40 protein-coding genes, 2 rRNA genes and 2 riboswitches (1 of these 44 cut by a window edge) are annotated in these 42,677 nt (G+C 36.9%); of the genes, 33 read left to right on the top strand and 9 right to left on the bottom strand.

The window, feature by feature from the left end:
• From PQF83_RS23315 to purD, 14 genes are all read left to right on the top strand, one after another.
• Window positions 1-119 (top strand): 23S ribosomal RNA (locus PQF83_RS23315); the annotation flags it as partial.
• Window positions 120-168: 49 nt separating this feature from the next.
• Window positions 169-284: ribosomal RNA gene (rrf, locus tag PQF83_RS23310) — 5S ribosomal RNA — on the top strand.
• Between the two features lie 580 nt (window positions 285-864).
• Window positions 865-966, top strand: a riboswitch (purine riboswitch).
• Window positions 967-1,076: 110 nt separating this feature from the next.
• Window positions 1,077-1,562, top strand: coding sequence for a 5-(carboxyamino)imidazole ribonucleotide mutase (gene purE / locus PQF83_RS23305; protein WP_000839371.1), 486 nt, complete (start codon window positions 1,077-1,079; stop codon window positions 1,560-1,562).
• Entirely contained in the window at window positions 1,559-2,710 is a 1,152-nt protein-coding gene (gene purK / locus PQF83_RS23300) for a 5-(carboxyamino)imidazole ribonucleotide synthase (RefSeq protein ID WP_000196793.1), read from the top strand. The genes purE and purK overlap by 4 nt, the downstream gene beginning before the upstream one ends.
• Window positions 2,707-4,014, top strand: coding sequence for an adenylosuccinate lyase (gene purB / locus PQF83_RS23295; RefSeq protein WP_000625676.1), 1,308 nt, complete (start codon window positions 2,707-2,709; stop codon window positions 4,012-4,014). Before purK ends, purB begins: the two co-directional genes overlap by 4 nt.
• 88 nt (window positions 4,015-4,102) lie before the next feature.
• Entirely contained in the window at window positions 4,103-4,822 is a 720-nt protein-coding gene (gene purC, locus PQF83_RS23290) for a phosphoribosylaminoimidazolesuccinocarboxamide synthase (protein ID WP_001170542.1), read from the top strand.
• Window positions 4,815-5,069 (top strand): phosphoribosylformylglycinamidine synthase subunit PurS, encoded by a 255-nt coding sequence (gene purS / locus PQF83_RS23285; RefSeq protein WP_000278826.1) that lies wholly within the window; start codon window positions 4,815-4,817, stop codon window positions 5,067-5,069. The genes purC and purS overlap by 8 nt, the downstream gene beginning before the upstream one ends.
• A complete protein-coding gene (gene purQ / locus PQF83_RS23280; protein ID WP_000666779.1) occupies window positions 5,066-5,749 on the top strand; it encodes a phosphoribosylformylglycinamidine synthase subunit PurQ in 684 nt (227 codons plus the stop codon). The genes purS and purQ overlap by 4 nt, the downstream gene beginning before the upstream one ends.
• Window positions 5,733-7,952, top strand: a complete 2,220-nt coding sequence (gene purL / locus PQF83_RS23275; protein ID WP_000055583.1) for a phosphoribosylformylglycinamidine synthase II — start codon at window positions 5,733-5,735, stop codon at window positions 7,950-7,952. Before purQ ends, purL begins: the two co-directional genes overlap by 17 nt.
• On the top strand, window positions 7,937-9,352 hold the full coding sequence (gene purF / locus PQF83_RS23270) for an amidophosphoribosyltransferase (RefSeq protein WP_000879021.1): 1,416 nt from the start codon (window positions 7,937-7,939) through the stop codon (window positions 9,350-9,352). Before purL ends, purF begins: the two co-directional genes overlap by 16 nt.
• A gap of 101 nt (window positions 9,353-9,453) precedes the next feature.
• A complete protein-coding gene (purM, locus tag PQF83_RS23265; protein ID WP_001262431.1) occupies window positions 9,454-10,494 on the top strand; it encodes a phosphoribosylformylglycinamidine cyclo-ligase in 1,041 nt (346 codons plus the stop codon).
• Window positions 10,491-11,078 carry a phosphoribosylglycinamide formyltransferase gene (gene purN, locus PQF83_RS23260; protein WP_000088580.1) on the top strand — a complete coding sequence of 196 codons (588 nt, stop codon included), beginning with the start codon at window positions 10,491-10,493 and terminating at the stop codon, window positions 11,076-11,078. The genes purM and purN overlap by 4 nt, the downstream gene beginning before the upstream one ends.
• 24 nt (window positions 11,079-11,102) lie before the next feature.
• Entirely contained in the window at window positions 11,103-12,638 is a 1,536-nt protein-coding gene (gene purH, locus PQF83_RS23255; RefSeq protein WP_000745403.1) for a bifunctional phosphoribosylaminoimidazolecarboxamide formyltransferase/IMP cyclohydrolase, read from the top strand.
• Between the two features lie 223 nt (window positions 12,639-12,861).
• Window positions 12,862-14,133, top strand: coding sequence for a phosphoribosylamine--glycine ligase (gene purD / locus PQF83_RS23250; RefSeq protein ID WP_001101951.1), 1,272 nt, complete (start codon window positions 12,862-12,864; stop codon window positions 14,131-14,133).
• A 37-nt stretch (window positions 14,134-14,170) separates the two neighbouring features.
• Here purD and PQF83_RS23245 read toward each other — a convergent pair whose 3' ends face one another.
• From PQF83_RS23245 to PQF83_RS23235, 3 genes are all read right to left on the bottom strand, one after another.
• Window positions 14,171-14,335 (bottom strand): toxin-antitoxin system HicB family antitoxin, encoded by a 165-nt coding sequence (locus PQF83_RS23245; RefSeq protein WP_001085171.1) that lies wholly within the window; start codon window positions 14,333-14,335, stop codon window positions 14,171-14,173.
• Window positions 14,336-14,351: 16 nt separating this feature from the next.
• Entirely contained in the window at window positions 14,352-15,197 is an 846-nt protein-coding gene (locus PQF83_RS23240) for an SPFH domain-containing protein (RefSeq protein WP_000660683.1), read from the bottom strand.
• Between the two features lie 231 nt (window positions 15,198-15,428).
• A complete protein-coding gene (locus tag PQF83_RS23235) occupies window positions 15,429-15,806 on the bottom strand; it encodes a YgaP family membrane protein (RefSeq protein WP_000812349.1) in 378 nt (125 codons plus the stop codon).
• A 337-nt stretch (window positions 15,807-16,143) separates the two neighbouring features.
• On the opposite strand from PQF83_RS23235, the gene PQF83_RS23230 reads away from it, so the two are divergent.
• The 7 genes from PQF83_RS23230 (at window position 16,144) to PQF83_RS23200 (ending at window position 25,232) form a co-directional block, all read left to right on the top strand.
• Entirely contained in the window at window positions 16,144-16,833 is a 690-nt protein-coding gene (locus tag PQF83_RS23230; protein ID WP_000272089.1) for a heptaprenylglyceryl phosphate synthase, read from the top strand.
• 12 nt (window positions 16,834-16,845) lie between these two features.
• Window positions 16,846-19,095, top strand: a complete 2,250-nt coding sequence (gene pcrA, locus PQF83_RS23225; RefSeq protein WP_002163769.1) for a DNA helicase PcrA — start codon at window positions 16,846-16,848, stop codon at window positions 19,093-19,095.
• A 15-nt stretch (window positions 19,096-19,110) separates the two neighbouring features.
• Entirely contained in the window at window positions 19,111-21,120 is a 2,010-nt protein-coding gene (gene ligA, locus PQF83_RS23220) for an NAD-dependent DNA ligase LigA (RefSeq protein ID WP_000031440.1), read from the top strand.
• 16 nt (window positions 21,121-21,136) lie between these two features.
• Window positions 21,137-22,330, top strand: coding sequence for a CamS family sex pheromone protein (locus PQF83_RS23215; RefSeq protein WP_000717043.1), 1,194 nt, complete (start codon window positions 21,137-21,139; stop codon window positions 22,328-22,330).
• A 95-nt stretch (window positions 22,331-22,425) separates the two neighbouring features.
• Window positions 22,426-23,196 carry a TSUP family transporter gene (locus PQF83_RS23210; protein WP_000343966.1) on the top strand — a complete coding sequence of 257 codons (771 nt, stop codon included), beginning with the start codon at window positions 22,426-22,428 and terminating at the stop codon, window positions 23,194-23,196.
• A gap of 153 nt (window positions 23,197-23,349) precedes the next feature.
• Window positions 23,350-24,897 (top strand): L-glutamate gamma-semialdehyde dehydrogenase, encoded by a 1,548-nt coding sequence (gene pruA, locus PQF83_RS23205; RefSeq protein ID WP_000259550.1) that lies wholly within the window; start codon window positions 23,350-23,352, stop codon window positions 24,895-24,897.
• A 176-nt stretch (window positions 24,898-25,073) separates the two neighbouring features.
• Window positions 25,074-25,232, top strand: coding sequence for a hypothetical protein (locus PQF83_RS23200; RefSeq protein WP_001045034.1), 159 nt, complete (start codon window positions 25,074-25,076; stop codon window positions 25,230-25,232).
• A gap of 222 nt (window positions 25,233-25,454) precedes the next feature.
• Here PQF83_RS23200 and PQF83_RS23195 read toward each other — a convergent pair whose 3' ends face one another.
• Entirely contained in the window at window positions 25,455-26,018 is a 564-nt protein-coding gene (locus PQF83_RS23195) for a cysteine hydrolase family protein (RefSeq protein ID WP_000844901.1), read from the bottom strand.
• A 242-nt stretch (window positions 26,019-26,260) separates the two neighbouring features.
• Window positions 26,261-26,366: riboswitch (SAM riboswitch) on the top strand.
• A gap of 123 nt (window positions 26,367-26,489) precedes the next feature.
• Here PQF83_RS23195 and PQF83_RS23190 point away from each other — a divergent pair.
• From PQF83_RS23190 to PQF83_RS23180, 3 genes are read left to right on the top strand one after another with little or no spacing between them, the layout of a single operon-like run.
• Entirely contained in the window at window positions 26,490-27,509 is a 1,020-nt protein-coding gene (locus PQF83_RS23190; RefSeq protein ID WP_000622978.1) for a methionine ABC transporter ATP-binding protein, read from the top strand.
• A complete protein-coding gene (locus PQF83_RS23185) occupies window positions 27,499-28,164 on the top strand; it encodes a methionine ABC transporter permease (RefSeq protein ID WP_001261859.1) in 666 nt (221 codons plus the stop codon). Before PQF83_RS23190 ends, PQF83_RS23185 begins: the two co-directional genes overlap by 11 nt.
• Before the next feature lie 21 nt (window positions 28,165-28,185).
• Window positions 28,186-29,040 (top strand): MetQ/NlpA family ABC transporter substrate-binding protein, encoded by an 855-nt coding sequence (locus PQF83_RS23180; RefSeq protein WP_000721603.1) that lies wholly within the window; start codon window positions 28,186-28,188, stop codon window positions 29,038-29,040.
• Window positions 29,041-29,210: 170 nt separating this feature from the next.
• Here the strand turns inward: PQF83_RS23180 and PQF83_RS23175 are convergent, their stop codons facing one another.
• The 4 genes from PQF83_RS23175 to PQF83_RS23160 form a co-directional block, all read right to left on the bottom strand.
• Window positions 29,211-29,681 (bottom strand): HXXEE domain-containing protein, encoded by a 471-nt coding sequence (locus PQF83_RS23175; protein WP_002163768.1) that lies wholly within the window; start codon window positions 29,679-29,681, stop codon window positions 29,211-29,213.
• 58 nt (window positions 29,682-29,739) lie between these two features.
• Window positions 29,740-29,931, bottom strand: coding sequence for a DUF3926 domain-containing protein (locus tag PQF83_RS23170; protein WP_000544090.1), 192 nt, complete (start codon window positions 29,929-29,931; stop codon window positions 29,740-29,742).
• Entirely contained in the window at window positions 29,924-31,105 is a 1,182-nt protein-coding gene (locus PQF83_RS23165; RefSeq protein WP_002163767.1) for an ArsA family ATPase, read from the bottom strand. Before PQF83_RS23165 ends, PQF83_RS23170 begins: the two co-directional genes overlap by 8 nt.
• Window positions 31,106-31,181: 76 nt before the next feature.
• A complete protein-coding gene (locus PQF83_RS23160) occupies window positions 31,182-31,664 on the bottom strand; it encodes a MarR family winged helix-turn-helix transcriptional regulator (protein WP_000942473.1) in 483 nt (160 codons plus the stop codon).
• A 231-nt stretch (window positions 31,665-31,895) separates the two neighbouring features.
• Between PQF83_RS23160 and PQF83_RS23155 the strand changes: the two genes are divergently transcribed.
• The 5 genes from PQF83_RS23155 to PQF83_RS23135 all read left to right on the top strand — a co-directional run bounded on the left by PQF83_RS23155 (window position 31,896) and on the right by PQF83_RS23135 (window position 36,854).
• Complete coding sequence (locus tag PQF83_RS23155; protein ID WP_001254393.1) at window positions 31,896-32,132, top strand: YiaA/YiaB family inner membrane protein; 237 nt, start codon at window positions 31,896-31,898, stop codon at window positions 32,130-32,132.
• A 141-nt stretch (window positions 32,133-32,273) separates the two neighbouring features.
• Window positions 32,274-32,564, top strand: a complete 291-nt coding sequence (gene gatC / locus PQF83_RS23150) for an Asp-tRNA(Asn)/Glu-tRNA(Gln) amidotransferase subunit GatC (RefSeq protein WP_000087000.1) — start codon at window positions 32,274-32,276, stop codon at window positions 32,562-32,564.
• Between the two features lie 15 nt (window positions 32,565-32,579).
• Window positions 32,580-34,037 (top strand): Asp-tRNA(Asn)/Glu-tRNA(Gln) amidotransferase subunit GatA, encoded by a 1,458-nt coding sequence (gene gatA / locus PQF83_RS23145; protein ID WP_000051445.1) that lies wholly within the window; start codon window positions 32,580-32,582, stop codon window positions 34,035-34,037.
• A 14-nt stretch (window positions 34,038-34,051) separates the two neighbouring features.
• Window positions 34,052-35,479, top strand: a complete 1,428-nt coding sequence (gene gatB / locus PQF83_RS23140) for an Asp-tRNA(Asn)/Glu-tRNA(Gln) amidotransferase subunit GatB (RefSeq protein WP_001047674.1) — start codon at window positions 34,052-34,054, stop codon at window positions 35,477-35,479.
• A gap of 469 nt (window positions 35,480-35,948) precedes the next feature.
• Window positions 35,949-36,854 carry a diacylglycerol kinase gene (locus PQF83_RS23135; RefSeq protein ID WP_000977677.1) on the top strand — a complete coding sequence of 302 codons (906 nt, stop codon included), beginning with the start codon at window positions 35,949-35,951 and terminating at the stop codon, window positions 36,852-36,854.
• Between the two features lie 12 nt (window positions 36,855-36,866).
• Here the strand turns inward: PQF83_RS23135 and PQF83_RS23130 are convergent, their stop codons facing one another.
• Window positions 36,867-38,036 (bottom strand): SAM-dependent methyltransferase, encoded by a 1,170-nt coding sequence (locus PQF83_RS23130; protein ID WP_000229021.1) that lies wholly within the window; start codon window positions 38,034-38,036, stop codon window positions 36,867-36,869.
• 248 nt (window positions 38,037-38,284) lie between these two features.
• Between PQF83_RS23130 and PQF83_RS23125 the strand changes: the two genes are divergently transcribed.
• The 4 genes from PQF83_RS23125 to gabD all read left to right on the top strand — a co-directional run.
• A complete protein-coding gene (locus PQF83_RS23125; protein WP_000416633.1) occupies window positions 38,285-39,031 on the top strand; it encodes an HAD family hydrolase in 747 nt (248 codons plus the stop codon).
• Window positions 39,032-39,173: 142 nt separating this feature from the next.
• Complete coding sequence (gene gabT / locus PQF83_RS23120; protein WP_001022108.1) at window positions 39,174-40,538, top strand: 4-aminobutyrate--2-oxoglutarate transaminase; 1,365 nt, start codon at window positions 39,174-39,176, stop codon at window positions 40,536-40,538.
• A 116-nt stretch (window positions 40,539-40,654) separates the two neighbouring features.
• Window positions 40,655-42,022, top strand: a complete 1,368-nt coding sequence (locus PQF83_RS23115) for a sigma-54 interaction domain-containing protein (protein ID WP_000225164.1) — start codon at window positions 40,655-40,657, stop codon at window positions 42,020-42,022.
• A protein-coding gene (gene gabD, locus PQF83_RS23110) for an NADP-dependent succinate-semialdehyde dehydrogenase (RefSeq protein WP_000358101.1) crosses the window boundary here: on the top strand, window positions 42,015-42,677 show its 5' end (the start). It continues 789 nt past the right edge of the window; 663 of the gene's 1,452 nt are visible here — the first part of the coding sequence; its start codon is at window positions 42,015-42,017; its stop codon lies off the right edge, out of view. The genes PQF83_RS23115 and gabD overlap by 8 nt, the downstream gene beginning before the upstream one ends.

Raw genomic sequence — 42,677 nt, 5'->3', positions numbered from 1 at the left:
AGATTTCCCATAGCGTAAGCTAGTAAGATCCCTGAAAGATGATCAGGTTGATAGGTTCGAGGTGGAAGCATGGTGACATGTGGAGCTGACGAATACTAATAGATCGAGGACTTAACCATATAATATGTAGCAATGTTATCTAGTTTTGAAGGAATATGCCTTCAATAGTTTGGTGATGATGGCAGAGAGGTCACACCCGTTCCCATACCGAACACGGAAGTTAAGCTCTCTAGCGCCGATGGTAGTTGGGACCTTGTCCCTGTGAGAGTAGGACGTCGCCAAGCAAAAACCTAAGTCGTTTCGACTTAGGTTTTTTTGTGTTTATTTATATATATCAAATGACATAATCCGTAAATTTAGTAATCTTAATGAGAGAAAAGAATGAAAATGAGGCTATTGAGGGTAACTGTTATTTCTTACTACAAGTATATATTTTACATAATGAGAGTAAGAAAAGCGGGATGATATAAGAATGAAAATAAGTATTCAATCATTACAGTAATGAATGCGATACAAAGGAATAGAAACGATATGCTTTATTCCGCATTAACGGGCAGTAAGACCCCCACCTCAAATTTCAGCGGAAGCAAAGAAGCTAGGTGGGGGTCTTACTGCCCGTAAAAGCCCGATTGGTGAGAGTTGATTAAAGTTTCACTTTATATAAAAGCATACAGAATTAATATACAAACCGTTTTGTGTATGGTAGATCTCTAGAAATATATATTCTAATTGCTTATCCTTCTTGTATATAGTTACAATTATTCTTTTGAATATAACTAAAACACGAACGTTATTGGTTAGTAATAAAAAAACATTCGATTATTTGTTGACATTGTTTATAAAATATTGTTAATATAGCCATAGAAAGAATAATATATAAGACCTCATATAATCGCGGGGATATGGCCTGCAAGTCTCTACCTAACGACCGTTATTCGTTAGACTATGAGGGAAAGTCACTCGGTATTTTTCTATTCACAAGGGATACGTATGCCTGAGTAGAGCGCTTTCTCTCATAGTAAAAGAGAAAATGTTCTATTTCAGGCTTTTTTTATTTGAATCGGGGGGATTCTAATATGAAATCACTAGTTGGAGTCATAATGGGAAGCACGTCAGACTGGGAAACAATGAAATATGCTTGTGACATTTTAGATGAATTAAATATACCGTATGAGAAAAAAGTTGTATCCGCTCATCGGACTCCGGATTATATGTTTGAATATGCAGAGACGGCTCGTGAACGTGGATTGAAAGTTATTATTGCTGGAGCTGGTGGAGCAGCGCATTTACCAGGAATGGTTGCAGCGAAGACGAATCTTCCTGTCATCGGAGTGCCAGTTCAATCAAAAGCGTTAAACGGCTTAGATTCATTATTATCCATCGTCCAAATGCCAGGAGGGGTTCCAGTTGCAACTGTTGCAATTGGTAAGGCTGGTTCAACAAATGCTGGTTTACTTGCTGCACAAATACTTGGATCATTCCATGATGACATATATGATGCATTAGAATTGAGAAGAGAAGCAATTGAAAAAGATGTGCGCGAAGGTAGTGAGCTAGTATGACGAGAATCATTTTACCTGGAAAAACAATCGGTATTATTGGAGGCGGCCAGCTAGGAAGAATGATGGCATTGGCAGCTAAGGAGATGGGATATAAAATTGCTGTTTTAGATCCTACAAAAAACTCACCATGTGCACAAGTTGCTGATATTGAAATTGTTGCATCATATGACGATTTAAAAGCAATTCAGCATTTAGCGGAGATCAGTGATGTTGTCACATATGAATTTGAGAATATTGATTATAGATGTTTACAATGGCTTGAAAAACATGCTTACTTACCGCAAGGCAGTCAGTTGTTAAGTAAAACACAAAATCGTTTTACAGAAAAGAATGCGATTGAGAAAGCAGGATTACCAGTAGCAACGTATAGATTAGTTCAAAATCAAGATCAGCTTACTGAAGCAATCGCTGAATTATCATATCCTTCCGTCTTAAAAACGACGACAGGCGGATATGATGGGAAAGGGCAAGTTGTTTTAAGAAGTGAGGATGACGTTGATACAGCGCGAGAGCTTGCGAATGCAGCAGAGTGTATTTTAGAGAAATGGGTGCCTTTTGAAAAAGAAGTATCAGTTATTGTCATTCGTAGTGTAAGTGGTGAAACGAAAGTATTTCCGGTAGCGGAAAATATTCATGTAAATAACATTTTGCATGAATCCATCGTTCCGGCTCGCATTACAGAAGAACTTTCTCAAAAAGCTATTGCTTATGCAAAAGTGCTTGCGGATGAACTAGAACTTGTGGGAACACTAGCGGTAGAGATGTTTGTTACAGCTGATGGTAAGATTTACATTAATGAATTAGCACCAAGACCTCACAATTCAGGACACTATACACAGGATGCATGTGAAACGAGTCAATTCGGTCAACATATTCGAGCAATCTGTAATTTACCTCTTGGAGAAACAAATTTGTTAAAACCAGTTGTCATGGTAAACATTTTAGGCGAACATATAGAAGGGGTCCTAAGACAAGTGAATAGATTAACCGGGTGCTATTTACACTTGTATGGAAAAGAAGAAGCAAAAGCGCAGCGAAAAATGGGGCATGTTAATATTTTAAATGATAATATTGAAGTCGCTCTAGAAAAAGCGAAGAGTTTGCATATTTGGGACCATCAAGAACAACTGTTGGAGGGAAAAAGATGATTAGTCGTTATACACGCCCAGAAATGGGTGCAATTTGGACGGAAGAGAACAAATTTAAAGCGTGGTTAGAAGTTGAGATTTTAGCTTGTGAAGCATGGGCTGAGCTTGGCGATATTCCGAAAGAAGATGTTAAGAAAATTCGTGAGCATGCATCATTTGATATTGATCGTATTTATGAAATTGAAAAAGAGACACGTCATGACGTAGTTGCATTCACTCGTGCTGTATCAGAAACACCAGCATTAGGCGAGGAACGTAAATGGATTCATTACGGTTTAACATCTACAGACGTAGTAGATACAGCGTTATCTTACATCTTAAAACAAGCGAATGAAATCATATTAAAAGACTTAGAAAACTTCTTAAGTATTTTAGCTAATAAAGCAAAAGAGCATAAATACACGATCATGATGGGAAGAACACACGGTGTTCATGCAGAACCAACAACATTCGGTTTAAAACTTGGTCTTTGGTATGAAGAAATGAAACGTAACGTAGAGCGTTTCAAACAAGCTGCTAATACAGTTCGTGTTGGTAAATTATCTGGTGCGGTTGGTACATATGCAAATATCGATCCATTCGTAGAAAAGTATGTTTGTGAAAACTTAGGATTAGAAGCAGCACCAATTTCAACACAAACATTGCAACGTGATCGCCATGCTCATTACATGTCAACACTTGCATTAATCGCAACATCTATTGAAAAGATGGCAGTTGAGATTCGTGGTTTACAAAAGAGTGAAACACGTGAAGTTGAAGAAGCTTTCGCAAAAGGTCAAAAAGGTTCTTCTGCAATGCCGCATAAGCGTAATCCAATTGGATCTGAAAATATGACTGGTTTAGCTCGTGTTATCCGCGGTTATATGATGACAGCTTATGAGAATGTTCCATTATGGCATGAGCGTGATATTTCTCATTCTTCAGCAGAACGCGTAATTTTACCAGATGCTACAATCGCGTTAAATTACATGCTAAATCGCTTTGGTAATATCGTTAAAAACTTAACTGTATACCCAGAGAATATGAAACGCAATATGACAAGAACATACGGCTTAATTTATTCTCAGCGCGTAATGCTTACATTAATCGATAAAGGTATGGTGCGTGAAGAAGCTTACGATATCGTACAACCTAAAGCGATGGAAGCTTGGGAAACACAAGTACAATTTAAAGAGCTTGTAGAAGCTGATGAGCGTATTACGAGCAAGTTAACACAAGAAGAAATTAATGAATGCTTCAACTATGAGCATCATATGCAACACGTTGATACAATCTTTGAACGCCTAGGATTAAACGAAGCGTAAAATTTCATATGGCACAGAATAGAGTCATTCTGTGCCATTCTTTATAAAAACATTATTCACATTTTTCAAACTACAGGGGGCTTGCGAAATGCAAAAGCTAGAATTGCTGTATGAAGGTAAGGCAAAAAGAATTTATCGTACAGAATCAGCAGATATGGTTTGGGTAGAGTACAAAGATAGTGCGACTGCTTTCAATGGGGAGAAAAAAGAGACGATTACAGGAAAAGGTCGTTTGAACAATGAGATTACAACTTTATTGTTCAGAAAGTTACAAGAAGTAGGAATTAAAACACACTTTGTTGAGAAGCTATCTGAAACAGAACAACTTGTTAAGAAAGTGAGTATTATTCCTTTAGAAGTTGTCACAAGAAATGTAATTGCAGGAAGTCTTTCAAAACGATTAGGAATGGAAGAGGGAACTGTACTTGCAGAACCAATCGTAGAATTTTACTTCAAAGATGATGATTTAGGAGATCCGCTTGTAACGGAAGATCATATTCGTGTATTAAACGTTGCATCGCCAGAGCAAGTAAGCGTATTACGAGATATGGCTCTACAAATCAATCAAGTGTTGATTGATCATTTCGCAAGCTGTCGTGTAAGATTAGTAGATTTCAAATTAGAGTTTGGTGTAACGGATGAAGGAGAAATCATTTTAGCAGATGAAATTTCACCAGATACTTGCCGTTTATGGGATGAAACGAGCAATGAGAAGTTTGATAAAGACGTATTCCGTCGTGATCTTGGAAATTTAACAGATGCTTATGAAGAGATTTTAAAACGTTTAGGGGGAATTTCACATGTATAAAGTTAAGGTATATGTAACATTAAGAGAAAGCGTATTAGATCCACAAGGAACAGCAGTAAAAGGAGCACTTCATAGCCTTTCATTCACAGAAGTACAAGATGTTCGAATTGGAAAGTACATGGAACTAACAATTGATAAATCGGTAACTGACTTAGATAGTAAGGTAAAGGAAATGTGTGAAAAACTATTAGCAAACGTTGTAATGGAAGACTTCCGTTATGAAGTTGAGGAGGTTGTCGCACAGTGAAATTTGCCGTAATAGTATTTCCAGGTTCGAACTGTGATGTCGATATGTTCCATGCAATTAAAGATGAGCTTGGCGAAGAAGTAGATTACGTTTGGCACGATACAGAGAATTTAGATGAATATGATGCAATTCTACTACCAGGTGGTTTCTCTTACGGTGACTACTTACGCTGCGGTGCTATTTCTCGCTTTGCAAATGCAATGAAAGCAGTACAAAAAGCTGCTGAGCAAGGAAAGCCAATTTTAGGTGTATGTAATGGATTCCAGATTCTTGTTGAATCAGGATTATTACCAGGAGCATTAATGAGAAATGAAAACTTAAAATTTATGTGTCGAACAGTTCAGTTACGTGTTGAAAATAATGAAACGATGTTTACATCACAATATGAAAAAGATGAAGTAATCAATATTCCAATTGCACATGGTGAGGGGAATTACTATTGTGATGAAGAGACTCTTAAACAATTAGAAGAGAATAATCAAATCGCATTCCGTTACGTAGAAAACCCGAACGGAAGCGTTTCAGATATTGCTGGTATTGTAAACGAAAAAGGAAATGTACTTGGTATGATGCCACACCCAGAGCGTGCTGTAGATGAATTACTTGGCGGTGCTGAAGGGTTAAAAGTCTTTCAATCTATCTTAAAACAGTGGAGGGAAACATATGTCGTTAATGCTTGAACCAAATCCAACACAAATTAAAGAAGAGCGCATATATGCGGAAATGGGGCTAACAGACGAAGAGTTTGCCATGGTTGAAAAGATTTTAGGCCGTCTGCCAAATTATACAGAAACAGGATTATTCTCTGTTATGTGGTCTGAACATTGTAGTTATAAAAATTCAAAACCAGTACTTCGAAAATTCCCAACAACAGGTGAGCGCGTCTTGCAAGGGCCTGGGGAAGGTGCTGGCATTGTAGACATCGGTGATAATCAAGCGGTTGTATTTAAAATGGAAAGTCATAACCACCCTTCTGCTATTGAGCCATATCAAGGAGCAGCAACAGGTGTTGGCGGTATTATTCGTGACGTATTCTCTATGGGAGCACGTCCAGTAGCTCTATTAAACTCACTTCGATTTGGAGAATTACAATCACCACGTGTGAAATACTTATTCGAAGAAGTAGTAGCAGGAATTGCAGGATACGGTAACTGTATCGGTATTCCAACGGTTGGCGGCGAAGTACAGTTTGATCCATGTTATGAAGGAAATCCACTTGTAAATGCAATGTGCGTAGGCTTAATTAACCACGAGGACATTAAAAAAGGGCAAGCGCACGGTGCTGGAAATACAGTAATGTACGTAGGAGCATCAACTGGTCGTGATGGTATCCACGGTGCAACATTCGCATCTGAAGAGTTATCTGAAAGCTCAGAAGCGAAGCGTCCAGCAGTTCAAGTAGGAGATCCATTTATGGAGAAACTTCTTATCGAAGCTTGCTTAGAACTTATTCAATCGGATGCACTTGTTGGAATTCAAGATATGGGTGCAGCTGGTTTAACATCATCTTCTGCAGAAATGGCAAGTAAAGCAGGCATGGGTATTGAAATGTACTTAGATGATGTACCACAGCGTGAAACAGGAATGACACCATATGAAATGATGCTATCTGAATCACAAGAGCGTATGTTAATTGTTGTGAAAAAAGGTAGAGAACAAGAGATAGTAGATTTATTTGAGAAGTATGGTCTTGCAGCCGTTACGATGGGGAAAGTAACGGAAGACAAAATGCTTCGTTTATTCCATAAAGGTGAAATGGTAGCTGAAGTACCAGCAGATGCTCTTGCAGAAGAAGCACCAATTTACCATAAACCATCACAAGAAGCAGCATATTTTGCTGAGTTCCAAGAAATGAAAATGGAAACGCCGAAAGTAGAAAACTATAAAGAAACGTTATTCGCTCTATTACAACAACCGACGATTGCAAGTAAAGAGTGGGTTTATGATCAATATGATTATCAAGTTCGCACAAGCACAGTTGTTACACCAGGTTCAGATGCAGCAGTTGTACGTGTACGCGGTACAGAAAAAGGATTAGCAATGACGACAGATTGTAACTCTCGCTACATTTATTTAGATCCAGAAGTGGGCGGTAAAATTGCAGTAGCAGAGGCAGCACGTAATATCGTATGTTCTGGCGGGGAGCCACTTGCAATTACAGATTGCTTAAACTTCGGTAACCCAGAAAAACCAGAAATCTTCTGGCAAATTGAGAAATCAGTAGATGGTATGAGTGAAGCTTGTCGCACATTACAAACACCAGTTATTGGCGGAAATGTATCAATGTATAACGAACGTAGTGGTGAAGCGGTATACCCAACACCGACAGTTGGGATGGTTGGACTTGTACACGATTTAAAACATGTAACAACACAAGAGTTTAAGCAAGCTGGCGATTTAGTTTATGTTATCGGAGAGACGAAAGCTGAGTTTGGTGGAAGTGAATTACAGAAAATGCTTCACGGCAAAATTTTCGGTCAATCACCAAGTATCGATCTAGACGTAGAATTAAAACGTCAAAAACAAGTATTAGCAGCCATTCAAGCTGGCCTTGTTCAATCTGCACATGACGTTGCTGAAGGTGGTTTAGCAGTTGCAATTTCAGAAAGTGCAATTGGTGCTAACGGCTTAGGTGCTACTGTGAAATTAGACGGGGAAGCAACAGCGGCATTATTTGCGGAATCACAATCCCGCTTCGTAATAACTGTAAAACGTGAAAATAAAGAAGCGTTCGAAAAAGCGGTAGAAGCAATTCAAGTTGGAGAAGTAACAAATACAAATGAAGTAACAATTCATAATGAAGAAAATGAAGTATTACTTACAGCAAATGTAGATGAAATGAGAAAGGCTTGGAAAGGGGCAATCCCATGCTTGCTGAAATAAAGGGGTTAAACGAAGAATGTGGCGTTTTCGGAATTTGGGGGCATGAAAATGCGGCACAAGTTTCATACTACGGATTGCACAGTTTACAGCACCGTGGACAAGAAGGCGCAGGCATTGTCGTAAATAATGGAGAAAAAATCGTCGGTCACAAGGGGTTAGGCTTAATATCAGAAGTGTTTTCAAGAGGAGAGCTAGAAGGATTGAACGGAAAATCAGCAATCGGACACGTACGATACGCGACGGCTGGTGGAAGTGAAGTGGCTAACGTTCAACCATTACTATTCCGTTTTTCTGATCATAGTATGGCATTAGCTCATAACGGGAATTTAATTAATGCCAAAATGCTTCGTCGTGAATTAGAGGCAGAGGGAAGTATTTTTCAAACAAGTTCAGATACAGAAGTACTTTTACATCTTATTAAACGTAGTACGAAAGATTCGTTAATTGAAAGTGTAAAAGAAGCTTTAAATAAAGTGAAAGGTGCGTTTGCATATCTTTTACTAACTGGAAATGAAATGATTGTTGCGCTAGATCCAAATGGATTCCGTCCCCTTTCAATTGGAAAGATGGGAGATGCTTACGTTGTAGCATCAGAAACATGTGCTTTTGATGTAGTAGGTGCAACATACATTCGTGATGTAGAACCGGGTGAATTACTTATCATTAATGATGATGGAATTCACGTAGATCGTTTTACAAATGATGTAGAACATGCAATTTGCAGTATGGAATACATTTACTTCGCACGCCCAGATTCAAATATCGCTGGTGTTAATGTCCATGCAGCACGTAAAAACATGGGGAAACGTCTGGCGGCAGAAGCTCCTATTGAAGCTGATGTTGTTACTGGTGTACCAGACTCTAGCATTTCAGCAGCAATTGGTTATGCGGAGGCGACAGGCATTCCATATGAGTTAGGATTAATTAAAAATCGTTACGTTGGACGTACGTTTATTCAACCTTCTCAGGAACTGCGAGAGCAAGGGGTTAAGATGAAGCTTTCAGCAGTAAGAGGTGTGGTTGAGGGGAAACGAGTTGTTATGATTGATGATTCTATCGTACGAGGAACAACGAGTAAACGAATTGTTCGTATGCTTCGCGAGGCTGGAGCGACAGAAGTTCACGTAAGAATAGCTTCACCACCTTTGAAATATCCATGTTTCTATGGCATTGATATTCAAACGAGAAAAGAATTAATTGCAGCAAATCATACGGTAGAAGAAATTCGTGAAATGATCGGTGCAGACTCATTAACATTTTTAAGTGAAGATGGATTAGTAGATGCAATTGGACGTCCATATGAAGGGAAATACGGTGGCCTTTGTATGGCGTACTTCAATGGAGATTATCCAACAGCTCTTTATGATTATGAGCAAGAGCTTTTAGAAAGTATGAAATAAGAAGAAAAAAGCTTCTACTTCTTTTGATGTAGAAGCTAGCTTCTTTCTTAAAACGGCCCGCACAGGATAGGGAGAAATTAAAAGACGAGGTGTAAATAACGATGGCGAATGCATATAAGCAAGCAGGAGTAGATATTGAAGCTGGATATGAAGCGGTATCTCGCATGAAAAAACACGTACAAACAACAATGAGAAAAGAAGTACTAGGCGGTTTAGGCGGTTTTGGAGGTATGTTTGATCTATCAAAATTTGCATTAGAAGAACCTGTATTAGTATCTGGAACAGATGGCGTGGGAACGAAATTGATGCTCGCTTTTATGGCAGATAAACATGACACAATTGGTATTGATGCAGTAGCAATGTGTGTAAATGATATTGTTGTCCAAGGAGCAGAGCCGCTTTTCTTCCTTGATTATATTGCTTGTGGTAAAGCTGAACCTAGTAAAATTGAAAACATCGTCAAAGGTATATCAGAGGGCTGTCGCCAAGCAGGTTGTGCTTTAATTGGTGGAGAAACAGCTGAAATGCCAGGAATGTATTCTACAGAAGAATACGATTTAGCTGGTTTTACAGTTGGGATCGTTGATAAAAAGAAAATTGTAACAGGTGAAAAAATTGAAGCTGGTCACGTATTAATTGGCTTGGCATCTAGCGGTATTCATAGTAACGGTTATTCTTTAGTACGAAAAGTATTACTAGAAGATGGAGAGCTATCTTTAGATCGCATTTACGGACGCTTAGAGCTACCTCTTGGTGAAGAATTATTAAAACCAACGAAAATTTATGTCAAACCTATTTTAGAACTATTGAAGAAATATGAAGTATACGGTATGGCACATATTACAGGTGGCGGATTCATTGAAAATATTCCACGTATGTTACCAGAAGAAATCGGTGCAGAAATTGAATTAGGATCTTGGGAAATTCAGCCGATCTTTAGTTTACTTCAAGAAGTTGGCAAGCTGGAAGAGAAAGAAATGTTCAATATTTTTAACATGGGTATTGGTATGGTAGTAGCGGTGAAGGAAGAAGATGCAAAAGATGTTGTTCGTCTTCTTGAAGAGCAAGGAGAAACTGCTCGTATTATTGGACGCACTGTACAAGGAGCTGGCGTTACTTTTAATGGAGGCACAGCGCTATGAGTAGATTAGCAGTTTTTGCTTCTGGAAGCGGATCTAACTTTCAATCTCTCGTTAATGCAGTAGAAGAAAAAAGATTGGATGCAGAAATTAGTTTATTAGTATGTGATAAACCAGAAGCACGCGCTGTTGGGCGAGCACATTATCATCATATCCCGTGTTTCGCTTTTTCAGCGAAAGCATATGAGTCAAAAGAAGCGTTTGAAAAAGAGATATTAAAGAAGCTAGAAGAGTATGAAATTGATTATGTTATTTTAGCTGGATATATGCGTTTAATTGGACCAACTTTACTAGAAGCTTACGGCGGAAGGATTATTAATATTCATCCATCACTATTACCGAGTTTTCCAGGGAAAGATGCTGTTGGTCAAGCGTTAGAAGCAGGTGTGAAAGTAACTGGAGTAACGATTCATTATGTAGACGCAGGTATGGATACAGGGCCAATTATTGCACAAGAAGCAGTAGTTGTTTCTGAAGGGGATACGAGAGAAAGCTTACAAAAGAAAATTCAACAAGTTGAACATAAATTATACGTAAATACAGTGAATCAAATTGTTCAATCTACGAAAGAACCAACTGTTAACTAACATACAACCAGGGGTGAAGGGTAAATGAAAAAGCGTGCATTAGTAAGTGTTTCAGATAAAACAGGAGTAGTAGAATTTGTTAAAGGTTTACTAGAACAAGGGATCGAAGTTATATCAACAGGTGGTACGAAAAAATTACTAGAAGAAAACGGCTTACAAGTAATCGGTATTTCTGAAGTAACTGGTTTCCCAGAAATTATGGATGGTCGTGTGAAAACATTACATCCAAATATTCATGGTGGTCTATTAGCAGTTCGTGATAATGAAACGCATGTAGCACAAATGAATGAGTTAGGTATAGAGCCAATTGATTTTGTTGTCGTTAACTTATACCCATTCAAAGAAACAATCGCTAAGCCTGATGTAACATTTGCTGATGCAATTGAAAATATTGATATCGGTGGCCCGACAATGATTCGCTCTGCTGCGAAAAATCATAAATTCGTATCTGTAATTGTAGATCCAGTAGATTATGATGTTGTATTAGCTGAATTAAAAGAGAACGGTGAAGTAGCAGAGGAAACAAAACGTAAACTAGCAGCAAAAGTATTCCGTCATACAGCAGCATATGATGCACTAATTTCTAATTACTTAACAGAGCAAATGGGTGAAGAAAGTCCTGAAACATTAACTGTGACATTTGAGAAAAAGCAAGACTTACGTTATGGCGAGAACCCACATCAAAAAGCAACTTTCTATAAAGCGCCATTCGCAGCAACTTCTTCTGTTGCATACGCAGAACAATTACACGGTAAGGAATTATCGTATAACAATATTAATGATGCAGACGCAGCGCTTAGCATCGTGAAAGAATTTACAGAACCAGCAGTAGTAGCGGTAAAACATATGAATCCATGTGGTGTTGGAGTAGGTACGGATATTCATGAAGCATACACACGTGCTTATGAAGCGGATCCAGTATCCATTTTTGGAGGCATTATTGCAGCGAATCGTGAAATTGATAAAGCTACAGCTGAAAAGTTACATGAAATTTTCTTAGAAATTATTATTGCACCTTCTTTCTCAAAAGAAGCTTTGGAAGTATTGCAAAGTAAGAAAAACTTACGTTTACTAACTGTAAATATTGAAAAATCGACAAGCGCGAGCAAAAAACTAACTTCTGTACAAGGTGGCCTTCTCGTTCAAGAGGAAGATACGTTATCATTAGATGAAAGTACAATTTCAATTCCAACAAAACGTGAACCTTCAGAGCAAGAATGGAAAGATTTAAAATTAGCTTGGAAAGTTGTAAAACATGTGAAGTCAAATGCAATTGTTTTAGCGAAAGATGATATGACAATTGGTGTCGGTGCGGGACAGATGAACCGTGTAGGTTCTGCAAAAATCGCAATTACACAAGCTGGTGAAAAAGCACAAGGTAGCGCGCTTGCATCTGATGCTTTCTTCCCAATGCCAGATACATTAGAAGAAGCAGCAAAAGCAGGAATTACAGCAATCATTCAACCAGGCGGATCAATCCGTGATGAAGATTCTATTAAAGTGGCGGATACATATGGGATTGCTATGGTGTTCACTGGCGTACGTCATTTCAAACACTAATAGAGGATATTTAAAAAGTCCGGTTAAGATCACCTTCGCATGTCGTCGTTGCAATGCCAGTGCGGTACTCATGTAGGAAAACTACACTCCGTGTCCTCCTGGCAAATGCGCCTCGACCTGCTCGGTTCTCTTAATCCTCCTTTTTAAACTTTGATTGATATGAAAAAACAAACTAGGAGCATAGCTTCTAGTTTGTACTTATTTAAATATTGGGGGATGAAATATGAATGTTTTAGTAATTGGCCGCGGTGGGCGTGAGCATGCTTTAGCTTGGAAGTTTGCACAATCTGAAAAAGTAGAAAAGGTATATGTAGCACCAGGTAATGAAGGTATGCGTGATGTTGCAACACCAATTGATATTGATGAAAATGATTTTGATGCATTAGTTTTATTTGCGAAAGAGAATCATGTTGAGTTAACTTTCGTTGGACCAGAAATTCCACTTATGAATGGAATTGTTGATCGTTTTAAAGAAGAGGGACTTCGCGTATTTGGTCCGAATCAAGCGGCTGCTGTTATTGAAGGTAGTAAAGCTTTTACAAAAGAGCTTATGAAAAAATATAATATTCCAACTGCAGCGTACGAAACTTTTACAGACTATGAAGAAGCAGTAAAGTACATTGAAAAGGTTGGTGCACCAATTGTTATTAAGGCAGACGGTTTAGCGGCTGGTAAAGGTGTAACGGTAGCAATGACACTTGAAGAGGCATTACAAGCTGTGAAAGAAATGCTGCAAGATGTAAAGTTCGGGGAAGCGAGTAAGAAAGTTGTTATTGAAGAGTTTTTAGATGGACAAGAATTTTCATTAATGGCATTTGTGAATGGAACAACTGTACATCCGATGGTAATTGCACAAGATCATAAACGAGCTTTTGATGGTGATAAAGGTCCAAATACTGGCGGAATGGGTGCATATTCTCCAGTACCACAAATTTCGGAGTCAGCAGTTCAAGAGGCGATTGAAACGGTGTTACATCCAACTGCTAAAGCGATGATCCAAGAAAATCGATCGTTTACAGGAATTTTATATGCGGGACTTATTTTAACAAATGATGGTCCAAAGGTAATTGAATTTAATGCACGTTTTGGCGATCCTGAAACTGAAGTTGTATTACCCCGTTTAGAAAATGATTTAGTGGATGTATGTAACGCTGTATTAGATGAAAGTGAGTTAACGTTACAATGGTCAGAGGAATCGGTAATTGGTGTTGTGCTTGCTTCGAAAGGATACCCGGAAGCATATAAAAAAGGTGAAATTATTAAAGGGCTAGATGCATTGCAAGATGTAATTGTTTTCCATGCGGGTACAGCAATGAAACATGGTGACTTTGTGACAAACGGTGGCCGTGTACTATTTGTTGCTTGTAAGGCGAATAGTTTACAAGAAGCAAAAGATAAAGTATATAAAGAAATCGGTAAAATTGAGAGTGATGGTCTATTTTACCGAAGTGATATAGGATATCGTGCAATTGGGCATGAGATGACGAGAAATTAATATGTGAAAAATCCCGCTGATTCCTCAGCGGGATTTTTTATGCATCTTTATCCTTTTTTAATTTCCCTTTTTGCTTTGCCATTTCTCGAAGTAAATATTCGATGTGTGCATTGACGCTACGAAACTCATCATTCGCCCATTTTTCGATGACTGCGTGTAATTCAGGATCAATACGTAATGGAAAGCTTTTCTTTTTAGCCATAAGGATTTACAACCTTTTAGTATAGGCTTCCTGTATTAATAACTGGTTGCGCACCTTTGTCTGAAACGATGGCAACTAATAAGTTGTTCACCATATTTGCTTTACGCTCGTCATCGAGTTCTAGTACGCCTTCTTCATCTAACATATGGATTGAATCTTTTGCCATCTTCACAGCACCTTCAACAATCTCTTTTCTAGCAGCTAATACTGCTTTTGCTTGTTGACGTTGTAGCATTGCATGGGCAATTTCTGTTGCGTAAGCTAAATGTGTTAAACGAGTTTCTAATACTTCTACGCCAGCAATTTCAAGGCGTGCTTCTAACTCGCGTTTTAATTCTTCAGAGATTTCTTCAGTGTTTCCACGTAACGTAATGCAAGTTTCATCTTGAAAATTGTCATAAGGATATTTCGTTGCAACGTGGCGGATTGCCGTTTCGCTTTGAATTTCTACAAATCGATCATAATGTTCAACGCCGAACATTGCTTTTGCAGAATCAACAACCTTATATACGATAACAGCTGCAATTTCAATTGGGTTGCCGTCGACATCATTTACTTTTAATTTTTTACTATTAAAGTTTTCAACACGTAACGATACAGTTTGACGGAACGCGAACGGAATCGTTAAAAATAAACCGTTTTGACGAATTGTTCCTAAATAATTACCGAAAAACGTAATGACTTTTGCTTGATTTGGCTGAACAATCCCGATACCTGTAGCAAGAACTGCAGCTAAAATAATAGTTAATGCTGCTCCTATGAAAATTTCTTGTACAAGGAAAAATACACCGATAGCGGCTAAAATTAAAATTCCAATAATCCCAAGAAAACCATTAACGTAAAATACTTGTTTTTCTTTCATATGATCGCCTCCTGATATAAAAATGATATCACTTTTATATCATTTTTATATCATTTTTATATCATTTTAAGCAAGGGGTTTACACCTAATTTTCTGAATTTTATTGATTATGTATATTTAAATACTTAAAATAAGAATGTATGTTCTGTTTCGTGGTAAAATAAAGAAGACTTAACCGCCCACTGCAGCAGCTAAGTCCCTTTGAGAGCATCTTACATCGTGACAAATGATTCAAAGCGGTTTTGCCAGGATTATATCTTCAATCGCTGACTCAATCTCTTTGTCAGAAGCGTCATAACTTCCATTTGACTGTGGTTTGTCGTGATTGGAGGTTTGATTCGCTTCTTCTTTAGTATGTCCCTTTTTAGCAAAATCCATGCTAGGCATTTTAAATGCCCCCATATTCATGTATTTTCCGAATTTCCACATCTCAACAATAGGGCAGAAACGAACAATTCCCTCTGCAACTTTCATTGCACCAATCCATAGCAAAATGTTAGACCAAGTGCACCAAGGTTTGCGCACGAGTTTCGTTGCACTACAACCAAAGAGGACAAGTCCGAGTGTAATTCGAATTAGGGCATTTATTGTACCGATATTTTGCTTCATTAGAAAAACACTCCTTTTTATGAAAGTTGAAATAGATAATACTATTTCTTTTATTAGTATCCCTTTTGATTTTTCGGATATGTAATCCAACATTTGACGTGGAAAAAGATGTTGGAATGTGCGTGTGTGTAAGTAACTTTTTTTGTTATAATGAAAGAATGCATAAAAGGAACTTCAAAATTAAATCCTCTAGTTTAAAAAATATGGAAGAGGTAATTCCAAACTTAATTCTCCGTTTTAAACAAATATTTAAGATGAAGTTAAAACAATAATGATGAAAATAAACTGTTATTTTAAACAGAAATATATACAACTTGAGAAAAGAAAGGGTGTTTTCATGTACGATATTTCCGGATGGAAACATGTATTTAAGCTTGATCCGAATAAGGAACTAAGTGACGAACATTTAGAAATGATTTGTGAGTCTGGAACAGATGCTGTTATTGTAGGCGGAAGTGATGGGGTGACAATTGATAATGTACTACACATGCTAGTTAGCATTCGTAGATATGCAGTTCCTTGTGTGTTAGAGGTTTCTGATGTGGAAGCAATTACACCAGGATTCGATTTTTATTATATCCCAAGCGTTTTAAATAGCCGAAAGGTGGAATGGGTAACAGGCGTTCATCATGAGGCTTTGAAAGAATTTGGGGATATTATGGATTGGGACGAAATTTTTATGGAAGGATATTGTGTTTTAAATCCTGAAGCGAAAGTAGCCCAGCTTACAGATGCAAAGTGTGATGTAACAGAAGATGATGTGATTGCATACGCGCGTTTAGCAGACAAGCTATTACGTTTACCGATATTTTATTTAGAATATAGCGGTACGTATGGAGATGTTGAACTTGTTAAAAATGTGAAAGCAGAATTGAAACAAGCTAAGTTATATTATGGCGGCGGTATTTCTAATGCTGAACAGGCGAAGGAAATGGCGCAGCATGCTGATACAGTAGTTGTCGGAAATATTATTTATGATGATATAAAAGCAGCGTTAAAAACGGTTAAAGCAGTAAAAGGAGAGTAGGTGCAGGCGTATATGAGTATGACAGATAGATTATTAAATGGTTTAAATCCGCAGCAACAAAAAGCAGTACAAACAACGAACGGACCACTTCTATTAATGGCAGGCGCAGGTAGTGGTAAAACACGCGTGTTAACACATCGTATTGCGTATTTACTCGGTGAAAAAGGAGTAGCGCCATGGAATGTACTAGCTATTACCTTTACAAATAAAGCCGCTCGTGAAATGCGCGAGCGTATTGATACACTTGTCGGACCAGAAGCTGAAGATATTTGGATTTCTACGTTCCACTCTATGTGTGTACGTATTTTACGACGTGATATCGATCGCATTGGTATTAATCGTAACTTTACAATTTTAGATTCAGGTGATCAGTTAACTGTAGTCAAAAAAATTATGAAAGAGCGCAATATTGATCCGAAGAAATTTGAACCGCGCTCTATTTTAGCTGGTATTAGTAATGCGAAAAATGAATTGTTATCTGCGGATAAATATGCGAAGAAAATTACAATTGCTGATCCGTATGAAAAATTAACGAGCGATGTATATACAGAATATCAAAAACGTCTTTTGAAAAATAACTCATTAGACTTTGATGATTTAATTATGACGACGATTCAACTATTTGAACGTGTTCCAGAAGTACTAGAGTTTTATCAGCGCAAATTCCAGTATATTCACGTGGATGAGTATCAAGATACGAACAAAGCGCAGTACCTTCTTGTTAAACATTTAGCAGCACGTTTTAAAAATTTATGTGTTGTAGGTGACTCAGATCAGTCAATTTATCGCTGGCGTGGTGCGGACATTTCCAACATTTTGTCATTCGAAAAAGACTATGAGAATGCGCAAGTTATCCTGTTAGAACAAAATTATCGTTCGTCACAAAATATTTTAAATGCAGCGAATGCGGTTATTGAAAGAAATACGAATCGTAAACCGAAGAAATTATGGACAGATAATGAAGTTGGAAACAAAATTTCGTATTATCGTGCTGCAACCGAAAAGGACGAAGCATACTTTGTTGCGAAAAAAATTCGCGACGATATTCAAATGGGAAAACGAAAATATACTGATTTTGCAGTGTTATATCGTACAAATGCGCAGTCTCGTATGGTCGAGGAGATTTTCCTGAAATCTAATATTCCTTACAAAATTGTCGGCGGTACGAAGTTCTACGACCGTAAAGAGATTAAAGACATTTTGGCGTATTTACGCTTAATTGGGAATCCAGATGATGAGATTAGTTTCGCACGTATTATTAACGTGCCAAAGCGTGGAATTGGTGCGACTTCTATCGACAAAATTATTAATTACGGTGTACAAAATGGAATTTCATTAACAGCTGTATTCGATGAGATTGAGCATGTTGGAGTAAGTGCAAAGGTTACAAAGGCAGTAAAGGAATTCGCAGGTTTATTACACAACTGGGTAAATATGCAAGAGTATTTATCTGTTACAGAATTGGTAGAAGAAGTCATTGAGAAAACAGGCTATCGCGACATGTTGAAAAACGAGCGTACGTTAGAAGCAGAAGGTCGTCTAGAGAACTTAGATGAGTTTTTATCTGTTACGCAAACATTTGAATCTCAAAGCGAAGATAAGAGTCTTGTTGCATTCTTAACAGACTTAGCACTTGTTGCAGATATTGATCGTGTAGATGAAGACCCAACTGCTGGTGAGGAAGTTATTTTAATGACGATGCATTCAGCGAAAGGACTAGAATTCCCAGTTGTCTTTATTGTTGGTTTAGAGGAAGGAATATTCCCGCATACTCGTTCTCTAATGGAAGAAGATGAAATGCAAGAAGAGCGTCGTCTTGCTTATGTCGGTATTACTCGTGCAGAAGAAGAGTTGTATTTATCCAATGCACAAATGCGTACATTATTTGGTAGAACAAGTATGAATGCCGCATCTCGATTTATTACAGAAATCCCGACAGAACTAGTGGAATCATTAAATGAAACAGCGCCGAAGCGTGAAACTTCGTTTGGTGCAAAAGGAAGAGTGGCAAGTAGCAGTAAAACGACAACTACAACTACAACACGTTCTCGTTCAGCTTTCGCGCGTCCTGCAGCTAAGACGACAGGCGGCGAACAAATCGGCTGGGCAGTAGGCGATAAAGCTTCCCACCAAAAATGGGGAATCGGTACAGTTGTAAGTGTAAAAGGTGAAGGTGATGCAAAAGAATTAGATATTGCGTTCCCAAGCCCAATTGGTGTTAAACGCTTGTTAGCAAAATTTGCACCTGTGACGAAACAATAGGAAAGGAATGAGGATATGTCAAAAGAGATAGCAAAAAAACGTATAGAAGAACTACGTGATTTGTTAAATACATTTAACTATCAATATCACGTGTTAGACAATCCTTCTGTTTCTGATGCGGAGTATGACCGTAATATGCAGGAGCTTATAAAATTAGAAGCAGAGAACCCAGAGTTTATGAGTGAAGATTCTCCCTCCGTTCGCGTTGGGGGAACGGTTCTTGATATATTTGAAAAAGTAACACACAAGTCACCGATGTTAAGTTTAGGAAATGCATTTAACGAAGGAGATTTACGTGATTTTGACCGACGAGTACGTCAAGGAATTGATGATGCGAATGTAAGATATATATGCGAATTAAAAATTGACGGACTTGCTGTTTCACTTCATTATGAAAAAGGACGCTTCATTCAAGGGGCAACACGTGGTGATGGTGTAACAGGTGAAGATATTACCCAAAATTTAAAAACGATTAAAGCAATCCCGCTTCGTTTAAATGAAGAAGTAACGTTAGAGGCACGAGGCGAAGCTTATATGCCGAAGCGTTCATTCGTTAAGTTAAATGAAGAAAAAGAGCAAAATGGTGAAGATGTATTTGCGAATCCGCGTAATGCGGCAGCAGGTTCAATCCGCCAACTTGACCCGAAAATTGCAGCGAAGCGTAACTTATCTATGTTTGTATACGGTCTTGCGAATGTAGAAGAAAAAACAATCCTATCACATAGTGAATCGCTTGATTTCTTAGGTGAACTTGGATTCAAAACAAATCCAAATCGACGCACATGTGAAACAATTGAAGAAGTTATAGCTTATGTAGAAGAATGGCAAGAAAAACGTCCGCATCTTGATTATGAAATTGATGGGATCGTTATAAAAGTAGATGATGTTGCTCTTCAAGAAAGTCTAGGCACTACAGCAAAGAGTCCAAGATGGGCAATTGCTTATAAATTCCCAGCTGAAGAAGTTGTAACAAGATTAACAGGCATTGAATTAAGTGTTGGTCGTACAGGGGTTGTAACACCGACTGCAGAGCTAGAGCCAGTGCGAGTGGCTGGTACGATCGTTCGTCGTGCTTCTTTACATAACGAAGATTTAATTCGTGAAAAAGATATTCGAATTGGTGACTACGTTGTTGTGAAGAAGGCTGGAGATATTATTCCTGAAGTTGTGAATGTTATTTTCGATAAGCGTACTGGTGAGGAAGAAGAATATCATATGCCAACGCATTGCCCAGCATGTGAGAGTGAACTAGTTCGTTTAGAAGAAGAGGTAGCACTTCGTTGTATAAATCCAACTTGTCCTGCTCAAATTCGAGAAGGGTTAATCCATTTCGTTTCAAGAAATGCAATGAATATTGATGGACTTGGAGAACGTGTCATTACACAACTCTTTGAGGCAGATTATATTCGTACATTTGCTGATTTATATTCGTTGACGAAAGAGCAATTATTACAGCTAGAACGATTTGGAGAAAAATCAGCAACGAATTTAGTACAAGCAATTGAGAATTCTAAAGAAAACTCATTAGAGCGATTATTATTCGGTCTTGGTATTCGCCATGTTGGAGCGAAAGCGGCACGTACATTTGCAGAGCATTTCGAAACGATGGATGCGCTTGTGAAGGCAACGGAAGAAGAACTAAAAGCAATTAATGAAATTGGTGAAAAAATGGCTCAATCCGTAGTAACGTATTTCGATAATGAAGACGTATTAGAGTTATTACAACAATTTAAAGAATACGGCGTGAACATGACATATAAAGGCATGAAAATTGCTGATTTACAAAACGTTGAGTCGTACTTCGCAGGAAAAACTGTCGTTTTAACAGGGAAATTAGAAGTTATGGGACGTAGTGAAGCGAAGAAAAAGATTGAGGCATTAGGTGGAAAAGTAACAGGAAGTGTTAGTAAAAGTACAGATTTAGTTGTTGCAGGTGAAGCGGCGGGTTCGAAATTAGCACAAGCGGAGAAACATAATGTCGAGGTTTGGAATGAAGAGAGGTTCTTACAAGAGCTAAATAAGTAAGAGGTGCAAACTTACCATGAAAAAAATAGCATTAGCGGTATTAAGCCTTGGCCTACTTGTAAGTGGGTGTAGTGCAGGTGCCGATAAAGATGAAAAAGTGGTTGAGAAATCGGGGAAAGCAAAAGAGCAAGCAATCGTCCCGAATTACTCTATTTCGGATGAATATTATAAGACGACTATTCCATTTGTGGGAGGAAACGCACGTGGCTTAGTTGTGCAAGGAGTAAGTAATCGTCTTGATATAGATGAATTTGAAACAGGATTAATGCGTATTGCGAAAGAATCATTTAGTACGAAAGATAATGTTTTCAAAGGTGGAAAATCCCTAACTACTCAGTATATACAGATGCTTGTTAAAAGAAAACGTACAGATGCAGAACAAAAGGAACTAGAAGATACATTAAAAAAAGATGCGGTTAAATTCCCGAACATAGGGTTAAATCCTGCATTAGGTACAGGATCCGAATCATTAGAAGTGAAAAATAAAAAAAATCCAATATATATTTCAAATATTTTAGAGCATGATTATTATGTGAACAAAGGCGAAAAAGATGAGCGTAGTGGCATTGTAGTTGGATTAGCAATGAATTCGGTTCATTATTATGAGGAAGAGCATGGGTACCCGCGTGAGGCTGCAATTTCGAATGAAAAGATGTTAGCTGAAGGGAAAAAAATGGTGCCAGAAATCTTGAAAGTTATGCATCAACAAGATCCTGAGACAAAAAACCTTCCGATAACATTTGCAATTTATCGTCAGGCTCCGAAGTCTTCGCTCGTGCCAGGTAACTTTGTTTCTTATGCGAATGTCGAAAAAGGTAGTGAAACGGTTGAGGATTGGAAACAAATTAATGAGAAATATTATTTGTTCCCATCTGAACAAGCGAAAACAGATAATAAACGTGAAGACTTGGCGAGAGTATCAAACTTCAAGGCAAAATTAAGCGATTATTTCCAAGGTGACTATACAGCTGTTATCGGTACTGGTATGTATAGAGACGATGAATTAAGAGAAATAAAGCTTGATATTCCTGTCCAGTTTAATGGGAAAGCAGAAATAATTGGCTTTACACAATATGTAGCCGGGCTTGTTATGGAATACTTCCCGAATTATATGAAAGTACAAGTAACGATTAAATCTGTAGAACGTCCAGAAGCGATTATTATACGTGAGGCGAAGCAAGATGAGCCGTATGTGAAAATTTTAGATTAAATAGAAGGGCCGTTCCTTTATGGAACGGCTTTTTTTCTTGGGTAATTTTGTTATAATTTAAAATGTTATAAATAATGGGGTAAGGGGTAAAGCGCATGGACGAATTAAGTTTTCAAGTCATTATTTTATTAATCGCATTCGGTTTTTTAGCAGCTTTTATTGATTCAGTTGTTGGCGGTGGAGGGTTAATTTCGCTTCCGGCACTTATGTTTGTTGGTTTACCGCCAGCTTCGGCAATTGCAACGAATAAATTAGCTGCAACGATGGGGACGTTTACGAGTGCGATTTACTTTATTCGATCGGGAAAGGTCGATTTTAAAATTGTAGGAAAGTTAATCCCGTTAACTGTTATAGGAGCAGTAGCAGGTGCTTTAGTAGTAAAGTTTATTCCTCCAGATATTTTACGTCCGTTAGTGCTTGTAATGTTGGTATTTATTGCTATTTATATTATTGCGAAAAAGGATTGGGGAAGTGTGTCTACCTATAAGAAGATGACGAAAAGAAAAACATTAATATTTTTCTTTGTTATTTTAATGATAGGGTTTTACGATGGATTTTTTGGACCAGGGACGGGATCCTTTTTAATTTTTGCATTTTTATTAATTGGTTTGGATTTTATTCAAGCGGCAGCATCTGGAAAACTTTTGAACTTTGTTAGTAATATCGTATCGTTAATCACTTTTTTATTTTTAGACGTAATTCATTTTGAATACGGTATTATTATGGGGTTATCGATGATTTTTGGCGCTTATTTTGGATCGAAGTTTGCAGTTCAAAAAGGTGTTGGATATGTAAGGACTTTATTTTTGTTAGTAACTATTTTATTGATTAGCAAAAACGTTTTGGAATATACTCATATTTTGTAGAGTTATACATTTGTATAACTCTGTTTTTTTATTATATTTTAAAAATTAATTAATTTTTAAAATATAAGTCTAGGAATATTTGAATAAATCTAAATTATCGTGTAGAATAATGTTGTAAAATGTAAACGTTTTTCTAAGGGGAGGCTAAAAATAATGGTAGTAGCATACAAACATGAGCCATTTACAGATTTTTCAGTGGAGGCTAACAAATTAGCATTTGAAGAAGGTTTAAAGAAAGTAGAATCTTATCTTGGGCAAGACTATCCATTAATTATTGGGGGAGAAAAAATCACTACAGAAGACAAAATTGTTTCTGTAAACCCTGCAAATAAAGAGGAACTTGTTGGTCGTGTTTCAAAAGCAAGCCGTGAGTTAGCTGAAAAAGCAATGCAAGTAGCGGATGAAACATTCCAAACTTGGAGAAAATCAAAGCCAGAAATGCGTGCAGACATTTTATTCCGTGCTGCAGCGATCGTTCGTCGTAGAAAACATGAATTCTCTGCTATTCTTGTAAAAGAAGCAGGTAAACCATGGAATGAGGCAGATGCTGATACAGCAGAAGCAATCGACTTTATGGAATATTATGGTCGTCAAATGTTGAAATTAAAAGACGGAATTCCAGTAGAAAGCCGTCCAATTGAATATAATCGTTTCTCTTACATTCCATTAGGAGTAGGTGTTATCATTTCTCCTTGGAATTTCCCATTCGCAATTATGGCAGGTATGACAACAGCTGCTTTAGTTTCTGGTAACACAGTATTACTAAAACCAGCTAGTACAACTCCTGTAGTAGCAGCGAAATTCATGGAAGTATTAGAAGAAGCTGGCTTACCAGCTGGCGTAGTAAACTTCGTACCAGGTAATGGTTCTGAAGTTGGTGACTACTTAGTAGATCACCCTCGTACACGTTTCATTAGCTTCACTGGATCTCGTGATGTAGGTATCCGTATTTATGAGCGCGCGGCGAAAGTAAACCCAGGCCAAATTTGGTTAAAACGCGTTATCGCTGAAATGGGCGGTAAAGATACAATCGTTGTTGATAAAGAAGCAGATCTTGAATTAGCAGCTAAATCTATCGTTGCATCAGCATTCGGATTCTCAGGACAAAAATGTTCTGCATGTTCTCGTGCAGTAATCCACGAAGATGTATACGATCACGTATTAAATCGTGCTGTTGAATTAACAAAAGAATTAACAGTTGCTAACCCAGCTGTATTAGGTACAAACATGGGTCCTGTTAATGACCAAGCTGCATTTGATAAAGTAATGAGCTATGTTGCAATTGGTAAAGAAGAAGGTAGAATTTTAGCAGGTGGCGAAGGAGACGATTCTAAAGGCTGGTTCATCCAACCAACAATCGTTGCTGACGTTGCAGAAGATGCTCGCTTAATGAAAGAAGAAATCTTCGGACCAGTAGTAGCATTCTGTAAAGCAAAAGACTTTGACCATGCACTTGCAATTGCAAACAATACAGAATACGGTTTAACAGGAGCAGTTATCTCTAACAACCGTGACCATATTGAAAAAGCACGTGAAGACTTCCATGTAGGTAACTTATACTTCAACCGTGGATGTACTGGTGCAATCGTAGGATACCAACCATTCGGTGGCTTTAACATGTCTGGTACAGACTCTAAAGCTGGTGGCCCTGACTACTTAGCGCTTCACATGCAAGCAAAAACTACTTCTGAAACTTTATAAGAAATAGTAGAAGAGATCTTCGCAGTCTGCGAAGATCTCTTTTTTTTGAAAAACTTTCTATATGTGGAGTAAGATAGGTGTCAGTAGAAAAACTGATTAAGTATTAAGGTTTATTTCAGTAAAATAAGGTATATTATATTTGTTGAATAGATTCTCTTTAAAGAGAAGAAAAGTAGGTGAACAAAGTGGGAAAATATCAATTGGATTACAAAGGTCAGGTAGCTGTCGCAAAGTTCCATGAAAAACAGACGCCTGTCAAATTTGATAAAAAGCAGCAAATTGAAAAATTGCGTGCGGAGTATTTGAAAAAGAAACAAAAACAAACAGATAAATAATAGGGGAAACTAGTTCGAATTTAAAATGCTATATATTACCATTAGGCAAATAGAACTAGCTAAACCCTATTCATATCGGGATAAACATGTAAATAGAAATAAAACAATGAGAAAAGTTGACTTATTAGTCACATTTTTTTGTATTCATTTTAAGGATTTCCTGTATAATACAATTTGAAAGAAAATCTATGGTTTGACAAGAAACACTCTTTTCGGTTTTGCTCACTGAAGAGAGTGTTTTTTTGTAGCTAAAAACTCCTCTGTACTCATTACATTTGCATATACGCCATTTAAACTAGCTAAAATTGTATTATGAATATAAACAGCGGGTATCGTAGCATTCTTAAAAGAAAGATCTTTTGTCGCACAAGCATCATGTATAACAGTACATTGCAAGCCGAAATCAAAGGCAGCCCTTACGGTAGCATCAATACACATATGAGTCATCATCCCGCATATGACGAGGTGCTCAATATTTAAACGTTGTAATTGCTCTAGAAGATCGGTTTCGCGAAAACTATTTGGATAATGTTTGAGTATAACGGTTTCTTCTTTAAGTGGGCGTACGCTTTCATGAATATGTACACCTTCTGTATTGGGTAGGAAAAAAGTAGCGTCCTCTTTTATTGCTACATGTTGGATATGAAAAATAGGTTCGTTTTTCGTTCTAAAGAATTGTAATAGCTGACTAGCATATTCGCTTGCTTCTACTGGATTACGCAATTCCATTTTTCCATGTGGAAAATAATCATTTTGAATATCAACGAGTAAAAGAGCCGTTTTCATATATTTACCTTCCTCCAATTTCATATTCAAATAATGGTATTCAATTAGTAGAGAAGATTATCCTTTTAAAAAATATGCAAGAGGAGAATTTTACATAACTTTAAAGATTACTATTTTTTCTTGAATTTTTCATCTGAAAATTTTAATAAAGAAATAATTAATATTTTTCTAAAAAATGTATTGACTCTTATTATTCTGAGTTCTATAATGAGAATTAATTAAACGATAATTAAATCGATACATTCTTATCCAGAGAGGTGGAGGGACTGGCCCTACGATACCTCAGCAACGGGTTTTTTAATACCGTGCTAACTCCAGCAAGCCTATGAAAGGCTTGGAAGATGAGAAGATGTGACCGAGTACATATAAGTGCTCTCCTTCTTATCTTTATGGTTGATAAGAAGGAGAGCACTTTTTATTTTACCTCGAAAGCTCTACTTCAAGTTTTTACAGCATATAGGAGGGGGAAAAATGATTTCTTTTAATAATGTAAGTAAAGTATATGAATCAGGTGGGCAATCTGTTCATGCGGTGGAGGATGTAACGTTATCAGTTGAGAAAGGCGAAATTTTTGGCATTATCGGTTTTAGTGGCGCTGGAAAGAGTACATTATTACGCCTAGTAAACATGTTAGAGAGACCAACGGCAGGAACGATTTCAATAGATGATAAAGATATTACATCATTATCGACGAAAGAATTACGGAAGCTAAGACAAAGAATCGGGATGATTTTTCAAAACTTTAATTTATTTAATTCAAGAACAGTGTTTGGGAATATTGCTTATCCATTAAAGTTAGCAAAAGTACCAAAGAATGAAATAAAAGAAAGAGTAAATGAATTGCTGAAGTTTGTAGGGTTAGAAGATAAAGCAAACAATTACCCAGAGCAGCTATCAGGCGGACAAAAGCAGCGTGTAGGTATCGCTAGAGCACTTGCAACATCACCAGATATTCTTATATGTGATGAGGCAACATCAGCTTTAGATCCAGAAACAACGACAGAAATTCTAAACTTATTAAAGAAAGTAAATCGAGAATATAATTTAACAATTCTTCTTATTACACATGAAATGCATGTTGTGAAAGAAATTTGTCACCGTGTAGCTGTAATGGAAAAAGGAAAAGTTATTGAAGAAGGAAAACTGTTTGATGTTTTCACACAACCAAAAACAACGACGACTCAAAACTTTGTACGTTCTGTTATTAATGATCATTTACCGGAAAGTGTTTTAGCGAAAATTCAAAATGGTGGTCAGATTTATCGCCTAACATTTACTGGTGAGGAAACAGGACAGCCGGTACTATCATATATCGCAAAAAACTATAATGTCGATGTAAATGTACTGTACGGAAATATTATTGAACTTCAAAATGTGCTATTTGGAAATCTTCTTGTAGAATTGCAAGGTGAACAGAGGGAAATTCAAAAAGCATTACAACATCTAAGACTGCAAGTGCAGCTGAAGGAGGTAGAAGCTCATGCGAGTTGATTGGAGTATATTTTGGCCGCGCATATTAGATGCGACGGGGGATACCCTCTTAATGGTAATTGTAACCCTTATATTCGCTACAATTCTTGGTATACCTCTAGGTTTACTTTTATATGTAACGAGAAAAGGAAACTTTTTAGAAAATAAATGGGTCTTTTCTATTCTTAATATTATCATTAATACAATTCGTCCAATTCCATTCATCATATTCTTAGTAGCTTTAAGCCCGCTAACAAGAAGTGTTATCGGAACGACAATTGGAACGGCGGCAGCAATTTTTCCAATGACGTTAGTTGCATCAATTGGTATCGCTAGAATGGTTGAAACAAATCTTGTTTCTGTTCCGAAAGGGGTAATTGAAGCAGCGCAAGCGATGGGTGCTTCACCAATTAGAATTGTTTTTGAAATCCTTGTACCAGAAGCGTTAGCACCATTAATTTTAGGTGTTACATTTATGACAGTTGGTTTAATTGAATTTTCTGCAGTTGCTGGGCTTGTCGGTGGTGGCGGCCTTGGTGATTTAGCAATGACATATGGTTATCAACGTTTTGATACATCAGTTATGTTCGTAACGGTCGTTTTACTTATCATTCTTGTACAGTTAGCTCAAAACTTAGGAAACTACTTTGCGAAAGTCTTTTTACGCAGATCATAAAAGGAAGAGGGGGAAAAGAGAATGAAGAAGATTTTAGCATTTGCATTATCAGCGATTGTAGGGGTTTCAGCATTAAGCGGCTGCTCAAGTGGAGACACAGGGGCAGGAGCGAAAGAAAAAGTAGTTCGCGTCGGTGTAACTGGAACGGATGGAGACGCTTGGGAAATTTTGAAGAGGAAAGCTGAAAAAGAAGGAATTAAAATTAAACTGGTTGAGTTCTCTGATTACACAACGCCAAATAAAGCGTTAGCTGATGGAGATATTGAATTAAATTCATTCCAGCATATTGCATTCTTAGAGCAATTTAAAAAGGAGCATAAGCTAGATATTACAGCTGTTGGTACAACGCAAATTGCACCAATGGGTTTATACTCTGAAAAACATAAGAAAGCAAATGAAATTCCAGATGGTTCAGAAATTGCGATTCCAAATGATCCGACGAACCAAGCACGTGCATTAAAACTTCTTGATGCAGCTGGGTTATTAAAGCTTAAAAAAGACTTTGGTCTATTTGGAGATCCAAGCGGCATTGCTGAAAATCCGAAGAAGTTAAAAATTACACCGGTTATCGCACAGCAAACACCTCGTGTATTAAAAGATGTAGCAGCTTCAGTTATTAATAACGGTGTTGCTGGTCAAGCTGGATTAGATCCAGCGAAGGATCCAATTTTCTTAGAAGATCCAAAGAATGAAAATGCGAAGCCATATATTAATATTTTCGCAGCTCGTACGAAAGATAAAGATGATCCAACACTGAAAAAAGTAATTGAATTATATCATTCAAAAGAAGTAACAGATGCAATTAAGAAAGAAACAAATGATGGTTCAATTTCAGTAGATCTTTCACTTGATGAGCTTGAAAAAATCGTAAAATAATGATTGGGTTTAATGGACTAACAGAAGGAACCCCTCCGCTGTTAGTTCGTTCAACATATAATCTACTTAACAAACAAAACAACCCTAATTCTGTACCTTCCAATTCTGTATAACATAGAATCCAATGTTTGTTAAGTAGAGTAATGGACCAGGAGTTTTCCTGGTCTTTTTTATGAATGAAAGTAGCTAGCGAATAGTAAGGTAATCCAAATTATAATAGGATAAGAAAATAAGCTGAAAGCGAGTGTAATTAAGAATTTATTTTTATGAATTAAGTGTTTTTGGGATAAAAAAAAGAAAATAGAAAAGATGGCAATGAAAACTGCGGATATTACGCCAGGGTTATAAGAACGGTAAATGAAAAACAAAATAATATGTTGAACAGAGTTGAAGAAAATTGCCCCTTGTATAAAAATAATCCAATATATAGAAGATAAGATGTTTATTTGATATAGAAAGACGATAAGTAAAACAAAGAGAGTCAATATAGAAATCGCAATGGAAAATTGTTGACTAGTTATAAAAGTAATTGAAAATTGATTAGCAAGATATTGTGGCATTTGGAAAGATTCTTCAAGGTTATGAATGAGAAATAACAAGGGAATCTTCCAAAGCATAATAGTGGAATGTTTTTTAAACAACTTACATCACTCCAATATAGAGATAGAAAGCCTAGAAAGGCCCTCTATCCAGAGATGTTCATTCAATTATAATACTTTTCAAATTATCTTCACGATGCCCTTGTTCTTTCGGATAAGCAGCTAGCTCCTCTTGTAAAATATTTAGTATTTGCTTAGCTGATTGCTGGATTGGGGCAGGTAACTCTTCTAATATATGCATACCTACTTTTATTTTTGTACGGATGACTTTCCTTAGTAGTTCTTCATGCATGTACGACACCTCCAAAACGAATGTTTAGTACATCATCTTCAAATTTTGCTCCTTGAATAGAAAGGTGTGTTAACGTTTTGGGTAATGTGATGTTTCGTTTAACAGAACCAGCACGAATGATAAGCTCGTCACCTTTTTGATTTAATGCAAGTTCACTTTTGTTAGAGAAGGGAATGGACAGAACGAAAATATACTCATCGCCATCTTTTTTTACATATTGAGTGCGACCGTTAAATTTTACTTCAGTAGGACAATAATCTTTTTTAAATAAAGCATCTCCAACGCGTTCTAACATAGGTAAGCCAACAACTTCTTGTTCAAACATTGGAGCTTCGTAAATAGGAAGCGGATCAAAGCTATTTTGAATTAATGTTTTATATTTCTTTTGAGTATCTTTCCAAGCTTGAAAATAAGGATCGATGACAGTGTTAGGGATGACGCGGTTAATCATAATCGCATCTACGTTATAATCGTATAAATTTAAATACGTAAAGCTACGCTGAGCCTCTTTAATAACCATTTTTTCGGGATTTACAACGATGCGGATACTTGTTACGTCTCGGTTTGATAAAATATCTCTCATTTCTCCAAGTTGTTCAAGTGTATTTGTTAATTCGTCCATAATATCATCGGTTGGAAGGGGGACACCAAGAAGTGGTTGCGCTACAGGACGAACAACTTTTAAAACTTTTCTTTTAATAGGGAAGAGTTTTTCCATCCACCAGCCGAGCATGTCTGGAAAACTGAGCATGGCTAATGTTTCTCCTGTTGGGGCACAATCAATGATAATAACATCATATGTGTTTTGTTTATAATAATCGAGTACACGAAGTAAGCTAATTAAATCTTCCATACCAGGAAACATCGTTAACTCTTCTGTTGTAATATCATCAGCTGCTTTGGAAGTGAAGAGTAGTGTAATATATTTCTGTAATTTCCCCCAGCCTTTTTCCATTTCATAAATCGTATTAATTTCTTGTGCCCATAGGTTTTCACGAATTTCTAATGGTTCAGAAGATAGTTTTATACCAAATGAATCTCCTAAACTATGAGCTGGGTCTGTGCTCATTACTAAAGTTTTTAATCCTTGTTTTGCGCTTTGAAGTGCAGTTGCCGCTGAAATGCTAGTTTTTCCTACGCCGCCTTTACCTGTATACAAAATAATTCTCATCATTCATATCCCCTTTGTTTCGAGTATCGAATATTACGAGTGGCGAAATAAATGATTGAATAAAAACCCAGCTAGGGTTTTATTCAATCGGAATGTTTTTCATTTTAGGTGTAGAAACTTTTTCTTCTGTTTTTTGTTGTGATGTAGCAATGTGATTCATAATCTTTTGGAAGATCTGTAGTAAAAATGCTTTTTCTTCTTCCGATAATGCTTCTGTTACTAGGCTAAAGTAATGGGCTGCATTTTGTTTTACTTCTTGAACGAGTATTACGCCGTTTTCTGTTAAACGAATTAATACAATACGTCGGTCATTTTCATCACGGTAGCGTTCAATATATCCCTTTTTTACAAGGCGATTTACAACACCTGTCGTTGTACTCATTGGTATATCAAGAAGATCAGCAATTTTCGTCATTGTAATATCTGTATTTCGTTCCATCCAAAGTAAACAAAATACTTCTGTTTTAGAAAGTGTTAAATCTAGGCTTACCCATTCTTCAGGATAGAAAAGTTTCTTGGCGTTATCTAGCAGTAAGTCTAAAAAATGTTCATATTGCAACAATTAATTCCACTCCCGTATATTTCGAGGTTCGTAATATTTATTTTTATTTTATGTAGAATAGAAATAATTGTCAATGATTTTAATTGTTTTTTCAGATTAGGCAGAAAACTTTCTTTAAAATAGTATTCTTTTATGATAGATTTATAAATATAAAACTAGAATTTACATAAAAATCCATCATGGTAAATATACTTATCTATAATGGATGTACTGCTAACGAGGGGGAGAACGATGAGAAGACGTAATACGCAAGCGTTCACGTTTTTAGCATGGACTTCATTTGTTTGTGCGCTTTCAGGTATGCTAATTGGTATTTATACGCTAGATGAAACGCTTAGTGTAAAAGGATACTATTTAATTGGAACATTATTTTTAACGATGTCTTGTTTTGTATTACAAAAAACAATTCGTGATAATGAAGAAGATAACGAGAGATTTCCGAAAAATAAACCGTTAGATAAAGAGTAAATCGTAAAGAAAGGCGTTTGCCTTTCTTTTTTTATGTAAAAATGGTGTAAGTACCGTGTGTTGACTTGCTTGAAGTACTGAAAATTTGGTATCATCAATAGTATTGTAGATTGAACGATATATTATGGAGGTGGCCTAGCCGTGTCAAGAATTTCCGTTGAGAATGTAAAGCACGTAGCACATTTAGCACGTCTTGCAATTACTGATCAAGAAGCAGAAAAATTTCAAAAACAACTAGATGCAATTGTTACTTTTGCAGAACAGTTAAATGAATTAGATACAACAAACGTAAAACCAACAACTCATGTATTAACTATGAAAAATGTTATGCGTGAAGATGTACCAGAAAAAGGTTTACCAGTAGAAGAAGTATTAAAAAATGCACCGGATCACAAAGATAATCAAATCCGTGTTCCAGCAGTATTAGAATAGAGGAGGGGAATTTCGATGTCATTATTTGATCATTCAGTATCAGAGTTACATAAGAAGTTAAACAACAAAGAAATTTCCGTTACGGATTTAGTAGAAGAATCTTATAAACGTATTGCGGATGTTGAAGATAACGTAAAAGCTTTTCTTACATTAGATGAAGAAAATGCACGCGCGAAAGCGAAAGAATTAGATGCAAAGATTGGTGCTGAAGATAATGGTTTATTATTCGGTATGCCAATCGGTGTTAAAGATAACATTGTAACTAACGGTCTTCGTACAACTTGTGCGAGCAAAATGTTAGCAAACTTCGATCCAATTTATGATGCGACAGTTGTGCAAAAGCTAAAAGCTGCTGACACAATTACAATCGGTAAATTAAATATGGACGAGTTCGCAATGGGTTCTTCAAATGAAAACTCAGGTTTCTACGCTACGAAAAATCCATGGAACTTAGATTACGTTCCAGGCGGATCTAGTGGTGGTTCTGCAGCAGCTGTAGCAGCAGGAGAAGTATTATTCTCTCTAGGTTCTGATACGGGTGGTTCTATCCGTCAACCAGCTGCATATTGCGGCGTTGTAGGTTTAAAACCAACCTACGGACGCGTATCTCGTTACGGATTAGTAGCATTTGCATCTTCACTTGACCAAATCGGACCGATTACACGTACAGTAGAAGACAATGCATACTTATTACAAGCTATTTCAGGTCTTGACCGTATGGATGCAACTTCTGCTAACGTTGAAGTAGGAAACTACTTAGCTGGTTTAACAGGCGACGTTAAAGGTTTACGCATTGCTGTACCGAAAGAATACTTAGGAGAAGGTGTTGGCGAAGAAGCTCGTGAGTCAGTACTAGCTGCTTTAAAAGTATTAGAAGGTATGGGCGCAACTTGGGAGGAAGTGTCTCTTCCACACTCTAAATACGCTCTAGCAACGTATTACTTATTATCTTCTTCTGAAGCATCAGCTAACCTTTCACGCTTTGATGGCGTACGTTATGGTGTTCGTTCTGATAATGTGAATAACTTAATGGATCTTTACAAAAACACACGTAGCGAAGGCTTCGGTGATGAAGTAAAACGTCGTATTATGCTTGGTACATTTGCTCTTAGCTCTGGTTACTATGATGCATATTACAAAAAAGCACAACAAGTACGTACATTAATTAAAAACGACTTTGAAAATGTATTTGCTAACTACGATGTTATTATTGGACCAACAACGCCAACTCCGGCATTTAAAGTGGGCGAAAAAGTTGATGATCCAATGACAATGTATGCAAATGACATTTTAACAATCCCAGTAAACTTAGCAGGCGTTCCAGCGATTTCTGTTCCATGTGGATTCGGTGCTAACAACATGCCACTTGGTTTACAAATTATTGGTAAACACTTCGATGAAGCGACAATTTACCGCGTTGCACATGCGTTTGAGCAAGCAACAGACCATCATACAAAAAAAGCAAGTCTGTAAGGAGGCGAGCATAGATGAATTTAGAAACAATTATTGGTTTAGAGGTTCACGTTGAGTTAAAAACAAATTCGAAAATTTTCTCTGCGAGTCCAACAGAATTCGGAGCGGAACCAAATACACAAACAAGTGTAATTGACTTAGGATACCCAGGAGTACTTCCTACTTTAAATAAAGAAGCAGTTAACTTTGCAATGAAAGCTGCAATGGCATTAAACTGTGAAATCGCAACAGAAACAAAGTTTGACCGTAAAAACTATTTCTATCCAGATAATCCGAAAGCTTACCAAATCTCTCAGTTTGATAAGCCAATTGGTGAAAATGGTTGGATTGAAATCGAAGTAGACGGTAAAAAGAAACGTATCGGTATTACACGTCTTCATTTAGAAGAAGATGCTGGTAAATCAACGCATACAGCTGACGGCTCATTAGTAGACTACAACCGTCAAGGTATGCCTTTAATTGAGATCGTATCTGAGCCAGATATGCGTACGCCAGAAGAAGCATATGCATACTTAGAGAAGTTAAAATCAATCATTCAATACACTGGCGTATCTGATTGTAAGATGGAAGAAGGTTCCTTGCGTTGTGATGCGAACATTTCCCTTCGTCCAGTTGGACAAGAGAAGTTCGGTACAAAAGCGGAACTGAAAAACTTAAACTCTTTCACTTACGTACAAAAAGGTCTTGAGTTTGAGCAAGCTCGCCAAGAAAAAGAATTATTATCTGGTGGTATCATCCAACAAGAAACACGTCGTTATGATGAAGCAACGAAGAAAACAATCTTAATGCGTGTGAAAGAAGGATCTGATGATTACCGTTACTTCCCAGAGCCGGACTTAGTTGAACTTTACATCGACGATGAGTGGAAAGAAGCAGTTCGTGCTTCTATTCCAGAACTTCCAGATGCACGTAAAGCTCGCTATGTTGCAGAATTAGGCTTACCAGCTTATGATGCACACGTATTAACATTAACGAAAGAAATGTCTGATTTCTTTGAAGCAACTGTTGCAGACGGTGCTGATGCGAAATTAACATCAAACTGGTTAATGGGTGAAGTACTTGCATACCTAAACAAACAACAAAAAGAATTAAAAGACGTTGCATTAACGCCTGCTGGTTTATCTAAAATGGTTCAATTAATTGAAAAAGGTACAATTTCTTCTAAAATTGCGAAGAAAGTATTTAACGAATTAATTGAAAAAGGTGGAGACCCAGAAGAAATCGTTAAAGCGAAAGGCCTTGTTCAAATTTCTGACGAGGGTACACTTCGTAAAGTTGTAACAGAAATTCTTGATAATAATGAGCAATCTATCGAAGACTTTAAAAACGGTAAAGACCGTGCAATTGGCTTCTTAGTTGGTCAAATTATGAAAGCTACAAAAGGGCAAGCAAATCCACCGCTTGTTAACAAAATCTTACTTGAAGAGATTAATAAGCGATAATAGTAGTAACTTTTAAAGATTAAGCAGAAAAACACCCGTACATGGGTGTTTTTCTAGGTTAATCAAACGTTTGTTTAAATGAGAGAAAATTATTTAAACAAACGTTTGATTAACTGTCAAAAGTGGAAAAATGTTTGTATAGCAACTATGGTATGATAGTTGCAAAAAGGTGGGAATAATGATAAATCTAGAAATAGAGGTTTTTTCATCTCATGAAATAATAGATAATTATTATTCGTTATATGTAAATTGTTGTGAGGAAATAGATGGACATAAATTTTTTGTCAAATAAAACAAAACCATTGAAATGAATATTTACTTTTGATGGGCTACACGAATCGGGTTCTTACTGCCTGTTTGAGCGAGATAAAAGAAGGATAGGAAGATGAGAGGAGGTAGGCACGGGAATACTGAATAGAAGTTCGGTATGTTCTTTTTTGATACATAAAGAAATTTCCTGTGCTAATAAATGATGAAGCGAGCAAGAATTATTTATAATCCTACTTCTGGGCGTGAGCTATTTAAGAAGAGCTTACCGGAAGTATTACAAAAATTAGAACAAGCTGGGTATGAAGCATCTTGTCATGCGACAACGGGTCCTGGAGACGCAACTGTGGCGGCGAGGCAAGCTGTAGAGCGTAAATTTGATGTTGTTATTGCGGCTGGTGGTGACGGCACGTTAAATGAAGTTGTAAACGGTCTAGTTGGTCATGAATTCCGTCCGAAATTTGGAATTATTCCAGTTGGAACGACAAATGACTTTGCACGTGCAATCGGTGTACCTCGTTCTATTGAAGAAGCAGCGGATATTATTTGTGAAGGAAAAACTGTGCCATTAGACCTTGGTAGAGCAAACGATACATATTTTATTAACATCGCTGGTGGCGGTCGTATTACAGAATTAACATATGAAGTACCAAGTAAGCTAAAGACTGTATTAGGACAACTTGCTTATTATTTAAAAGGTATCGAAATGCTACCATCACTACATCCAACATATGTTGAAATTGAGTATGATGGAAAATTACTACAAGAAGAAATTACGATGTTTTTAATTACGAATACTCGTTCAGTGGGTGGCTTTGAAAAGGTAGCACCATATGCATCGATTAACGATGGCTTATTTGATTTATTAGTGCTGAAAAAAGGTTCGATTGCCGACTTAATTAAAGCTGCAACACAAGCGCAGCGTGGTGAACATATTAACAATCCAAAAGTACTATACACACAAGCGAACCGAATTAAAGTGCATTCACCAGATAAACTAATGATTAATTTAGATGGTGAATATGGTGGAGATGCACCGATGGAATTCGAAAATATGTATCATTGTCTGGAACTATTTGTTCCTGAACATCAAGAGGATGCCCTGTAAAGGCATCCTTTTTTATTTATACATATATGAACGTGTCCAAGGAATGGAATCACTAATCCCTTTTGTAAATACAAATTGATGTAAATCAATGTTACCAGTATAAAACGAAGCTGCACAAGCATTTAAATACAAGCGCCACATACGAATAAATCGCTCATCTTTTGTTTTACGTATTTCATCTAGTGTATTTTCAAAGTTTTCTGCCCAGTGTTGAAGTGTTTTACCGTAATGTCTGCGCAAACTTTCAACATCAACTATAAAGAAATGCTGATTAGTTATGTTAGTAATTAATTCATTAACGGCGGGGACGTATCCACCAGGAAATATATATTTCTCAATCCAACTATTAGTAGCGCCATCTGTAGGAGAAGTAATGCAGTGAAGAACGGAAATACCACCATCATTGAGTAATGCATTGACCGTTTCAAAGTACTCTGTAATGTGATCTTTCCCGACATGTTCAATCATACCTACACTAACAATTTTATCAAACTTTCGCTCGTGAATATCACGATAATCGAGTAAATTTACTTCAACTAAATCTGTGAGATTTTCTTTTTCGATTCTTTCTAGAGTTTTTGCATATTGTTCTTCACTTAATGTGACTCCCGTTGCTTTCACACCATATTGTTTTGCGGCAGCTGTAATGAGTTCACCCCATCCGCAACCAATGTCTAGCAAAGTATCTCCTTTTTGAAGGTTTAACTTTTTTAAAATATGATTTACTTTATTATGTTGAGCAGCTGTTAAAGAATCGGTTTCATTTTGGAAATATGCACAAGAGTATGTCATTGTTTCATCTAGCCATAATTTATAAAAATCGTTCCCAATATCATAATGATGGGCGATATCTTCTTTATTTTTTCGTTTTGAAAAATTCCATCTGCTTGTAAAGTATTGTAATTTGCTATTACCTAAAAAACTGTCTTTGTTTTTATAAATAGACTCAATCGCTTTTTCAAGGTTACCCTCTATTTCAATATCTCCATTCATATAAGCTTCACCAAATGCGATGGAGGGATCTTTTATTATCTCTTTTTTGGCAAGAGGTTTGTGGAATGTAATATGAAATTGAGGATTCCCTTCACCGTACTGTACAGTGTTTCCATCCCAAAGTGTAATTTGAACAGGATCTAAAAACAGATTTTCTAATGTTTTCTTATAAAATATTTCTTCAACCATATATAAACATCTCCTACTTAAAAAAAGAATTAGGAAACTATCATGATAGTTAATGAGGTTAAGTAATTAACTAATTTTCAATAAGATGAGAGTAATTTTACGCTTCTGTTACGTAATAGTCAAACAATCCGATTTGTATTGTAAATTGGAAGTTAGTTTGATTTTCATGGTATTTTTACAATTCGTTTATTTTATATCCATACTTTATTGATACACTGGAGGAGATAAGAGACGAGAGGTGGGGTGTTATGGAGAAAGTAAAAGCAATACTATTTGATAAAGATGGGACATTAATGGATTTTCATTCAATTTGGATAAAAGTTGCTGAAGAACTTGTGGCTGAATGTATAAAATTATACCAACTGCCACAATCAATGCAGCCGACTTTATTAAAAGAGATCGGTGTGGATGGGGTATTTGTTCACCCACGTAGCGCAATAGCGGCAGGAACGAGCCTTGATGTGGCAAAGGGGCTTTGTAAGTATATTACGTCATCTAAAGAAGAGGAAATGCATGAATGGGTAAGTGAAAAACTGTTTGCCCTTATGTACGAGCATCGTTCTTACATGAAAATGACGGCGGATTTACCGAGAATTTTACAAGGTTTAAAGGATAGAGGATTTATTTTAGGTGTTGTCACGGCGGATGATTTTGCACCGACAGAATTATTTTTAAAACAGTATCAATTAGAGTCTTTTTTTGATTATGTTGTAGCTTCAGATACATTTCCAGCACAAAAACCAGATAAAAGAATTGTAGAATCCTTTTGTGAGAGGTTTCATTTAGAGGCATGTGAAGTAGCGGTCGTTGGGGATACACCGACTGATTTATATTTAGCGAAAAATGGCGGTGATTGCTATGCAATTGGAGTACTATCTGGTACAGGAGATCGTCAAACATTAGAACCACTTGCTGATTTAGTAGTACAGTCTGTTGGGGACCTTATTTCTCATTCAGGTGAGTTTGTTTGGGAAAAAGGAAAGTCTAATGTGTAAGAAAAATAAGTCTATAAAGACTCTTAATGAGTCTTTATAGACTTATTTTTTATGGCGAAATAGATGAATACTAGAAAAGAATATTGGCATACATTTTGCAATGAAAAGAGAAAACAATGTAAAGAAAAGGATGGGGTACGTAATGAATATAAAAAAATTTGCTAAAGTAAATGAACAAATTCCTGGACCGAAAGCAGCGTCTTTACTAGAACGCCGCCAAAATATAGTACCAAAAGGAGTAAGTAACGGCATCCCAACGTTTGTACAATCTGCAAATGGTGCTCTTGTTACTGATGTTGATGGGAATCAGTACATTGATTTCGCTGGAGCGATAGGAACAATTAACGTAGGACATTGTCACCCAGCTGTTAAAGAAGCGCTCCATAAACAAGTAGATCAATACATTCATACTGGCTTTAATGTCATGATGTATGAGCCATATATTGAATTAGCAGAAAAACTTGCGGCATTAGCGCCGGGAAGTTTTGATAAGCAAGTACTATTTTTAAATAGTGGTGCAGAAGCAGTTGAGAATGCGGTGAAAATCGCTCGTAAATATACAAAAAGACCTGGTATTATTGCATTTTCTAAAGGTTTCCATGGACGCACATTAATGACAATGACGATGACAAGTAAAGTAAAACCATATAAGTTTGGATTTGGTCCATTTGCGCCTGAAGTCTATAAAGCACCATTCCCGTACGAATATCGCCGCCCAGAAGGATTAACGGAAGAGCAGTACGATAACTTTATGATTGAAGAGTTTAAGAATTTCTTCGTATCAGAAGTAGCACCAGAAACGATTGCAGCCGTTGTAATGGAACCTGTTCAAGGGGAAGGTGGATTTATCGTCCCAAGTAAGAAGTTTGTGCAAGAAGTACGCAATATTTGTTCAGAACACGGCATCTTATTTGTAGCGGATGAAATTCAAACTGGATTTAGCCGTACAGGAAAATATTTCGCCATTGATCATTATGATGTCGTTCCGGATTTAATTACGGTATCTAAATCATTGGGTGCTGGTGTACCGATTAGTGGTGTTATTGGGCGCAAAGAAATTATGAATGAGTCTGCACCAGGAGAACTTGGTGGAACGTATGCAGGAAGCCCGCTAGGATGTGCGGCAGCATTAGCAGTACTTGATGTAATAGAAAAAGAGAATTTAAATGATAGAGCGATAGAATTAGGAAAAGTCGTAATGAACCGATTCGAAGAGATGAAAAATAAATATAATTGCATCGGTGATGTGCGCGGTTTAGGAGCAATGTGTGCATTTGAGCTCGTTCAAGATCGTAAGACGAAAGCACCTGATAAAACGTTAACAGCTAATTTATGCGCAGAAGCAAATAAACGCGGCTTACTTCTACTATCAGCAGGAACATACGGTAATGTTATTCGTGTGCTAATGCCATTAGTGATTACAGATGAGCAACTGGAAGAAGGATTAACAATCATTGAAGAATCGTTGCAAGTCTGTTATGAGAAAGCAAATATTGCTCGTGTTTAAAAGTTAAATAATAAAACAGCAAACATTCTAGCTGACTCTATATAAAATGCAGAAAATTCACTTTATAATAAAGGTAGTGAAGTGAATCGATGGATTGGAAGTTAGGGGTGGCTAGGATGGTTGCAGAAAAGGAACGAGTGTTAATGGATTTACAAGATGTATTTGAATATGCGTTTGACGAAATTTTTGTGACTGACGAAAAGGGAATCGTTGTACGTGTAAATAGTACATGTGAAAGGCACTATCAATTGGCTGCAAAAGAGTTAGTAGGTAAACATGTAAAAGAATTGCAGAAAGATGGTATCTTTTATCCATCAGCAACGTTAGAAGTAATTGAAAAAAAGAGGCCAATCGAACTCGTTCAGACGACAAAATCAGGAGAGTATTTACACGTTCGTACAAGACCTGTTTTTGATGAAGAGGGCAATTTAAGAAGAGTAATTAGTTACTCTCGTGATCTTACAGAACTCTATCAATTACGTCAAAAGGTAGAAGAAATGGATAATCAGTTAAAAACATATAAAAAAGAATTAAGAGAAACATATGAACATGAAGGACTTATTTTTAAAAGTATCGCTATGCAAAAAATAGTCGAGACAATCAAGAAAGTATCCGTGGTAGATAGTACGGTTCTCGTTTTAGGTGAGACAGGAGTAGGAAAGAGTCGATTGGTGCGTCATTTACATGAAGTGAGTAACCGGAAGAATGAAAGTTTCTATGAAATTAACTGTGCGGCATTGCCGACAAATTTAATTGAATCAGAGCTTTTTGGATACTCAGGCGGATCCTTTACAGGTGCGAATCGTGAAGGGAAAAAGGGACTATTAGAATCAGCGCATAAAGGAACGCTATTCTTAGATGAAATTGGCGAAATGCCGCTTGAAACTCAAGCAAAGCTTTTGCAAGTGTTGCAAGAAAAAACGTTTCGCCCTATAGGCGGAAGAGAATTAAAAAAGGTGGATGTTAGAATTGTAGCGGCAACAAATAGAGATTTAAGTATGATGGTGAAACAAGGAACATTTCGGAAAGATTTATATTATCGTCTGAATGTCATTCCCATTGTAATCCCGCCACTACGGGAAAGAACAGAAGACATTTTGCCACTTATTTATCATTATTTACAACACTTTAACGAGAAATATGGTAGAAATGTAAAATTAGCGCCTAGCACATTACAAATGTTTGTTGGTTACCCGTGGGAAGGAAATAATAGAGAGATTGAAAATGTGATTGAGCGAATTGTTATAACTGCCGATGATATCGTTACGATAGAAGATTTACCAATAGCGATGCAAGAATCAACGGTTGAACAGTCCGGTCAAAGTCTCTATAAAATGTTAGAAGAAGTAGAACGGAATATTATTTTGAAAGCATATAAAACATATGGATCGAGTTATAAAGTAGCGGAGTTTTTAAAAATAAGTCAATCTGCTGCGACTAGGAAAATAAAGAAACTTATAGAGGAGGAAGAGAATATTGGATAAAAAAGCGACGTTTGTAAATGTAGAGAAAAAGGCGATGTATATAAATGGTGAGTGGATTACATTGCAAGAGCAAATCGAAGTAAATAATCCAGCAACGAAGGAAATATTTGCGACTGTACCAAAGGGCGGGGTAACAGAGGCAAAGCAAGCTGTTGATGCTGCGCATGAAGCTTTTAAATTATGGTCTAAGTTAACAGCGGCAGATCGTGCAGCGAAATTAAAAAAATGGTTCACACTTATTGAGGAAAATAAAGAAGAGATTGCAGCGATCATGACGAAAGAACAAGGAAAGCCCTTTGCAGAAGCGCTTGGTGAAGTGAATTATGCAAATAGTTTTGTTGAATGGTATGCAGAAGAAGGAAAACGCGTATATGGTGAAATGATTCCTGCTTCTCATCCGAATAAACGTATTTTAGTCATGAAGCAACCAGTTGGTGTTATGGCAGCTATTACGCCTTGGAACTTCCCGGCTGCTATGATTACGAGAAAGGTAGCTCCGGCGCTTGCAGCAGGATGTACAGCGGTTGTAAAACCTGCAAGTCAAACGCCGTTAACTGCGTTAAAATTAGCTGAATTAGCTCATGAAGCAGACATTCCAAAAGGCGTAATAAATATTGTAACAGGTAGTGCGAAAGCAATTGCTGATACGTGGATG

The sequence above is a fragment of the Bacillus sp. FF-1 genome (assembly GCF_028548245.1).
Lineage (GTDB): Bacteria > Bacillota > Bacilli > Bacillales > Bacillaceae_G > Bacillus_A > Bacillus_A paranthracis.
This window is presented reverse-complemented; position numbering and strand designations above follow the sequence as displayed.

What these genes read in the sequence shown, in the direction of transcription:
- PQF83_RS23115 (WP_000225164.1), top strand. Translation starts at nt 40,655, where the DNA reads ATGGTTGCAGAAAAGGAACGAGTGTTAATGGATTTACAAGATGTATTT.
- gatA (WP_000051445.1), top strand. Translation starts at nt 32,580, where the DNA reads ATGTCATTATTTGATCATTCAGTATCAGAGTTACATAAGAAGTTAAAC.
- PQF83_RS23230 (WP_000272089.1), top strand. Translation starts at nt 16,144, where the DNA reads ATGTACGATATTTCCGGATGGAAACATGTATTTAAGCTTGATCCGAAT.
- PQF83_RS23235 (WP_000812349.1), bottom strand. Translation starts at nt 15,806, where the DNA reads ATGAAGCAAAATATCGGTACAATAAATGCCCTAATTCGAATTACACTC.
- gabT (WP_001022108.1), top strand. Translation starts at nt 39,174, where the DNA reads ATGAATATAAAAAAATTTGCTAAAGTAAATGAACAAATTCCTGGACCG.
- PQF83_RS23135 (WP_000977677.1), top strand. Translation starts at nt 35,949, where the DNA reads ATGATGAAGCGAGCAAGAATTATTTATAATCCTACTTCTGGGCGTGAG.
- PQF83_RS23125 (WP_000416633.1), top strand. Translation starts at nt 38,285, where the DNA reads ATGGAGAAAGTAAAAGCAATACTATTTGATAAAGATGGGACATTAATG.
- purS (WP_000278826.1), top strand. Translation starts at nt 4,815, where the DNA reads ATGTATAAAGTTAAGGTATATGTAACATTAAGAGAAAGCGTATTAGAT.
- purF (WP_000879021.1), top strand. Translation starts at nt 7,937, where the DNA reads ATGCTTGCTGAAATAAAGGGGTTAAACGAAGAATGTGGCGTTTTCGGA.
- pcrA (WP_002163769.1), top strand. Translation starts at nt 16,846, where the DNA reads ATGAGTATGACAGATAGATTATTAAATGGTTTAAATCCGCAGCAACAA.
- PQF83_RS23190 (WP_000622978.1), top strand. Translation starts at nt 26,490, where the DNA reads ATGATTTCTTTTAATAATGTAAGTAAAGTATATGAATCAGGTGGGCAA.
- purN (WP_000088580.1), top strand. Translation starts at nt 10,491, where the DNA reads ATGAGTAGATTAGCAGTTTTTGCTTCTGGAAGCGGATCTAACTTTCAA.
- PQF83_RS23170 (WP_000544090.1), bottom strand. Translation starts at nt 29,931, where the DNA reads ATGCATGAAGAACTACTAAGGAAAGTCATCCGTACAAAAATAAAAGTA.
- PQF83_RS23240 (WP_000660683.1), bottom strand. Translation starts at nt 15,197, where the DNA reads ATGAAAGAAAAACAAGTATTTTACGTTAATGGTTTTCTTGGGATTATT.
- purB (WP_000625676.1), top strand. Translation starts at nt 2,707, where the DNA reads ATGATTAGTCGTTATACACGCCCAGAAATGGGTGCAATTTGGACGGAA.
- gatB (WP_001047674.1), top strand. Translation starts at nt 34,052, where the DNA reads ATGAATTTAGAAACAATTATTGGTTTAGAGGTTCACGTTGAGTTAAAA.
- purH (WP_000745403.1), top strand. Translation starts at nt 11,103, where the DNA reads ATGAAAAAGCGTGCATTAGTAAGTGTTTCAGATAAAACAGGAGTAGTA.
- PQF83_RS23210 (WP_000343966.1), top strand. Translation starts at nt 22,426, where the DNA reads ATGGACGAATTAAGTTTTCAAGTCATTATTTTATTAATCGCATTCGGT.
- PQF83_RS23155 (WP_001254393.1), top strand. Translation starts at nt 31,896, where the DNA reads ATGAGAAGACGTAATACGCAAGCGTTCACGTTTTTAGCATGGACTTCA.
- PQF83_RS23215 (WP_000717043.1), top strand. Translation starts at nt 21,137, where the DNA reads ATGAAAAAAATAGCATTAGCGGTATTAAGCCTTGGCCTACTTGTAAGT.
- purM (WP_001262431.1), top strand. Translation starts at nt 9,454, where the DNA reads ATGGCGAATGCATATAAGCAAGCAGGAGTAGATATTGAAGCTGGATAT.
- PQF83_RS23185 (WP_001261859.1), top strand. Translation starts at nt 27,499, where the DNA reads ATGCGAGTTGATTGGAGTATATTTTGGCCGCGCATATTAGATGCGACG.
- PQF83_RS23130 (WP_000229021.1), bottom strand. Translation starts at nt 38,036, where the DNA reads ATGGTTGAAGAAATATTTTATAAGAAAACATTAGAAAATCTGTTTTTA.
- PQF83_RS23195 (WP_000844901.1), bottom strand. Translation starts at nt 26,018, where the DNA reads ATGAAAACGGCTCTTTTACTCGTTGATATTCAAAATGATTATTTTCCA.
- purC (WP_001170542.1), top strand. Translation starts at nt 4,103, where the DNA reads ATGCAAAAGCTAGAATTGCTGTATGAAGGTAAGGCAAAAAGAATTTAT.
- PQF83_RS23245 (WP_001085171.1), bottom strand. Translation starts at nt 14,335, where the DNA reads ATGGCTAAAAAGAAAAGCTTTCCATTACGTATTGATCCTGAATTACAC.
- ligA (WP_000031440.1), top strand. Translation starts at nt 19,111, where the DNA reads ATGTCAAAAGAGATAGCAAAAAAACGTATAGAAGAACTACGTGATTTG.
- purE (WP_000839371.1), top strand. Translation starts at nt 1,077, where the DNA reads ATGAAATCACTAGTTGGAGTCATAATGGGAAGCACGTCAGACTGGGAA.
- PQF83_RS23180 (WP_000721603.1), top strand. Translation starts at nt 28,186, where the DNA reads ATGAAGAAGATTTTAGCATTTGCATTATCAGCGATTGTAGGGGTTTCA.
- purD (WP_001101951.1), top strand. Translation starts at nt 12,862, where the DNA reads ATGAATGTTTTAGTAATTGGCCGCGGTGGGCGTGAGCATGCTTTAGCT.
- purK (WP_000196793.1), top strand. Translation starts at nt 1,559, where the DNA reads ATGACGAGAATCATTTTACCTGGAAAAACAATCGGTATTATTGGAGGC.
- purL (WP_000055583.1), top strand. Translation starts at nt 5,733, where the DNA reads ATGTCGTTAATGCTTGAACCAAATCCAACACAAATTAAAGAAGAGCGC.
- pruA (WP_000259550.1), top strand. Translation starts at nt 23,350, where the DNA reads ATGGTAGTAGCATACAAACATGAGCCATTTACAGATTTTTCAGTGGAG.
- PQF83_RS23165 (WP_002163767.1), bottom strand. Translation starts at nt 31,105, where the DNA reads ATGATGAGAATTATTTTGTATACAGGTAAAGGCGGCGTAGGAAAAACT.